This is a genomic window from Methanonatronarchaeum sp. AMET-Sl (genome assembly GCF_029854155.1).
GTDB lineage: Archaea > Halobacteriota > Methanonatronarchaeia > Methanonatronarchaeales > Methanonatronarchaeaceae > Methanonatronarchaeum.
Map to the genome: position 1 here is coordinate 847,672 of NZ_CP122958.1, position 55,765 is coordinate 903,436.

At 38.5% G+C, this 55,765-nt stretch carries 66 protein-coding genes, 1 tRNA gene and 1 pseudogene (2 of these 68 running past the window's edge); 22 read left to right on the forward strand and 46 right to left on the reverse strand.

The features are described from left to right. The 13 genes in view from QEN48_RS04230 to QEN48_RS04290 are tightly spaced (at most 3 nt apart) and all read right to left on the reverse strand, a layout consistent with a single transcriptional unit that may run on beyond the window. Positions 1-835: the 5' portion of an NADH-quinone oxidoreductase subunit H gene (locus tag QEN48_RS04230; protein ID WP_280107653.1), read on the reverse strand. 143 nt of this gene lie to the left of the window's left edge; the window shows 835 of its 978 coding nt (coding positions 1-835); its start codon is at positions 833-835; its stop codon lies off the left edge, out of view. After that, positions 828-2,093, reverse strand: coding sequence for a nickel-dependent hydrogenase large subunit (locus tag QEN48_RS04235; RefSeq protein WP_280107654.1), 1,266 nt, complete (start codon positions 2,091-2,093; stop codon positions 828-830). Before QEN48_RS04235 ends, QEN48_RS04230 begins: the two co-directional genes overlap by 8 nt. Further along, positions 2,090-2,614 carry an NADH-quinone oxidoreductase subunit C gene (locus QEN48_RS04240; RefSeq protein WP_280107655.1) on the reverse strand — a complete coding sequence of 175 codons (525 nt, stop codon included), beginning with the start codon at positions 2,612-2,614 and terminating at the stop codon, positions 2,090-2,092. Before QEN48_RS04240 ends, QEN48_RS04235 begins: the two co-directional genes overlap by 4 nt. After that, the gene (locus tag QEN48_RS04245) at positions 2,614-3,087 is read right to left on the reverse strand and encodes an NADH-quinone oxidoreductase subunit B family protein (protein ID WP_280107656.1); all 474 of its coding nucleotides are present in this window, start codon (positions 3,085-3,087) and stop codon (positions 2,614-2,616) included. Before QEN48_RS04245 ends, QEN48_RS04240 begins: the two co-directional genes overlap by 1 nt. A 3-nt stretch (positions 3,088-3,090) precedes the next feature. Then, positions 3,091-3,426: a hypothetical protein gene (locus QEN48_RS04250; RefSeq protein WP_280107657.1), complete on the reverse strand. Its 336-nt coding sequence runs from the start codon at positions 3,424-3,426 to the stop codon at positions 3,091-3,093. Continuing rightward, on the reverse strand, positions 3,423-5,000 hold the full coding sequence (locus QEN48_RS04255) for a proton-conducting transporter membrane subunit (protein ID WP_280107658.1): 1,578 nt from the start codon (positions 4,998-5,000) through the stop codon (positions 3,423-3,425). The genes QEN48_RS04250 and QEN48_RS04255 overlap by 4 nt, the downstream gene beginning before the upstream one ends. After that, the gene (locus QEN48_RS04260) at positions 4,997-5,341 is read right to left on the reverse strand and encodes a cation:proton antiporter subunit C (protein ID WP_280107659.1); all 345 of its coding nucleotides are present in this window, start codon (positions 5,339-5,341) and stop codon (positions 4,997-4,999) included. Before QEN48_RS04260 ends, QEN48_RS04255 begins: the two co-directional genes overlap by 4 nt. After that, a complete protein-coding gene (locus QEN48_RS04265) occupies positions 5,334-5,786 on the reverse strand; it encodes an MnhB domain-containing protein (RefSeq protein WP_280107660.1) in 453 nt (150 codons plus the stop codon). The genes QEN48_RS04260 and QEN48_RS04265 overlap by 8 nt, the downstream gene beginning before the upstream one ends. Continuing rightward, complete coding sequence (gene mbhE, locus QEN48_RS04270) at positions 5,786-6,049, reverse strand: hydrogen gas-evolving membrane-bound hydrogenase subunit E (RefSeq protein WP_280107661.1); 264 nt, start codon at positions 6,047-6,049, stop codon at positions 5,786-5,788. The genes QEN48_RS04265 and mbhE overlap by 1 nt, the downstream gene beginning before the upstream one ends. After that, entirely contained in the window at positions 6,046-6,294 is a 249-nt protein-coding gene (locus QEN48_RS04275; protein WP_280107662.1) for a DUF4040 domain-containing protein, read from the reverse strand. Before QEN48_RS04275 ends, mbhE begins: the two co-directional genes overlap by 4 nt. Next, complete coding sequence (gene mnhG / locus QEN48_RS04280) at positions 6,284-6,706, reverse strand: monovalent cation/H(+) antiporter subunit G (protein WP_280107663.1); 423 nt, start codon at positions 6,704-6,706, stop codon at positions 6,284-6,286. The genes QEN48_RS04275 and mnhG overlap by 11 nt, the downstream gene beginning before the upstream one ends. Beyond that, positions 6,703-6,957, reverse strand: coding sequence for a monovalent cation/H+ antiporter complex subunit F (locus tag QEN48_RS04285; RefSeq protein WP_280107664.1), 255 nt, complete (start codon positions 6,955-6,957; stop codon positions 6,703-6,705). Before QEN48_RS04285 ends, mnhG begins: the two co-directional genes overlap by 4 nt. Continuing rightward, the gene (locus QEN48_RS04290; RefSeq protein ID WP_280107665.1) at positions 6,954-7,475 is read right to left on the reverse strand and encodes a Na+/H+ antiporter subunit E; all 522 of its coding nucleotides are present in this window, start codon (positions 7,473-7,475) and stop codon (positions 6,954-6,956) included. The genes QEN48_RS04285 and QEN48_RS04290 overlap by 4 nt, the downstream gene beginning before the upstream one ends. 512 nt (positions 7,476-7,987) lie before the next feature. Here QEN48_RS04290 and QEN48_RS04295 point away from each other — a divergent pair. Further along, entirely contained in the window at positions 7,988-8,938 is a 951-nt protein-coding gene (locus QEN48_RS04295; RefSeq protein WP_280107666.1) for a GTPase, read from the forward strand. A gap of 11 nt (positions 8,939-8,949) precedes the next feature. Here the strand turns inward: QEN48_RS04295 and QEN48_RS04300 are convergent, their stop codons facing one another. The 3 genes from QEN48_RS04300 to hypF form a co-directional block, all read right to left on the reverse strand. Further along, complete coding sequence (locus QEN48_RS04300) at positions 8,950-9,816, reverse strand: presenilin family intramembrane aspartyl protease PSH (RefSeq protein WP_280107667.1); 867 nt, start codon at positions 9,814-9,816, stop codon at positions 8,950-8,952. Beyond that, a complete protein-coding gene (locus tag QEN48_RS04305) occupies positions 9,813-10,310 on the reverse strand; it encodes an undecaprenyl diphosphate synthase family protein (protein WP_280107668.1) in 498 nt (165 codons plus the stop codon). Before QEN48_RS04305 ends, QEN48_RS04300 begins: the two co-directional genes overlap by 4 nt. Positions 10,311-10,497: 187 nt before the next feature. Then, positions 10,498-12,771: a carbamoyltransferase HypF gene (gene hypF, locus QEN48_RS04310; protein ID WP_280107669.1), complete on the reverse strand. Its 2,274-nt coding sequence runs from the start codon at positions 12,769-12,771 to the stop codon at positions 10,498-10,500. A gap of 104 nt (positions 12,772-12,875) precedes the next feature. Here hypF and QEN48_RS04315 point away from each other — a divergent pair, with 104 nt between their 5' ends. The 4 genes from QEN48_RS04315 to pheA all read left to right on the forward strand — a co-directional run bounded on the left by QEN48_RS04315 (position 12,876) and on the right by pheA (position 15,729). Then, on the forward strand, positions 12,876-13,529 hold the full coding sequence (locus QEN48_RS04315; protein ID WP_280107670.1) for an A24 family peptidase: 654 nt from the start codon (positions 12,876-12,878) through the stop codon (positions 13,527-13,529). A 15-nt stretch (positions 13,530-13,544) separates the two neighbouring features. After that, positions 13,545-14,117: an L-threonylcarbamoyladenylate synthase gene (locus QEN48_RS04320; protein WP_280107671.1), complete on the forward strand. Its 573-nt coding sequence runs from the start codon at positions 13,545-13,547 to the stop codon at positions 14,115-14,117. Between the two features lie 126 nt (positions 14,118-14,243). Then, a complete protein-coding gene (locus QEN48_RS04325; protein WP_280107672.1) occupies positions 14,244-14,828 on the forward strand; it encodes a response regulator in 585 nt (194 codons plus the stop codon). A gap of 73 nt (positions 14,829-14,901) precedes the next feature. Next, positions 14,902-15,729: a prephenate dehydratase gene (pheA, locus tag QEN48_RS04330; RefSeq protein ID WP_280107673.1), complete on the forward strand. Its 828-nt coding sequence runs from the start codon at positions 14,902-14,904 to the stop codon at positions 15,727-15,729. Positions 15,730-15,791: 62 nt separating this feature from the next. On the opposite strand, the gene QEN48_RS04335 is transcribed toward pheA, so the two are convergent. Further along, positions 15,792-17,129, reverse strand: coding sequence for a transposase (locus QEN48_RS04335; protein ID WP_280107674.1), 1,338 nt, complete (start codon positions 17,127-17,129; stop codon positions 15,792-15,794). Positions 17,130-17,277: 148 nt separating this feature from the next. Here QEN48_RS04335 and QEN48_RS04340 point away from each other — a divergent pair. Continuing rightward, positions 17,278-17,362 (forward strand) — tRNA-Leu (locus tag QEN48_RS04340). Positions 17,363-18,200: 838 nt separating this feature from the next. Here the strand turns inward: QEN48_RS04340 and QEN48_RS04345 are convergent. Continuing rightward, entirely contained in the window at positions 18,201-18,347 is a 147-nt protein-coding gene (locus tag QEN48_RS04345; protein ID WP_280107675.1) for a hypothetical protein, read from the reverse strand. A 66-nt stretch (positions 18,348-18,413) separates the two neighbouring features. Further along, the gene (locus tag QEN48_RS04350; RefSeq protein WP_280107676.1) at positions 18,414-19,598 is read right to left on the reverse strand and encodes an ORC1-type DNA replication protein; all 1,185 of its coding nucleotides are present in this window, start codon (positions 19,596-19,598) and stop codon (positions 18,414-18,416) included. Between the two features lie 209 nt (positions 19,599-19,807). Between QEN48_RS04350 and hisH the strand changes: the two genes are divergently transcribed. Next, positions 19,808-20,422: an imidazole glycerol phosphate synthase subunit HisH gene (gene hisH, locus QEN48_RS04355; protein WP_280107677.1), complete on the forward strand. Its 615-nt coding sequence runs from the start codon at positions 19,808-19,810 to the stop codon at positions 20,420-20,422. 50 nt (positions 20,423-20,472) lie between these two features. Then, entirely contained in the window at positions 20,473-21,384 is a 912-nt protein-coding gene (locus tag QEN48_RS04360) for an NAD(P)/FAD-dependent oxidoreductase (RefSeq protein ID WP_280107678.1), read from the forward strand. Positions 21,385-21,433: 49 nt separating this feature from the next. Here the strand turns inward: QEN48_RS04360 and QEN48_RS04365 are convergent, their stop codons facing one another. Continuing rightward, entirely contained in the window at positions 21,434-21,850 is a 417-nt protein-coding gene (locus tag QEN48_RS04365) for a chemotaxis protein CheW (RefSeq protein WP_280107679.1), read from the reverse strand. Between the two features lie 21 nt (positions 21,851-21,871). After that, a complete protein-coding gene (locus tag QEN48_RS04370) occupies positions 21,872-23,809 on the reverse strand; it encodes a methyl-accepting chemotaxis protein (protein ID WP_280107680.1) in 1,938 nt (645 codons plus the stop codon). 208 nt (positions 23,810-24,017) lie between these two features. Between QEN48_RS04370 and QEN48_RS04375 the strand changes: the two genes are divergently transcribed. After that, positions 24,018-24,854 (forward strand): deoxyribonuclease IV, encoded by an 837-nt coding sequence (locus QEN48_RS04375; protein ID WP_280107681.1) that lies wholly within the window; start codon positions 24,018-24,020, stop codon positions 24,852-24,854. Positions 24,855-25,061: 207 nt separating this feature from the next. Here QEN48_RS04375 and QEN48_RS04380 read toward each other — a convergent pair whose 3' ends face one another. Further along, positions 25,062-25,199 carry an SHOCT domain-containing protein gene (locus tag QEN48_RS04380; protein ID WP_280107682.1) on the reverse strand — a complete coding sequence of 46 codons (138 nt, stop codon included), beginning with the start codon at positions 25,197-25,199 and terminating at the stop codon, positions 25,062-25,064. Between the two features lie 30 nt (positions 25,200-25,229). Here QEN48_RS04380 and tnpA point away from each other — a divergent pair, with 30 nt between their 5' ends. From tnpA to QEN48_RS04395, 3 genes are read left to right on the forward strand one after another with little or no spacing between them, the layout of a single operon-like run. Next, the gene (gene tnpA / locus QEN48_RS04385) at positions 25,230-25,628 is read left to right on the forward strand and encodes an IS200/IS605 family transposase (RefSeq protein WP_280107683.1); all 399 of its coding nucleotides are present in this window, start codon (positions 25,230-25,232) and stop codon (positions 25,626-25,628) included. After that, positions 25,625-26,635: a transposase gene (locus QEN48_RS04390; RefSeq protein ID WP_280107684.1), complete on the forward strand. Its 1,011-nt coding sequence runs from the start codon at positions 25,625-25,627 to the stop codon at positions 26,633-26,635. The genes tnpA and QEN48_RS04390 overlap by 4 nt, the downstream gene beginning before the upstream one ends. Positions 26,636-26,659: 24 nt before the next feature. Continuing rightward, complete coding sequence (locus tag QEN48_RS04395; protein ID WP_280107685.1) at positions 26,660-26,833, forward strand: hypothetical protein; 174 nt, start codon at positions 26,660-26,662, stop codon at positions 26,831-26,833. A gap of 169 nt (positions 26,834-27,002) precedes the next feature. Here QEN48_RS04395 and QEN48_RS04400 read toward each other — a convergent pair whose 3' ends face one another. The 4 genes from QEN48_RS04400 to QEN48_RS04415 form a co-directional block, all read right to left on the reverse strand. Continuing rightward, positions 27,003-27,398 carry an FxsA family protein gene (locus QEN48_RS04400; RefSeq protein WP_280107686.1) on the reverse strand — a complete coding sequence of 132 codons (396 nt, stop codon included), beginning with the start codon at positions 27,396-27,398 and terminating at the stop codon, positions 27,003-27,005. A gap of 403 nt (positions 27,399-27,801) precedes the next feature. Further along, the gene (locus tag QEN48_RS04405) at positions 27,802-29,202 is read right to left on the reverse strand and encodes a glutamate synthase-related protein (RefSeq protein ID WP_280107687.1); all 1,401 of its coding nucleotides are present in this window, start codon (positions 29,200-29,202) and stop codon (positions 27,802-27,804) included. Beyond that, complete coding sequence (locus tag QEN48_RS04410) at positions 29,203-29,844, reverse strand: hypothetical protein (RefSeq protein ID WP_280107688.1); 642 nt, start codon at positions 29,842-29,844, stop codon at positions 29,203-29,205. It lies immediately after the preceding gene. Between the two features lie 2 nt (positions 29,845-29,846). Next, positions 29,847-30,737, reverse strand: coding sequence for a hypothetical protein (locus tag QEN48_RS04415; protein ID WP_280107689.1), 891 nt, complete (start codon positions 30,735-30,737; stop codon positions 29,847-29,849). A 368-nt stretch (positions 30,738-31,105) separates the two neighbouring features. Between QEN48_RS04415 and QEN48_RS04420 the strand changes: the two genes are divergently transcribed. Then, entirely contained in the window at positions 31,106-32,092 is a 987-nt protein-coding gene (locus tag QEN48_RS04420) for an AIR synthase family protein (protein ID WP_280107690.1), read from the forward strand. A gap of 82 nt (positions 32,093-32,174) precedes the next feature. Here QEN48_RS04420 and larA read toward each other — a convergent pair whose 3' ends face one another. Continuing rightward, positions 32,175-33,395, reverse strand: coding sequence for a nickel-dependent lactate racemase (larA, locus tag QEN48_RS04425; protein ID WP_280107691.1), 1,221 nt, complete (start codon positions 33,393-33,395; stop codon positions 32,175-32,177). Positions 33,396-33,727: 332 nt separating this feature from the next. Here larA and QEN48_RS04430 point away from each other — a divergent pair, with 332 nt between their 5' ends. Continuing rightward, on the forward strand, positions 33,728-34,531 hold the full coding sequence (locus tag QEN48_RS04430) for a S49 family peptidase (RefSeq protein ID WP_280107692.1): 804 nt from the start codon (positions 33,728-33,730) through the stop codon (positions 34,529-34,531). A 161-nt stretch (positions 34,532-34,692) separates the two neighbouring features. Here QEN48_RS04430 and QEN48_RS04435 read toward each other — a convergent pair whose 3' ends face one another. The 3 genes from QEN48_RS04435 to sepF are packed head-to-tail and all read right to left on the reverse strand — an operon-like array spanning position 34,693 to position 35,915. Continuing rightward, positions 34,693-35,184, reverse strand: a complete 492-nt coding sequence (locus QEN48_RS04435) for a DUF2240 family protein (RefSeq protein WP_280107693.1) — start codon at positions 35,182-35,184, stop codon at positions 34,693-34,695. Then, entirely contained in the window at positions 35,177-35,515 is a 339-nt protein-coding gene (locus QEN48_RS04440) for a hypothetical protein (RefSeq protein ID WP_280107694.1), read from the reverse strand. The genes QEN48_RS04435 and QEN48_RS04440 overlap by 8 nt, the downstream gene beginning before the upstream one ends. A 22-nt stretch (positions 35,516-35,537) precedes the next feature. After that, complete coding sequence (sepF, locus tag QEN48_RS04445) at positions 35,538-35,915, reverse strand: cell division protein SepF (RefSeq protein WP_280107695.1); 378 nt, start codon at positions 35,913-35,915, stop codon at positions 35,538-35,540. 377 nt (positions 35,916-36,292) lie between these two features. Between sepF and purC the strand changes: the two genes are divergently transcribed. The 5 genes and pseudogenes from purC to QEN48_RS04465 all read left to right on the forward strand — a co-directional run bounded on the left by purC (position 36,293) and on the right by QEN48_RS04465 (position 40,983). After that, positions 36,293-37,342, forward strand: a complete 1,050-nt coding sequence (gene purC / locus QEN48_RS04450; RefSeq protein ID WP_347985131.1) for a phosphoribosylaminoimidazolesuccinocarboxamide synthase — start codon at positions 36,293-36,295, stop codon at positions 37,340-37,342. Between the two features lie 20 nt (positions 37,343-37,362). Beyond that, positions 37,363-38,457, forward strand: a complete 1,095-nt coding sequence (locus QEN48_RS04455) for a formate--phosphoribosylaminoimidazolecarboxamide ligase family protein (RefSeq protein ID WP_280107697.1) — start codon at positions 37,363-37,365, stop codon at positions 38,455-38,457. A gap of 7 nt (positions 38,458-38,464) precedes the next feature. Then, positions 38,465-39,541: a formate--phosphoribosylaminoimidazolecarboxamide ligase gene (locus QEN48_RS04460; protein WP_280107698.1), complete on the forward strand. Its 1,077-nt coding sequence runs from the start codon at positions 38,465-38,467 to the stop codon at positions 39,539-39,541. A gap of 525 nt (positions 39,542-40,066) precedes the next feature. Further along, positions 40,067-40,202: pseudogene (locus QEN48_RS07965) on the forward strand (RNA-guided endonuclease TnpB family protein); the annotation flags it as partial. A 130-nt stretch (positions 40,203-40,332) separates the two neighbouring features. Further along, entirely contained in the window at positions 40,333-40,983 is a 651-nt protein-coding gene (locus QEN48_RS04465) for a protein-L-isoaspartate(D-aspartate) O-methyltransferase (protein WP_280107699.1), read from the forward strand. Positions 40,984-41,225: 242 nt separating this feature from the next. On the opposite strand, the gene QEN48_RS04470 is transcribed toward QEN48_RS04465, so the two are convergent. Beyond that, the gene (locus QEN48_RS04470) at positions 41,226-42,413 is read right to left on the reverse strand and encodes a hypothetical protein (protein ID WP_280107700.1); all 1,188 of its coding nucleotides are present in this window, start codon (positions 42,411-42,413) and stop codon (positions 41,226-41,228) included. A 313-nt stretch (positions 42,414-42,726) separates the two neighbouring features. Here QEN48_RS04470 and QEN48_RS04475 point away from each other — a divergent pair, with 313 nt between their 5' ends. The 3 genes from QEN48_RS04475 (at position 42,727) to dnaJ (ending at position 46,320) form a co-directional block, all read left to right on the forward strand. After that, complete coding sequence (locus QEN48_RS04475; protein WP_280107701.1) at positions 42,727-43,281, forward strand: nucleotide exchange factor GrpE; 555 nt, start codon at positions 42,727-42,729, stop codon at positions 43,279-43,281. Then, the gene (dnaK, locus tag QEN48_RS04480; protein WP_280107702.1) at positions 43,274-45,157 is read left to right on the forward strand and encodes a molecular chaperone DnaK; all 1,884 of its coding nucleotides are present in this window, start codon (positions 43,274-43,276) and stop codon (positions 45,155-45,157) included. The genes QEN48_RS04475 and dnaK overlap by 8 nt, the downstream gene beginning before the upstream one ends. Positions 45,158-45,219: 62 nt before the next feature. Further along, the gene (gene dnaJ / locus QEN48_RS04485; protein ID WP_280107703.1) at positions 45,220-46,320 is read left to right on the forward strand and encodes a molecular chaperone DnaJ; all 1,101 of its coding nucleotides are present in this window, start codon (positions 45,220-45,222) and stop codon (positions 46,318-46,320) included. Between the two features lie 22 nt (positions 46,321-46,342). On the opposite strand, the gene QEN48_RS04490 is transcribed toward dnaJ, so the two are convergent. The 15 genes from QEN48_RS04490 to QEN48_RS04560 all read right to left on the reverse strand — a co-directional run. Beyond that, positions 46,343-46,927: a HemK2/MTQ2 family protein methyltransferase gene (locus tag QEN48_RS04490; RefSeq protein WP_280107704.1), complete on the reverse strand. Its 585-nt coding sequence runs from the start codon at positions 46,925-46,927 to the stop codon at positions 46,343-46,345. A gap of 13 nt (positions 46,928-46,940) precedes the next feature. Beyond that, complete coding sequence (rsmA, locus tag QEN48_RS04495; RefSeq protein ID WP_280107705.1) at positions 46,941-47,765, reverse strand: 16S rRNA (adenine(1518)-N(6)/adenine(1519)-N(6))-dimethyltransferase RsmA; 825 nt, start codon at positions 47,763-47,765, stop codon at positions 46,941-46,943. Positions 47,766-47,783: 18 nt separating this feature from the next. Then, positions 47,784-48,356, reverse strand: coding sequence for a DUF655 domain-containing protein (locus QEN48_RS04500; protein ID WP_280107706.1), 573 nt, complete (start codon positions 48,354-48,356; stop codon positions 47,784-47,786). Between the two features lie 69 nt (positions 48,357-48,425). Then, complete coding sequence (locus QEN48_RS04505) at positions 48,426-48,773, reverse strand: RNA polymerase Rpb4 family protein (protein ID WP_280107707.1); 348 nt, start codon at positions 48,771-48,773, stop codon at positions 48,426-48,428. Between the two features lie 5 nt (positions 48,774-48,778). After that, the gene (locus tag QEN48_RS04510) at positions 48,779-49,075 is read right to left on the reverse strand and encodes a 50S ribosomal protein L21e (protein ID WP_280107708.1); all 297 of its coding nucleotides are present in this window, start codon (positions 49,073-49,075) and stop codon (positions 48,779-48,781) included. Between the two features lie 101 nt (positions 49,076-49,176). After that, positions 49,177-50,523, reverse strand: coding sequence for a tRNA pseudouridine(54/55) synthase Pus10 (locus tag QEN48_RS04515; protein WP_280107709.1), 1,347 nt, complete (start codon positions 50,521-50,523; stop codon positions 49,177-49,179). 1 nt (position 50,524) lies between these two features. Further along, the gene (locus QEN48_RS04520; protein ID WP_280107710.1) at positions 50,525-51,838 is read right to left on the reverse strand and encodes a signal recognition particle protein Srp54; all 1,314 of its coding nucleotides are present in this window, start codon (positions 51,836-51,838) and stop codon (positions 50,525-50,527) included. A 5-nt stretch (positions 51,839-51,843) separates the two neighbouring features. Beyond that, the gene (gene ftsY / locus QEN48_RS04525) at positions 51,844-52,884 is read right to left on the reverse strand and encodes a signal recognition particle-docking protein FtsY (RefSeq protein WP_280107711.1); all 1,041 of its coding nucleotides are present in this window, start codon (positions 52,882-52,884) and stop codon (positions 51,844-51,846) included. 90 nt (positions 52,885-52,974) lie between these two features. Then, complete coding sequence (gene rpl18a, locus QEN48_RS04530; protein WP_280107712.1) at positions 52,975-53,154, reverse strand: 50S ribosomal protein L18Ae; 180 nt, start codon at positions 53,152-53,154, stop codon at positions 52,975-52,977. A 13-nt stretch (positions 53,155-53,167) separates the two neighbouring features. Then, positions 53,168-53,836, reverse strand: a complete 669-nt coding sequence (locus QEN48_RS04535) for a translation initiation factor IF-6 (RefSeq protein WP_280107713.1) — start codon at positions 53,834-53,836, stop codon at positions 53,168-53,170. 28 nt (positions 53,837-53,864) lie between these two features. Further along, a complete protein-coding gene (locus QEN48_RS04540) occupies positions 53,865-54,122 on the reverse strand; it encodes a 50S ribosomal protein L31e (RefSeq protein WP_280107714.1) in 258 nt (85 codons plus the stop codon). A gap of 13 nt (positions 54,123-54,135) precedes the next feature. Continuing rightward, a complete protein-coding gene (locus tag QEN48_RS04545) occupies positions 54,136-54,288 on the reverse strand; it encodes a 50S ribosomal protein L39e (protein WP_280107715.1) in 153 nt (50 codons plus the stop codon). A 10-nt stretch (positions 54,289-54,298) separates the two neighbouring features. Beyond that, a complete protein-coding gene (locus QEN48_RS04550; protein ID WP_280107716.1) occupies positions 54,299-54,631 on the reverse strand; it encodes a DNA-binding protein in 333 nt (110 codons plus the stop codon). A 46-nt stretch (positions 54,632-54,677) separates the two neighbouring features. Next, positions 54,678-55,127, reverse strand: a complete 450-nt coding sequence (locus tag QEN48_RS04555) for a 30S ribosomal protein S19e (protein WP_280107717.1) — start codon at positions 55,125-55,127, stop codon at positions 54,678-54,680. Between the two features lie 211 nt (positions 55,128-55,338). Continuing rightward, a protein-coding gene (locus tag QEN48_RS04560) for a histidinol phosphate phosphatase domain-containing protein (protein WP_280107718.1) crosses the window boundary here: on the reverse strand, positions 55,339-55,765 show its 3' portion. 230 nt of this gene lie beyond the right edge of the window; 427 of the gene's 657 nt are visible here — the last part of the coding sequence; the start codon falls outside the window, past its right edge; it ends in the stop codon at positions 55,339-55,341.

Genomic DNA, 55,765 nt, shown 5'->3' on the forward strand with positions numbered 1-55,765 from the left:
CTTTTATTAAGAAGAACACGAAGTCGATTGCTATTGCTATGGCTCCAGTTAATCCAAGTATTGGTGATAGGTTCCATGGGAAGAATATCGCTACGAGTAATGCTATTATGGCTACAGTTTTAACTCCGTCTGCTATGTAGAATAATGCGAGGTTTCTTCCTGAGTATTCTGATAATGTACCGCCGGAGATCTCTGTTTTTGCTTTTGATATGTCGAATGGGATTTTGGCTAGTTTTGCTGGTGATACCACTATCATGACTGTTAATAGTAGTATTAATCCGATGAATCCTATTGGGCCTACGAGGCTCCATATGTTTGCATCTGCTATTGTTGCTAGTGAGAAAGCTGTTTCTCCACCTACTATGTATGCTATTGTGGCTACGACTATTGCTAGAGGTAGTTCATATGACATCATTACTGTTATTTCTCTCTGTGATCCGAGTGAGGCGAAGGGTGCGCCTGATGCGAATCCACCTATTGACATTGCTAGTGGTGGTGCTGCGAGTAGGTATACAACGATTATTATGTCGCCGTATCCTTCGAGTATTGGGTTCATTGACCCTATTGGTATGTATAGGACTGCGAGTATTGCTGCCGCCATTGCTATGAATGGGACTGAGTTGAATATCCAGCCGACTGCGTTTTCTGGTACAAGGTTTTTCTTTGTTAGTAATTTACGTACGTCGTAGAATGGTTGGATTATTGGGGGGCCTTCTCTCCACTGCATCCTAGCGCTTATTTTTCGGTCTATACCGTGGTAGAGTAGGCCTAGGAATATGAAGGCGAGTGTTATTAGGGGGACTCCTATTAGTAAACGGATTAGTAGGTTATCCATTTTTCATCCTCCTTGTTTTTTTCTTGGACATTTCAACTAACTCGTCTTTGGTGTATGTTTTTTTGTTGTCTCCTTGTACGGTTACTACTCTGTCCATGCAGCTCATGCATGGGTCTATTGATGCGGCTACTATTGGTATGTCGGCTATTTGTTGTCCGAGGAACATTGGTCTTAGACTCATTATGTTTCCGTATGTTGGTGTCCGGACCTTTAGGTTGTGTATTTTTTCTTCATCTGCTTTTTTCTGGAAGTAATAGAATAACTCTCCTCTTGGTGCTTCGGTTCTAGCTACTCCACGACCGCTTCGGCTTCTAAGGTCTTTTAGTAGTTTTACGAGGTTTTCTTCGTATGCTATTTCTCCGTCGGGTAGGCGTGCCATGCATTCACGAACTATGTCTATTGATTGTTCTATTTCTTTTACTCTTACTGCGAGCCGGTCGTATACGTCGCAGTGTGTTTCTCCGAATATCCGGTTAGGGGTCATTGGCTTTATGTTGAGGTCTGCGTATGCTGATGCTGGGTGGTCTGTTCTGTTGTCTTTTTTAACTCCTGATCCTCTTGTTGTTGGCCCTACGGCTCCTAGTTCGAGTGCTTCTTGTTTTTCGAGTATACCTATGTTTCGTGTTCGCATCTTGACTGTTCTGTCTCTGATTATTGTGTCTTCTACTTCTTGGTAGATTTCTTCGTAGAATTTTAGAGCTTCTTCGAGTTTTTCTAGTCTTTTTGGAGTTAGGTCTCGTCTTACGCCTCCTATTAGGTTTATTTCGTAGTTTACTCTGTTTCCTGAGACGTATTCAAGTGCGTCCATTACGTTTTCTCTTTCTTTCCATATGTAGTAGAACAGTGTTTCGAATCCTATTTGGTTGGCTGCTGACCCGGCCCACAATAGGTGTGAATGGATTCGCTCGAGTTCTTGCATTATTACACGTATGTATTGGGCTCTTTCGGGTACTTCTATGTCTAATGCGTTTTCTACTGACCGGGTGTATGTGAATCCGTGTACTTGTGAGCATATTCCGCAGATTCTTTGGACGAGTGGTAGTGTTTGTATTGGGTTTCTACGGTTTGCTATGTTTTCCACTCCTGTGTGTGCGTATCCGGCTTTTATGTCGACGTCTCTTACAATTTCTCCATCTTCGGAGAAAAGTAGTCTGAGCGGTTCTTTTAGGGCTACGTTTATTGGTCCTACTGGTATTGTGTAGGATTCCTTGCCTTCTTCTAATTTAGTTTGATCAAGTCCTTCTCTATCTTCGTTCATTGTTGGCCTTCCTTTTCGTAGACATCTTGTACTTCTATTCTTTTTTCATCCCTTCTCCAGGGGTACTCTTCTTCGGGGTGGTCCCAGGGTAGGAAGAAATGTCTTTCATCGGGTATGTCTTTTATTTCAATTCCAAGCATTTCTTGGATTTCTCTTTCTGATGTTAATGATCCTGGGATTATGTCGGAGATTGTTGGTAGCCATAAGTCGTCTTTAGGTATTTCTACGCATAACACTAATGTTATTTCTCTAAATTTTTCTCCATAAAACATTGATAGGATGTATTTTGTGAGTATGTTGTCTCCTCTGTCAACACCCATCATCGTTACAAAGTGGGGTAGTTGGATTTGTTTTAAATGATTTATCAGGTTTTTTAGTTTGTTTCTCGGTGTACGTACCCATAGTTCTTGGCTTTCTTTTTTGCTGACTCCAGCTCTTTCTTTATTTATTAATCCTTTTATTTCGTCGCCGTATTCTGTGTAAAGATGGTCATATAGTTCTTCTGCATCCATTGTATCCATCATGCTGCCTCCTCTACTTCCTCTTTTGTTTCTTCCTGTTTTTGTCCGGCTCCACGCATTTTTTCAAGCGCTTCCCATGCCTTTACGACGCCGAATATAACTCCTTCTGGTCGTACGGCACATCCGGATATATGTACGTCGACGGGTATTACTTCGTCTACGGGTCCGGCTATGTTGTATGAGTCGTGGAATATATGTCCTGTGTTTCCGCAGTTTCCTATAACTAGGACGGCTTTTGGATCCATCATTTGTTCGTATATTCTCTCGAGTGGTTTTTTGGTTTGTTTTGTAACGGGTCCTGTTACTAATAGGACATCTGCGTGTCTTGGTGTTTCAACTAGTTTTATTCCGAATCTCTCAACGTCGTATCTTGGTGTTAATGCTGCTAGTATCTCTATGTCGCATCCGTTGCATGAACCTGCGTTGAAGTGGAACACCCAGAGGGATTTGTCGAAACTTTTTGATAGCTTCATTTTTTACACTCCTATGAATATTAGCAATAATGTGGCTAATGCGCCTACATACCAGAGTACGTAGTCGTTTATTATTCCGGTATGCATTTTTTCCATCACGTGGTAGAATTCTTTTAGTCCTTCGACGAATCCCCAGTATAGGTTTTCACCGCTTATGTGTGAGTCTTCTTTGGATATTTCGGGGTTTCCTGAAAGGTAGGGTTTTCCAGCCATTTCGGATGTGTAGTTTCCTGCTCCTGCTCTATATATCAGTAATGTAATTAGGCTGATTATTAGGCCAGCGATCAGGAATACCAGGGGGTCCCAATATCCGGCTCCAGTTGTTAATGTTTCTATCATTCTAGTATTCCTCCTATGTATCCAGTTTGATCAATTAATGCTTCCACTGCTGGTGCAACTATTGTGTCTACAACTAGGTCTGGGAATAATCCGAACAGTACTGTTAGTGCTGCTAGTACGAACATCGCTGTTTTCATGCTGGTTGGTACTTCTCCAACTCCTTTGTATCGAGATTTTTCTGGTCCTAGGAATGTGCTTTGGAAGACTTTAACGAATGAAGCGAGTGTTATTACGCTGACTAACATTGCTACTGCGGTTAGGAATGGGTTGAGTGCGTATACTGATTCGTATATTAGTATTTTTGATGCAAATCCGTTGAATGGTGGTAATCCGGCTATTGCTGCGGCACCTATTATGAATGCTATTGATGTGAAGGGCATTTCTCTTGCTAGGCTTCCAAGGTCGTTTAGGCTTCTTACGTTTGTTTTGTATATTATTGCTCCTGCGGTTAGGAAGAGCAGTCCTTTGTATATTGCGTGGTTTATTATGTGGAATATTCCTCCTTCCATCGCGTGATATCCATATACAGGCATTTCTCCGATTTCACCGCTCATTAAAGCAACTAACCCGACTCCTACACCTAACAACATATATCCTGTCTGTGATATTGCGTGGTAGGCCATTAACCGCTTGATTGTTTTCTGGATTATCGCTAGCATAACGCCTATGAACATCGTTAGTAATCCAAGTATGACTATTATCCAGCCGAGTGTTGCTCCATCTAGGTTGACTCCATAGAGTGAGAATGATATTCTGAATAATGCGTATAGTGAGAGCTGGCTTAAGGTAACTAAGACCATGCTTATGTGTGCGGGGGCTTCTCCATATGTGTCGGGTACCCACATGTGTAGTGGGACTGCACCGGCCTTCATAGCTAGTGATCCAACCATTAATGCGAGTGCGAGTTTATCGATTGTTCCCAAACCGGTCTCCATCATTCGGTCGGCTACGACTCCTATGCTTAGGGCGTTGTACTGTCCATATAGGAATCCAACGGCTATTAAGAACATTAGGGCGCCGACTGCACTTAACAACAGGAACTTGAATGCGGCTTCGTTGGGACGTCCTCTATAACTATAGAACGCTATTAAACCGATTGCCGTTATTGAGGAGAGTTCAATGAATACGAATAGGTTGAAAAGATCTCCTGTGAATGCGAAGGCGATTCCAGCTGCACCTAATAAGAGTAGTAATGTATAGAAACCTGTTGTACCCATTCCGGTTTCATCGAAGTATCTCCAAGAGAATATAGATGCAAGGAATGTTGTTAGCGTTATTCCAAGTGCTGCGAAAGCTCCCATACCATCGACTTCAAGTACAACCCGTATAGGTTGTTCCATTCCACCGGGAATAAGTTCGGTTGGTACTGCGGCACCGGTTGCATATGTCATTATTCCGACGTCTATCACTCTGGCAAAGACAACTAGTACTAGGGTTAATGCTATTGCTAGGCCTGCGATTGTCCAAACTTTTTTGGCTGTTTCTCCTAACCGCGCTATTAATGGTGTTGCAAAACCTGCGAGTAATGGCACCATTATTGCGAGTATTGGAGCGTAATCTATGTAATCCATCATCCTCTTAATCTCCTTATCTCTTTTGTATCAAGTGTTCCATATTCTTGGTATATCCTTATCACTAGTGCTAGCATTAATGTGGTCATTGCTAGTCCTATGACTATTGCTGTTATAACCAATGCTTGTGGTACGGCGAAAACCATGACCATGTCTTCAGGTATTAAAGTATAGATTGGGGTTATTCCGTCGGCTCTATATCCTGTGGATACTAAGAATAAATTTGCTGCTGACGCGATTATCACTACGCTTATAACGGTTTTTATGATGTTTTCTCTGAATATCAATCCATAGAACCCTATTAGTAGTAGTATTGCGACTGCTATGTATGGTAAATTAATCACTTCTATCCTCTCCTTCTTGGCTTAACACTATTATTGCGTAGCTTACTGCAGCAAGTACGAGTATTCCAACGAGTATGTTTAGTGGTCCTAATACGCCTCCTGAATCTATGTATCCGGGGTTTATGCCTATTGGTGTGGGTCCGAATATATCTGTTTCGAGTAGGAACTCGCTGAGTTGTTTTCCACCTATGTTTTTTATTATGAAGTATAGTACTGCGGCTGCTGACATCAATGAGAACATTGCTTTGCTGCTGAACCATTTTTTTGCTTCGCTGGCTCCATAAGCTATGAATACTAGTGCTATTCCTGTAGCTATTATCACTCCGCCTTGGAATCCTCCTCCAGGTAGGATGTGTCCGTGGATTATTATGTACATCCCGAATACCAAGATTGGTATGTACATCAATGATGTGATTGATTTAACTATTGTGGACATCTCTTTCATCACACCATCCTCCTTAATACTACCATTACTGAGGCTATTGCTGCGAACAATACGGTTGCTTCTCCGAGTGTGTCGAATGACCTGTAGTCGTAGAGAACTGCTGTAACTACGTTGTTGGCTCCGGTGTCTTCTTGAGCGTTTTCAATTATGTGTTCATCCATGTCTATGTATTCAGGTTCACCGAAGTCTCGTGCCTCTGCTGCGCCGAACAACATGAATGAGAAGAACAATATCAGTATTACTGCACCGACTTTTTTCCTCATACGTCCCACCTCTCGGTTTTCTTTATTGCCAGTATGAATATGGCTGTAGTTAGTCCTGCTCCTATGGCTGCTTCAGCCATCGCTACGTCTGGGGCTTGAAGCATGTAGAACTCCAGTGCCAGTAGGAGGCTCATCGCGGCTAAAGCGATTACTGATGCCAGTATGTCTTCTAGTGTGAGGGATAGGTATGCTGTTATTATTATTAACGATAAAACGATTAAGTGCATCAGTATTTCAAGCTCCATCCTGTTTTTCCTCCATTTTTTCATCTTCGGTAGTTTTTGATTCCTGTTTGGATCCTGTTATACTGATATCCATTGCGTCTACAACTCCTTTAGGTAGGTATCCACTTCTATGGGAGGCTCTTGCTATTGCGTGAGAGCTTGTTGGGTTTGCTATGAGTATTGCTATTAATGCTATTAATGAGTGGATTGCTAGTTGTATTTGACCTCCTGCAGCCGCTCCTGCAAGGTAGTTTTGGATTGCGTAGACAACTACTGCGAGTACGATGAATATTGAGCCATATGTATTGGTTTTTGTTGCGGCATGTAGTCTTGAGTATACGTCTGGGAATCGGTGTAGGCCTAGTGCTGCGATTAGGTTGAAGAATAGTCCTATTGTGAGTAAGATGATTACCAGTATGTCTAGTGGATTCATGTTTCATCCTCCAGGTATTTTGATATGTATAGTGTTGTGACAAATGCTAGTATTGCGTAGACGATTGCAACGTCTATCAGGATCACCGATTCGTATGCAGCGCCCAGCAATATCATTGTGGCTATAACCATCATGTTGGCTGTGTCTAGTCCTACAACCCTGTCCGGTGTTTTTGGACCTAGAACAACCCTTATGAGGGCTATTGAGATGAATACAGCCATTAATATTGCTGCTATCATAAATATGTTCATTCAGCTATCCTCCTGACCCATCTGATCATGCTTCCTGTTAGTTTTTCTGCTTCTGGCTTGTCTTCTGTAACGTTCATCCAGTGTACATAGAACTCATCGTCTTTGTGGTCTACTGTGAGTGTTCCTGGTGTTAGTGTTATGGAGTTTGCGAGCATTGTTATTGATAGGTCGTTTTTAAGCCCTGTCTTGATTTTGACTATGCCTGGAGTGATTTTGCCTGTTATAACTCTCCATGCTATGTCTATGTTGGCTTTGGTTATTCGGTAGAATAATGGACCTATTGCGTAAACTAGTAGTGTTATCATTTTTATTGGGTTCAGTAGGAACCCATATCCATTGATGTTGTCTAGTATTTTGTATGAAACTGCTGTTGTTATGATAGAGACCAGTATTGCTAGTATTATGTCTCCATATTGCCAGAACAGCAAGTCGCCTGTTGAAGCGGTCAGTAATAGATATAATATAAATGAATATATACCGACCACCAACTGGGCTGTTCTTATATTGCTATCCGCCATATTATCAACGATCTCCCTTTTTTATATTTCATGTATCCTGTATTCCCCTTATAAATGAAATCTTAACAGAGAATAATTTATCATGATTATTTATAAAAGATTTGGGTGGGTAGTTAAAAAAATTAAAAACCTCTTAACGAATAAAAAATATTTTTAAAAACCCAATATAACAAAAAACACTTAGTTAATATCTTATTCATGATAAAAAACCCTAAAAAACATAAAAAACCCAAAAAACAATTTTTGAGTTCTATTAATCGATAAAACAGTATTCAACATACCAAAAACCTACATATGTTTGTTTTAATCAATATATTTAAACCACAACACCAAGTTTATTGCTCAAATGAGTATAAATTTCTCACTGTCTAACAATATACTTCTATTACACTTCAAATTCTAACCAAACCCATATATAATTAACGGCGTTACCAAAAAAGGATAGATAAACAAAAAAACAACCTAAATACAAAACCACTACAAAACAAAATAACCATATAGGTGAATCAGGCATGTTCAAAAAAATACCAGACGTACCAGAACCAGACCAACTAATAGACAGAGCATTCAAAAAAGCCAGACAAGAACACAAACAACAAAGCAAAAACAAAGAAATACAAAAAATCCACATAGCAGCAGAACTCATCAAAACCGAACTAGAAAAAATAATAAACAAATACCCAAGCTTCGACCAACTACCCCAATTCTACTACGACCTAGCAACCACAACAATAGACATAGACAAAACAAAAAAAGCACTCGCAACAGTCAACTGGGCAAGAAACATGATGGAAACAATCATAAGCAAATCCCACAAAAAAAGAAGCCATAAAACCGACCTAGAAATAAGAAAAGAAGCATACGGCCGAATAGCATCAATACTAAAAGAAATAAACCCAGAACTAAACCACCTAAGACAAACCAGAAAACAACTCAGACAAATCCCAGAAATCAAAAAAATGCCAACAATCGTTATATCAGGATACCCCAACGTAGGAAAATCCACAATACTAAGCCAAATAACCAGCAGCAGACCAAAAATAGAGACATACCCATTCACAACCAAAAACCTAGAAATAGGAATACTAGAAAAAAACTACGTAAAATACCAGATCATAGACACACCAGGAATACTAGACCGACCACTATCAAAAAGAAACAACATAGAAAAAAAAGCAATACACGCACTAAAACACGTAGCCAACTCAATAATACACGTAATGGACCCAACAGGCAGATGTGGATACCCAACCGAACAACAAGAAAAACTATACCAAGAAATACAAAAAACCTTCCCAAACACACCAATATTCAAAGCCTACAACAAAACAGACATACACAACCAAGAAATCAAAGAAGGATACCCAATATCAGCAAAAACAGGCAAAGGAATACAAAAACTACTAAAAGACGCAATAAAACCAATAGAAATAGAAAAACCATGGGAAAAATACCAAAACTAACCAAACAACAATCAAAAAGACAAACCAAAAACCAAAACAACAACCAAAAAACCAACAATCGCCCCAGAATTAAGCAAAGGCAAACCAGCCTGCGGCTTACCCCTCAAAACCAATAAACTAAGCCCAACATAACCAACAAGACACCCCACAAAAGACCCAAAAGCAGCAGCCGAACCAACAAACGAATAAGCAGAAACCGTTAAAATCGATGGAATAATAGCATCACCCAAACCCATATAAAAAGCCTTCCTATCACCCTCACCATCAAAAGACTCCTCACCAAAAGAATAATCCCTTTCCCACGGAACAACAAAAAGAATCGGAATCCTCATTTTAACAGCACTACCAGCCAAACTAATCATATGTCTAGTCTTATAAACAGCAATAGCATCATAGATAGCTAAAACAACAAGTAAAAGAATAACCGGCCATACAGTGAAAGAAACACCAAAAATCGCTACAACCCCAGCAGCAACAAACAACCCAACAACATTAACAACATACCACTCACGATGAAAAACAACCAAACCAAACAAAAACAAAGCAGGAGCCAAAGCATAAAGAAAACTAACCTCAAGCCCCAAACCAAAAACCCTGCCAAACAAAGCCGTAAAAGAATAAATCAAAGTTAAAAACACAGCCAAACCAATAACAACCTCAATAAACCATTTAGACTTCCTTTCATGCATAAACAAAAAAAACAACGTAAACAACAAAATAAAAACAACAATAACAATCGGATTCAAAACAGACTCAGGATCACCAAAAGCCTGAAGCTCCTCAGCCTTAAAAAACACAGATAGATACACAGCAAAAACCTGAGTAATTACAATAAAAAGACCCATTGAAACAACAGGCAACAAACTCCTATCACTCACCTACCGAACCTCCTTTCACGACTCCTAAACTCATCAAGAACACACCTAACCAAATCCCTATCCAACGCCTTAAAACTATCAACAAAAAAAATCTCAGAATAACTCAAACCCCACAAAAGACTGTTCGGCAACCTTTCCTCACCAACCTTAATCAAAATATCCAGGTCACCAGAACTAAAAAACTGATTCAAAAAATCCTCATCAACATCTCTCAATGAAACCTCACCAGAACCAACCAAACTACAAACCCTTTTTATAGAACGAACAACCTCATCCCGCCCCTTCTTACAGACAACAACCACCTGCCCACCTTCACTAAAACCACCTAAAACCTTCTTCTTTAAACTAGTAGGAGCCCCAGGAAAACCAAACACAACCTCAGAAACACCAGAATCCCTAAACTCATCAACAACAGAAACCAACCTACCAACTTCAATAGAATCCCAATCAGGAACTACAATCCCAACCCTATTTATATCCCATGAATCCCCCAATCTAAACACCAAAACCATACCTACTAAATACTCAATAATACCTTTAAACCTAAAAACACTTTACTTTACCCTTAACTTTCCTAAGAGTTTGAGAACACAATAACTCTATTCACCCATCTTTAAGAAGAGGGGTGGGATGTCACAAATGCAAAACAACCAAATAAAGAGCTATAATAAAAGAACTACTTCAGTCTTGAGAGAAATCAGTAGCGGCTCCAACAACAACCTGTCCATAAGAAACTCCACCATCACCAGGAGGAACCCTTTCATTAACCAACACACTTAAACCTTCATCACTACCCCTCACATAACTCTTTATCTCATCCATAATCATTTTATTATAAGAAACCCCACCGGAAACAGCTATATTATCAACATCATGTTCAACCGCTGTCTCAACAGCTATCTCAGCCAAACCCCTAGCTAAACTAACTTGAGCAGTTGCAGCAACATCCTTTTTTGGATAATCATCCATTAAATCGATTAAATCAATAAATAACTCCCTTGTATCCACTTTAATCAAACCATCTTCTTCAACAAAAGATATATCCAACGAAACCGGCTCCCCCTCACTAGCTATAGCTTCAAGCTTCATAGCCGGCTCCCCCTCATAACTCCTATGATAACAAACACCAAGAAGAGCAGCAACACCATCCAAAAACCGTCCAGCACTAGAGGTACGGAAAACATTAAAAGAACCCTCCAACTGTTGAATAACACTCTCAACTTCATCACTACCATGACGGAACCATAAACCACTTAACAAATCCCTAAGCCCATCAAAAGGATAAAGAATCCCAGCAACCATCCTCGAAGGATAGATAGCTGCAGCATCACCACCCGGCATCAATGAATTAGACAACCCACCAACCCTCTCAAAACTATCTAAACCTGCTAAAAGAACCTCACCACCCCAAACAGAACCATCCTCCCCATAACCAGCACCATCAACAGCTATACCCACAACCCTCTCCACATCATGTTCCCCCATAACAGAAGCAATATGCGCATGATGATGTTGAACCTCAATAGGCGAACCAATCTCCCTAGCATACCTAGAACTCCTATATCCAGGATGAAGATCACAAACAATCAACTCAGGCAAACTACAGCCAGTTAAATCAAGAAGATGTTGAACAACCTCCTTAAAATAACTAAAAACCAATGGACTATCAACATCACCTACATACTGAGAAACAACACACTCACCACCAACACCAATCGCAACAGTATTATCCAATTCAGCTCCAAAACCAAAAACAGGACCTCCAGAAACAGGAATACCCAAAGGCTGGGGAACAAAACCCCTAGACCTCCTAATAAACCGTTTATTATCACCATGAAGCCTTAAAACAGAGTCATCACATCTAGAAACAATTTCACGATCATGAAGTAAAAAACTATCACAAACATCACCTAACTCACTCAATATCTCATCATTCTTAACATGCATAGGCCTACCAGGTAGATTACCACTCGTCATAACAACCGGCTTATCAATAAAATCAAACAACAAATGATGAATCCCCGAATACGGCAACATAACCCCAACCGTATGTAAACCAGGAGCTAAATTATCAGGTAGCGGAAAAGAACTATTTTTCTCCAACAACACAATCGGCCTTTTAATAGACTTTAAAACCTCTTCCTCAACATCACTTACCTCAGCGAAACCCTCAACAACATCCAAGTCAGGCGCCATAACAGCAAAAGGCTGTCGCCCCCTACCTAAACGCTCTCTAAGCAAACCAACCGGTTTTTCCTCAGCAAGACAGACAAGATGTGTACCACCACTCCCCTTAACTGCAACAACACTACCTTCAAGAATATCCCGAGCAACAACCCGTATAGGACTATCATCACAACTAGGAACACGATAGATAGTAGGACCACAATCAGGACAAGCAATAGTCTGTGCATGATAACGCCTATCCCCTGGATCCCTATACTCCTCACGACAAGCACTACACATCTCAAAAACAGACATCGAAGTATTCTCACGATCGTAAGGGAGATCTTCAACAACAGTGAAACGTGGACCACAGTTCACACAAGAAGTAGCCCAATAACCCCCAAACCTACCACCACCACGTATATCATCTAGACAATCACCACAAACAGCCGTATCTGGAGGAACAACACCAGCACCACTACCCTCACCAGAAGACCCAGCAATATCAAAACCACTTAAACCCTCAACCCCACCCCAACTAACCTCAACCTCACGTACATCAGAAAGAGGAGGGCCATCACTCCTCAAACAATCAATAAAACTTTCTATCTCAGCCCTTTCACCTTCAACAACAACCTCAACCCCCATAGCACCCAAATTACGTACAAAACCATCTAAACCAAGAGCAACAGCACTCCTATAAACAAACGGCCTAAACCCTACCCCCTGAACCACACCATCAACCAAAATCTCAGCCCTACTAAATCCACCACTTCTATTTTCAGACAAACCAACAAACCTCCTTAAACCAAATCAGTTATCAAAAAACAAATACCCTTCCCATAAAAAAAAATACAAACCACTTATTAATTAGAGCACATATCATTTAACCAATGGATATAGACCTCATAAAGATACTGGTAATACTACCATTCTTCATAATAGCCTGCATAACTGATTTAAAAGACAGGAGAGTGCCAAACAAACTCTGGATTCCATTAATCATAATTGCAGTTATCTTCGGAGCAATTCAATATACACCAACCTACATAACCATGCTCGCCATATCTCTAACACTAATCTTAATCATCGTTTTTATAATGGCAGCCCTCCAATTCGGAGGAGCCGACCTCAAAGCTTTAATAATAATAGCATTAATATTCCCAGTTTATCCAGAAACCTTTAACCCAATATATGGAGAATACAGTGTTTTCGCATTATCAACAATAATAAACGCGCTTTTCCTAGCTTTAATATATCCAATAGCCATAACCATCACCAACCTAATCAGACGTGATTTAGAAAGACCCCGACACATATTTAGAGCAATAAAAAAACCAATAAACAAAGTAAACGACAAAGAAAGAGTACTTTACAAAGGAGAATACAAAACCCTAACAAAACAAGAAATAGAAACAATCTCTAACAGAAAAAAAACAGTCTGGACAACCCCCTGGATGCCATTCATAGTTTTCATAACCCTCGGAATGCTAACCACAATCTATATCGGAGACCTAATGTACATAATTTTTAACCACCTAATATAAATAGATAATTTAAAAATGATTAAAAAAGCAGTAAATACCCTAAAGAAAGACGAATTAATAGCCTATCCAACCGAAACCGTCTACGGAGTAGGTGCAAACGCACTAAAAAAAGAAACCATAGAAAAAGTATACAAAATAAAAAACCGCCGAAAAGACAAACCAATATCACTAGCCATATCCTCATGGGAAATGCTCCAAGAAATCTCAGAAATAGACAAACAACAACTCAGAACCCTCAAACAATTAATGCCAGGCCCAATCACAGCAATAATAAAAAAAACAGATAAAGTACCAGACCTACTAACAGCAGGCAGCGATAAAGTCGGAGTCCGATATCCAGATAACAAAACAGCCCTAAAAATAATAGAAAAATTCGGATCACCAATAACATCCACAAGCGCAAACTACTCCGGAAAAACACCACCAAAAAACCACAAACAAATAAAACTACCAGTAAAATACATAGTTAAAGCAGGAACCACAGAACTAGGAACCTCATCAACAATAATAGACATAGAAAACGACATCAAAATAATACGAAACGGACCAATAACAAAAAGCCAAATCAAAAAAGCCCAATGGAAATAACAACCCCCCAACACCTAAAAAAACAATTCTAAAAAAACAATACAAAACAAAAAACATAAACTCTATAACATAAACTATTTAGATGAGAAAGAGATTAAATTTAGACTTAAAGTAGGAGAAACATCGATGAAAAAGGTATTAATTATAGAAGACAACCCTGACGAACTAGAATTATTTGAAGAAATACTCAAACAACAATACGAAGTAACAACAGCTGGTGATGGAGAAAAAGGGCTAGAAAAAATGTCACCAGAAATAGATTTAGTCCTACTAGACAGAATGATGCCCGGCCTAGACGGAGGCCAAGTACTAAAAAAAATAAGACAAAACAAAAACCCAGAAATATCCAACACACCTGTAATACTACTAACAGCCCTAGATGCAGGCCTCGATATAATAGAAATGGATTTCAACGACTACATAAACAAACCAATCTCACCTAAAAACCTACGTAAAAAAGTCAAAGAAACAATATCATTATCCGAATACGACACACAAATAGATCGCTATTTCTCAACAATAAACAAAATAGAAACACTTAAAGAAAGCCTAGACGAAGACATACTAAGAAACAACCAAGAATACCAACAACTAAAACAAAAAAGAGAAAAACATCGAAAGGAAGTAGATAAAGCCCTAAATAAACTAATGAAAGACCTACCCCCAGAAAAAACAGAAGAATTCCACGAAATACTAGAAAAACTCCTCTAACCCCCCCTACACAAAAAACATAACACATTTTCCTTCCAAAAATTAATTTTTAAAACCACCGAATATACATGGTATGCAGATACTGACACTAGGGCCCTCAGGAACATACAGTGAAAAAGCTGCTAAGAAATGGGTGCAAAAAAACAACCCAAAAACAGAAATAAAATTAAAATCATCCCCAGACGAAGTCATAAACCAAATCAACCAAAACACACTAGGACTACTACCAATAGAAAACTCAATACAAGGAACAGTACTACAAACAATCGACCTACTCAAACAAAAAAACGTAAAAATAATGGACGAAACCATTATAAAAATCAACCACTGCCTAATCGGACACTCAACCAAAAACATCGAAGTCATAGTAAGCCACCCACAAGCACTAGCACAATGCAGAAACTACATATCAAACAAATTCCCAAACATAGAAACAAGAACAACAGGAAGCACAGCCCACGCCGCAAAACTCACAACAGAGTTCAAAAACATGGCAGCAATAGCACCAGCAGAAACAGCAAAAAAATACAACCTAAAAATACTAGAAAAAAACATACAAGACGTAAAACAAAACCAAACCAGATTCTTCACACTCGCAACAAAAGACTCCAAACCAACAGGAAACGACAAAACAACCCTAATATTCTCAGTAAAACAACAACCAGGAACACTACACAAAGCACTAAAACCATTCGCAAAAAGACAAATAAACCTAACAAAACTCGAATCCCGACCATCAAGAAAACAACTAGGAGACTACTACTTCATCATAGACTTCGAAGGCCACAGAAAACAACCAAAAATACAAAAAGCAATAAAAGAACTAAAAAAACACACAGAACTAATAAAAATACTAGGTTCATACCCAAAAGCCCAAAACAAAAACCAAAACACAAAATAAACCCCAAACAAAAGAAAAAACTGGAAACAATAGTACTGGAAACAATAGTGAACTACCCCGCCCTACTCAGCCGTCGTAGACGGCTTCGTTGAGGGTGGGGTTTCCAGCGAAGTTTCCTTCAGAGTCTGACCAGATTCAAGGTCAGAGAGGCTTATTCGTTGTGGGGCGTCCACAGCCCGCTCTACACCCTTCTCAGACTTGAACAAGTCTGAATTGGGCTTACCTGTGGCTTTTCGAGCCATATTCACTGCACCATTCACGTCAGCATTATATCGAGTCCCATCTGATGATTCGAACAACCCTCGTTCGACTCGTTCACCAACGTACTTGTCGTGATGCTCAACGGCTTCCTCGTCGTAGAATGAACACTTTGACGTGTGTGATTCGGGAACTAACTCGAACGTGATACCACGGGCTTCAAGCTTGTGCTTGAGTTTCTGCTTGAACTTGTCAAATGGAATCTGGACGAAGTTCTGGTTCGTTTTATCTCTGAGGTTCACGTTCTGCTTCCAGCCTTTCCCATCACCAACGTACACCGTGTCAATGCGGTGTTCGATGCAGTAATCGGTGATGAGTCGAACAGACTTGTTGAGGTAGTCGTTGATGGTGTACCGACGCTTCTGATGCAGGTTCTCGATACGTTGAGTTGTGCCGTCGATACCTTGCTTGTCTTTAATCGACTGGTAGTAGGCAATCTTCTGGTTTTGACGGTGATTTAGAGATTTTAGGTGCCTGCCATCCAGGATGAATGACTTGCCTCTCCAATCACAACACGTTGCCAGATTGTCCACGCCAAGGTCGATTCCAAGCCACGACCCTTCTTTTGTCTCGATTTCCTCTACTTCTTTCTCGTAGATGACACGGTACTCGAAGTACTGGGCCTTAGCCCGTGGAAGGATTTGCACTCTCTTGACGTTTGATTCTTGCACTTCCGTGTATGTGAATGGGATTTTGATTTCCGTTAGGTCACAGTTGAACTCGTTTCGGTACGAGTATGGAACGCCAAGTCGGATGTGGTCTTTGTTGACTTGGAATGATTGTGATGGGAATTCAAGCGTGTAAAAACCATCCTTATCAAGGTAGGATGGTGGTCTGATGTTGGCGTCATATTTGTTTTGTCGCTTTTTCTCTACGAGGTTGAAGAATGATTTGAACCCTCTATCAACTTGTTTCATCGTTTGTTGGGCGACTTGGCTTGGGAGTACTTTGTAGTTCCAGTTATCTTTCAACTGGTCGTAGGCGTCGTAGTAGTTGAGGTATTCGCCGTTGTTGAAGTAGTGTTGTCGCACTTCGTAGAGAGTTTTGTTGTAGAGGTTTTTTGAGAGATGGCTCATACTCCGTAAGACCTCGTACTCTTTGGCATCGAGGTTTGCGAGGTTTTGTTGGAGTGTTTGTACCATCTTATTAAGCTAGATGTTAGCCTGTTGTTTAAGTGTTGTTGTTTTCGGGTGTATCCCCTCCCTACTCACTCGCTTCGCTCCTTCCTTGAGGAAGGGGTCTTACCCTCAATTTAATAAACCAAAAAGCCCATTAAATTGTGTGGGGACTGCGGGGGTAGCCGAGTCAGGCCAAAGGCGCAGGACTTAAGATCCTGTCCCGCAGGGGTTCGCGAGTTCGAATCTCGCCCCCCGCACTCAATTTTCTTAGATATCTCCAAACTTGATTTGTTATGTTAAAAATGGTGTTCGAGAAACCGAGAGATATTGAAGACATATTCTATAGCCCAGTTATTTAGTTCTTTATCTAATCTAACAGTAGTTTTGTTTCTTAGACATTTACTTTACCTAGTTCTTAGTTTTATAGCAAATCTCATAATCCTGTTTTTTTACACTGTCCCGTATTACGAAAAAAATTTATGTATTATCTTTTATAGGTTTAACTCGGTTTTATTACGAAAAAAATATTCTTATAACTCTTTATGATGTTTTAATAGTTATTGAATACTTATTTTTTAGTATAAACCTTTTATATCGGTTTTTAGGGATTAGTTTTAAATATTCCAGGGTTTATTCTTATAATTGAGAAAGAGATTTATGGGAAAAATATGGAGGTGATTAATGATGTGTTGTCACGATCACGACTCAGATGAAGATGTTGACTCAGACCATGACCATGATGATTCAGAGTGCTGTCACGGTCATTAAATAGTTTTCCGGGACTACCTTTAGAATGTGGTTTAGGTTTTCGAAAGGGGTTAAAAGTTATTTAACCCTTTTTTATTTTTTTAAGGAACTGATTTTCTTAATTTTCTGTAAATGAGTTCTGCAAATAACGAGGAACAGATAAAATAATAGATAAGTAAATGTTTGGAATAGAGTTGAAAGAGCGCTCTTCAATGGTATGTAACGGTACTCTGATAGAAGGTGAGAAAAACGGTGTTTTGGATATTCTAAGAAAAGCAGGTATATTTCTAAAGTTTGGGGGGTGGAGATAGAGTGGTTTTGACATCAAAAACTTTTTTGAACTTTTTTTTAGGTTAAAGGGGATGTCAGGTAGGTGATGAGTATGATTGATAGTAGTATTATGGCTAATATCAGTATTAGTATCGCTAGTATTGTGTTTATTTTTGATATGGTGTTTGAGCCTTTTAATGCGTCTTCAAGCCAATATAGTAACATCTGTCATACTTAGTTTGGTATAAGGTTTTTGTAAATGTTTTTATTTTAAGGGGTTTTTTTGGTTTGTTATTTTTGTTTTTCTATGTGTTTTTGTATTTCTTTTTTTAGCATGTTTGCTGGTATGTCGGGTAGTGATATTTGGGTTGTTCTGCCTCTTTTTCCTTTTCCGCTTAGGGATGTGTCTATTACGCCCATGTTGTTTAGTTCTTGTATGTAATGCCAGAACTGGGTGTATCCTCTTGGTTTGATGTTGTGTCCTTCGCAGATTATTTTGTAGTTTTTTTCTACTTCGCCTGTTGTGACGTATGCTTTGTTGCTGTTTTGGAGTAGTTGTGTTATGGATAGTAATACCATTAGGTGGTTTTTGTTCATATCGGTGAATAGTTCTTTTCTCATGTATGGATGTATTTCTGCTTTGGCCCATCGGACGTGTTCAGGTACTACTGTTTCGTCTCCTTCGGAGTCGGCTTTTTTTCCTGCTTTCCATAGTAGTTCTATTGCGAATCTGGCGTTTCCCCATTCGCTTGCTATGTCGGATATTAGGTCTATTGTTTCTGTGTTTACTGTGTTGGGGTTGAATGCGAGTTTTATTCTTTGTTTAAGTATGGATGTAAGTTCTCTTTGGTTGTATTCGTTTAGGTTGATTATGTTTCCACGTAATGTGCTTTGTGTGCTTTGATCTAGTTGTTCTCTGAAGCTTGGGTCTCTTGCTATGTATATAACTGATATACGGTTTTCGTAGTCTCCTAATGTGTCGTCTGACATCCTGGATAGGTTGTATAGTATGTCTGGACCGCTTTTATTTATTAGAAAATCGATTTCGTCCATTCCTATTATGAGGTATTTATCTCGTACTTCAAGCATGTTGAATAAGGATCTCAACATCTCTTCAACACTGTATCCACGGCTTGGAAATCTTTTATCGTAGTTTTTTAGAACTTTTATTAGTGCTAGTGATCCGGTGTTGTGTTTCCGACAGTTTACGTGTACGTAGTTGAACCCACGGCGTTCTTCAAGCATTTCTCCAAATTTTTTAGCCATCACCGTTTTACCGGTTCCAACTTTTCCAGTTATTAATGCACTTTGGGTTGACCCGACTCTTTCTTCAATCACATCTCTAAAGAGCCTAATTAAATATCTAAGCTCTTCTTCCCTCTCAGGCAGGCTTTCAGGTACATAATCGAAATAAAGAGGCTGTTCGTTTTTAAATACCGTGGGCCTGCTGAGTTCGTCTCTAATTATATCATTCATTTTTTATCGCCAAGTAGGTCCCTCTTGGCATAAAAGTTAATTTCGTTTGGATTTAATCGACATAGTATACTTGATTTAACTCCCTTTAACCTTACTTCCTTATCTTTGAATAATACTTTTGGTTCAGTTAACATGTAGGTATGTAGCCTTTATCTATTTTTTTCTGTTTTTTCAGAAGTTTGTTATTTACTTAGGATTATATGTTGTTGATGGCTGGTATCTCTATCGTTGATTATGGTTTAGGTAACCTACGTAGTGTTGTAAAAGGCTTTGAGAAGGTTGGTGGTGAGGTTGATGTAGTTGAGGAAGGCAGTAGGTTATTAGATTATGATGGTGTTGTTATCCCTGGAGTAGGTGCTTTTGAGGATGGAGTTAAGAGAATTCGAGAGATTGACTCTTTTTTGTATCGATTGATTGAAGATGGAGTTCCTGTTTTAGGTATATGTCTTGGTATGCAGATGTTGTTAACCCGTAGTTTTGAGAGTGATAAGTGGGTTGATGGATTGGATGTTATTGGTGGTGACGTTGTTCGATTTAAAGGCGTTAGAAAAATACCACATATGGGTTGGAGTAAGGTGACTCCATCAAAAAAACATAGACTGTTCAATGGTATTGAAGATGGATCATATTTCTATTTTGCTCATTCCTATCACGTTAGACCTAAATTTGAAAAAGATGTGGTTGCAGAATCAATTTATGGAGAAAGTTTTCCTGCAGCAATATCCCGTAAAAACGTTGTGGGTGTTCAGTTCCACCCTGAGAAATCAGGTAAAACTGGGTTAAGGGTATTAAAGAATTTTTTGGAGATAACAAAAAATAAATAAAGATATATCTAACTTGATTGGTTTATTTAATTATGGTTAGGTGTGTATTTATGGAGAATATGGATAGTTTTGATGTTTTGGTGATTGGTGGTGGTCCTGCTGGATTAACTGCCTCAATATATACTTCAAGAGCGGATCTGGATACAGTTGTTTTAGATAAGGGAGAGAACAAACTGAGTAAGGCCGATGTGATTGAGAATTATTTTGGTTTTGATGAACCTTTATCTGGCTCTGAACTTTTAGATAGAGGTAAAAAGCAGTCAAAGAGATTCGGTACTGAAATAATGGATTTGGAGGCTTTATCTATATCTATAGAGGGTGAGAGTTATGTTGTGGAAACTGTTGAAGGTAGTTTTAGAGGAGAGGGCTTGATTTTAGCTACAGGTATACAACAAAAGAAACCTAGGGTTGAGAACCTAAGTGATTTTGAGGGGAAGGGTGTGAGTTATTGTGTTGTTTGTGATGGACCTTTGTTTAGAGATAAAAAATGTGGTGTTCTCGGTTCAAGAGATTATGGAGTTAAAGAAGCCCTTAAACTACATGAATACACTGAAAACGTGTTTTTACTAACGGATGGTAAAGAGGTTGATGCAGATGAACGTTTGGTTAGAGAGTTGGATGAAAAGGGAATAGAGGTTATAACTGAAGAAGTAACCAGAGTTTTTGGAGATCAATTGCTTAATGGAGCCGTTGTTGGTGGCGAGGAATTTGATTTGGATGGTTTGTTCATCGCTATCGGTACAAGTGGAACCCTTGACTTTGCATTAGAACTCGGTATAGATATTGAAGATGGTTTCATTCAAACTGAAAAAGACCTTTCAACTGGCCTACCTAGACTCTATGCTGCCGGAGACTGTACCGGTGGCGAAAGACAGATATCACTGGCAGTTGGTGAAGGTACTGAAGCGGCTTTAAACTTAATTAAGGATTTGAAGGGCGAGATAAAACAGGATTGGGGATAAAAAAATAGTTTAGGTTGACCCCTTTTTAGGGTCAAAGTCCTTTGGTTTTTTATTGGTTTTGTGTTTCTGGTGGTTCTACCCAGATTACGAAGTCTCCGTCTTCTTTTATTACGCCTTTGACGTTTTCTGTTTTTATGGGGTCATCGACTTCTTCGTTGGTTATCTGTCTTACTTGATGAACTTCGTCTACTATCCACCCGATGTTGTCATCGCTGTCTTGATTTGCTCCTTCGAAAACTATGATTCTTTTTCCGTCACCGTTGTTTTCTAGGTCGAACACGATTTTTGGATTGATTATTGTGGTTGTTTCTCCTCTTAAGTCCATTACTCCTTCTATGTGGTTGGGTGTGTTGGGTATCTGGGTTAGGTCGCCTTTGTCTACTATTTCTGCGACGTAGTTTAGGTCTACGCAATATCTCTTTTCGTTCAACTCGAACTCTATGACTTGTGTATCGATTTCTGTCATCATAGATCACTTATCTTATTTTTATTCTAAATTGAATTCGTCTATTGTTTCTCTGTTTTGGTCTGCTCTTTCGAGTGTGTCTTGTGCGATTTCTGCTATTTCTTGTACGGCTTCGTTTTGTTCTTCTACGCTGCTGTTTATTTGTTGGATAGCTGCGTTGATTTCTTGGCTTAGTGCAGAGGCTTCTTCTGCAACTTCGCTTACTTCGCTTGTGTTGTGTGCTTGTGATTCTGTCGCTTCTGCTATTTCATCGATTCCTTGGCTTATTTCTTCAACCATTTCTTGGATTTCTTCTAGGTTGTTTACAACTTCTTTAACGGCTTTAGTGCTTTCTTTAACTTCTTTGTTGGTTTCTTCTATTAGTTTGGCGTTTTCGTTTGTAAATTCTTGAACTTCTCTTATTATCTCTTCTATTTCTTGTGCTGATTCTTGTGAGTCTTCTGCTAGTGATTTTACTTCGTTTGCGACTACTGCGAATCCTTGTCCTTTTTCTCCTGCTCTTGCTGCTTCTATGTTTGCGTTTAGGGCTAGTAGGTTGGTTTGTTCTGCTATGTTTGAGATTACGTCTGTTATTTCGCTGACTTCCGCCATCTTCTCCTCAAGTTCCTTGATATTTTCTACGTTTTTATCGGTGACTTCATCGAGGTGCTCTATTTTATTTATTGCTTGTTCAGCTTCTTCTGCGCCTTCCTGGCTTATTTCAGCTGCGTTGTCTGTTTCAGAGTTGATCTGTTGTGCGGCGGATGTGATTTGTTGTATTGATGATGATAGGTTTGAGATATTGTTTTTCATTTCCTCTGACTTCTCAACCTGTTGTTCTATTCCACTACCTATTTGTTGTCCTGACGCACTTATTTGGTCTATTGAGCTTGCAAGCTCTTCTGTGGAAGCACTCATGCTCTCACTGTCTTCAGTGAATGCGATTGCACTTTCTTTTGCTTCTGAAAGAGCTTTTTGTATTGCCTCTAAACCTTCATTTATGTCTTCGTGAAGTTGTTTATCCATTTCGTAGGCTTCTTCAAGGGATTTAAGGTCCGCTTCTGGTTTTGGTGTATCTAATCTAGGAGTCAAATCTAAGTCATTGAATTTTTCGAAGACTCGTTCGTATTCATCATTTATTCGTTGCCAGTATTTTTGAATTGCTCTTAATTCTTCTAGTTTCTCTTCGGCGTCAAGCTGAGATTCTTTTGCGTCTGTTATGTCGTTTATTACTTGTACTGCACCGGTTAAGTTTCCATCGTTGTCTGTGATTGGTACAGCGGTACTGATTACGTGGTAGGTTTCTCCTCTGACAACAACGTTGTCTCTTGCTTCGGTTACTTCTTCACGTTTATCTATTGCGAGGTCAGCTACTGATTCGTGGCCACCGCTTATTTCTCTAAATTCACTTCCAACCGCCTCTTCCTTACTACAGTCTATGTATTCAGACATTGCGTCGTTCCATCGAGTGATTTTGTGGTCTGGCCCTACCATGAACATTGGTACAGGTGCCTTTTGAAAAAGGGCGTTGATTTCTTTTTCTTTTAATTTTCGATCTGAAATGTTCTCTGCGTACTCTACGGCGCCAACAATCTCTCCATCATCGTTTCTTACAGGCGCGCCTGTATATTTGATTGGTATCTGTTTTGTTGGGGATGGATGCCATACATTTTCCTTGGTTATTGAAGAACCATTTTCCATCGCCTGTTTTGGTGCACATTTCTCTGTATTACAATGCTCGGTGTCTAATAAGTTGTAGCATTTTTTACCAACGCATTCCTCTGGTGACATCCCTAGTTTTTCAGCCCCGGAGGGATTGATGTAATCAACGTTGAAATCTTTATCGATCGCTAAAACGGTTTTCGGAATACTTTCGAGGTAATTGCTTTCATCCACACCATTTTTCGATTGAACGGCCTTAACTTCCGATTGGCTGGCAAAACTCTTAACCCCTAGTATTGAAAGAATCTTTTCTAACATATCTATCTCCTTAAATTACTTAGTTATTGATTTATAATACCCACCAGTAAATAGATTACCTTTAAAAAAAGCTTTCTATAGTTGATTACTGGTATTCATTACACCCTAACTTTGTAAAACATCTTATATTTAAATGATGGGTTGTTATTTTGGTTTTCGTTAATTGAATAAATGGTTTTAATGTTGTTTGAGATTTAAGTATTCATGTATGCTTAGGGTTGGAGTACATGTCTCGATTTCAGGCGGTATATACAGGTCTTTTGATAGAGCTAAAGATCTTGGCTGTAATTGTTTCCAGATCTTTTCACACTCACCTAGAAGCTGGAAATTTAATATACCTGATAAAAAGGATTCTAAACGGTTTGTTAAGAAATCTAATGGTAATGACGTTGAGCCATTAGTGATTCATGGTTCTTATCTAGTTAACTTAGCAACACCTAAAGATGGGTTAAGAGAGAAATCTATTAAATCTACACAGAAAGAGATCGATTTTTCAAATAAAGTTGGAATCGATTATGTAAATATCCATCCAGGAGCCCATACTGGCAGTGGGGAGACCCAAGGTATCAACAACGTAATTAGCTCTATTAATCAGATTCAAGGCCTTGATGAAACTGAATTGTTGGTTGAAAATACATCTGGTAGTGGAACGACCGTTGGATATAACTTTAAACAAATAAAGGAGATTTTAGATCGAGTTGATCGAGATATTGGTGTGACACTTGACACCTGCCATGCTTACACTGCCGGATATGACTTAGGAAGTAAATCTGGTCTTGAAAAAACAATTGAAGAAATTGAAGAAACAATTGGAATTGATAAAATCAAGTTAATACATCTAAATGACTCAAAAAACCCTTTAAACTCAAATAAAGACCATCATGAACATATTGGTTTAGGCAAGATTGGAGTTAAAGGGATGGAGCGAATAATAAACCACCCTAAATTAAAAGATATCCCATTTATACTTGAAACACCAATCGATGACCAACGTGGAGATGAAGAAAACATAGAAACAGTCAAAAAACTAAGAAATAAAGGTTAATGAATGTTTAAGCCAAAAGTAAGCACACCCCTCTAGAAAGAGGATTAAAATATAAATTTGTTAAACTTTGAGTTGTTTTGATAGACTTCCTTGACTTAACGCTAATCTTTTTTTACCCAATTTTTTTGTTTTTATCTTAAATCAGTTCTAAGACATCTCCTCTTTAAGAAGAGAGGAGATGTCACTTGTTGTTTAAATCAGTTTTTGTTATTTTTTGGTTTTTTTCAATAGTTCTTTCTTTTTTTCTTCAAATTCCTGTTCTGTTATTGCGCCGTCTTCTTTTAGTTTATCTTCTTCAGGCGGTAAGACTCCGTGCTTTAGCTCGGAGATACACCGCCAAAACATATTTAATTTCTACTACAGAAGTATAGCCTGATGGGATATGATGCTCAAAGCGGTATCCATAGCAAGTGTTCACTACAGTATCACTTGATACTGGCTACTAGGTGTAGGTACAACTTACTGGAAGGTGGAGTCGGTGAAGACCTGAAAGAACAGATAGATAGTATCGCTGAGAATAAGGATATAGAAGTTCTGAACAAGGAAACAGATGAAGACCACATTCATATATTGTTCCGTGCTACGCCGATAACAGAACTATCCAAGTTCATAAACAGTTTGAAAGGTGTTACAACCAGAAAACTACGGAACAAACACAACCATCTTGAACAACACTCTGCATTGTGGTCGCCAAGCTACTTCCTTGTCACAACAGGTGAAGTGACACTCAATCAGCTAAAAGAATATGTAGAACAACAAGGTGGGTTCGGGTGAAAGTAACGAAGACAGTTCAGGCAGGAGTGGTAGAACTCACAAACCAAAAACACAGAGAACTAGAAACAGAATATCAGAACCTACAAAGGTATCTTCAAGGTGACGAAGATGTCGAAGTCTATTCTGCTAACAAACAACAGGCAGAAAGATTCTACGACACAATAAAAGAAGACCATGAGTATCCGATTTCCGTCCGAAAAGACTTGATAGATGTTCAGGAGTGCGAATCCAATATAGCTGATTACTTTGTGAAAGTTCCGACAGCACAACGCTACGGAGGACTCAAACTACCAATCAAAACCCATACAGAAATCAAAGACAACTGGGAGATAGGAGAAAGCAAGGTAATTAAGCGTGACGGTAGTTTTTATATTAATATTTCGGTCAGTTACGAGGTAGAACCTGTTTCTGATTTTCATGGGATCTATGGTGTTGATCTTGGACTCCGAAACCCTGTAGTTGGAGTGGCTCTGTCGGTGGCAGAGCCTTGCCACAAGATTCAAACCGTAGATTTCCACGCAGAACAGATCCAGAAAATCCAGAGCAGATACGCCTACCTACGCAGAAACACCTCCACAGGAAAGAAATGGAAGAACAGGGAATACAACAAAGTAAAAGACATATTGCATAAAGTCACGACAGAGATAGCCAACTACTGCAAAAAACATAAACTGGCTGTAGCGGTAGGCAACCTCAAAGGAATCCAAAACCAAGACAAAGGAAAGGCTATGAACCGTCAGCTACATCGATTCCCCCACTACAAGTTCAAGCAACTACTCCGCTACAAACTAAAAGATAGAGGGTTACCTTTGGTTGAGGTTGATGAGGCGTATACCAGTCAGACTTGTGCGAAGTGTGGAGAAAAAGGGGAGCGTTATAGGGGGAGGTTTCGATGTTCTGGAACAGAAATACATTCTGATGTGAACGGTGCTTGGAATATTGCCAAGCGGGCGTTAGGCAAACTTGAAATAAAGTCTCTGGCTGACGCAGGGGCTACTGTGACATAGCCCACAAACTCCATAACGATGAAAATGCCTATCCATCTCTATATAGTTCAGAGATGTGAAGCATCGAGTGAAGGAGAACCACTAAACGGCAAGGAAGTCCCGTACTTCACATCGGGGAGGATGTCACTGAATCATAAGCAACCCATATTGCTAAGACTAGAGAAAGAATTGGGAGGGAGAATGCTAACAATAGAATGAAGGGTATTAAGAATATTTCAAACATAGTTAGTTTTTAGTTCTAGGTGGTTTAATTTTTTCGGTTAATTAAAAGAAGTTTTTGGTTATTTAATTGAGTTATTGGGTTGTTTAAGTGGTTGGGTGGTTTTTATTGACTCAGGCCTTAAGACCTTTTTTAGGGAGGGGTATTTCAAGGATATTTTTCTATGTGTATGTATCCTTGTTGTGTTTTTTTGCTTATGTATTTGGAGATTGCTTTTTTTATGATTGGTCTTGTTATTGGTATTAGCAGTAGGAATCCGGCTATATCTGTTATGAAGCCGGGTGTTAGTAGAAGTCCTGCTCCAAATAGTATTAAAAAGCCATCCATTATTCTGTTGGAGGGTGGTCCACCCATCATTACTTCTTCTTGGAATTTTTGGAGTGTTTTTAATCCTTGTATTTTAGCTAGAGCTCCACCAACTATACCTGTTAATATAACTATGGCTATTGTTTCTAGAGTGCCTATGTAGTTGGCTATTTTTAGTAGGACGAGTAGATCTATTAATGGGACAGTTATGAATAAAGCTATTATTTTTAAAAGCATGTTGTATCACTAGTTTTGGTTTGGTGAGTTATTTTTTTGTTTAGTCTTGTTTTTTTAATTGCTTCTGTTATGTGGGTTATTTCTATTATTTTTATATCGTTTGTTTTTCTTTGATTGTTTGTGTCAATGGATAAGTAACACGTATCTTTGGTGTGTATGTTTTGTTTTATCTCTTTTCTTTTAGTTCTTGTTTGATTGCATTGTATTGTATTTTGGGTTATGTACTGTTTTTTGTAGTTTTGTTAGTTTTTTTGATTTTTTTTGGTTTTTTTGTTTGTTGTTGTGTTGTTAAGAGGGTGGAGTTGGTTATTTTTTGTTTGTGGTTTTTTGTTGTGTTTTTGTTTTTGTTGGGCCTATAGGTTGGTTTTTGTTGTTTTGTTTTGTTTTGTTTTGTTTTGGGTTTTTATGGTCCTGGGGTTTTTGTTCCGGTCATTTCTGCGGCTTCTGGTGTTAGTGCTCTTAGTGTTGTTTTTTCGAGTTTGTTTATGTCTGTGTTTCCTGCTTGTTGTGTGAGGGCTATGACTTCGTCTGTTATTGTGTTTAGGTAGTTTGTTAGTTTTTGGCTTGCTTTTTTTGGGTTTATTTTTTTTCTGTTTTTGGGTTTTTGTGTGGTTATTCCGTTTGGACAGTTTCCTTTGTGGCAGTTGTTGCATTGTGTGCATCCGATTGCTATCATTGCTCCTGTTCCGATGTAGCAGGCGTCGGCTCCTAGTGCGAGTGCTTTTGTTACGTCTGCTCCGTTTGTTATTCCTCCTCCTACTATTAATGAGACTTCTTGTTGGTAGCCGTTTTCTTTTAGTGCTGTTGCTGCTTCGGCTGTTGCTGGTAGTGTTGGTATTCCGGCGTGGTTTATTACTATTTCTGGTCCGGCTCCGGTTCCTGCTTGCATTCCGTCTATTGCTATTGCGTCTGCTCCTGCTTTTGCTGCTATTATTACGTCTTCTTTTACTCTTCCTGCACTGAATTTTACTATGATTGGTTTTTTCCAGTTTACTATTTCTCTTAGTTGTTCTATTTTCATTTTGAGGTCTTCTGGTCCTACTATGTCTATGTGTCGTGATGGACTGAGTGCGTCGGAGTTTTGTGGTATTCCTCGTATTTCTGCGATTTCTGGTGTTATTTTTTCGCTTGAGAGATGGCCTCCCATGCCTGCTTTTGCTCCTTGGCCTATTTTGATTTCTATTGCTTCGGAGTTGTTTAGGTATTGGCTTGATACGCCGAATCTTCCTGATGCGTATTGGCTTATTAGTTTATTTGCTGTTTCTCTTTCTTTTGGGTGCATTCCACCTTCTCCTGTGTTTGTTGCTGTACCTGTGTTGTTTGCGGCTAATGCGAAGGCGGTTTTTGTTTCTATGCTTATTGCGCCAAAACTCATTGCGGGAAGTAGTATTGGTATATCGATTTCTAGGGGGTTTTCTGCATATCGGTTTCCGATTGTAACTTTGGTGTTGCATTCTTCTCTGTATTTGTCGATAGGGGGTCTGGAGATTTGGGCTGGTAGGATTGTTAGGTCATCGAATGTTGGGAATCTATTTCTGGCTTTTCCTCCTCTGATGATGCAGTGGTTGGTTTGTGTTTTGTTTATTATTTTTTGGATGGTTTGATCTTGATGTTGGGGTTGTTTTTTATGTATTTGGATTGCGTTTTGGTTACAGGTGTTTATGCAGTTTTTACATCCAATACATTTGTTTGGCTCTATAGTGGGGTGGTTTGTTCCTTGGGTTAATGCGTTTTCAGGACAGGCGTTTATGCAGTTCATGCAGTTTTTACATTTTTTTGAATTGATTATGGGTTTGTAGTTCATTTAGTTCCCTCTTGGCGTTATTTTGGTGAATGATTCAATTTCTTTTGTTTTTAGTTGGTTTTTCAGGGTTTTTTTGAGGTATGTTTTGTCTTTTTGGTTTAGTTTGGATATAACTGCGTTTTTGCCGAGGCTTTCAACTTCTTTATAGCAGTATATTGTTCCACCGATCATTGATTCACCTGTTTTATCTCCGATGTTGCCTAGAACTGTTATTTTACCCCCCATCATGTATAGTCCTGTCATGAAGTCGCTGTTTCCTTGGATTATGATTTCGCCTTTTTTCATTATGCTGCCGGTTCTTGAGCCAGCATCCCCATTTATTTTGAGTTTGCCTCCGTAGATTCCTTGACCAGCTCCATCACCTACACTTCCAGTTATTGTTATTTCTCCGGAATGCATGTTGTCTCCAACTTGGTTGCCTGCGTTTCCTTTTACTTGTATCTCTGCGTTTTCTAGCATTGTTCCAAGGAAATATCCAGCGCTACCCATTATAGTTATTTTTTTGTTTTTTGTGAGGCCAGCGCAAATGAAGTGTTTTGAAGAGGGGTTTATTATCTCTATATCTATGTCTGTGTTTTTTATTTCGGTATTAAGTTCCCGTGTGTTTAGTTTATTGCCGTCCAGTTGTTTTATTTGAGGCATATTTATTCACTTCCTATCGCTCTGTGTTCACCGGGCTTTAAGTACTCTATTTCTGCATCGCCGAGTGCTTGGTGAATTGCGGTTTCTTCTGATGCAAACGCGGTTAAACCGTTTTTCTCACCGATAACTCCTGGCCGAAGCCCTAATGGATCTTTAGCTATACCTAACTCGTTTTTTGTTGAAATAATATATGAAAAAGGACCATCCATATCGTTTATAGACATTTCAAGGGCTTCATCTAAACTATATCCTATATTTAGTTTATCCGAGATGTAATGAACAATGCATTCAGTATCATTATCTGTCTTGAATTCATGGCCTTTGTTTTCAAGTGTTGTCTTGATGTTTTCATAGTTTGTTATCTGGCCATTGTGTACTACTGAGATATCTTGTTTGATGTGGCTTTGGAAGGGGTGGGCGTGATAACGATCAACTACGCTCTCTGTTGAAAACCTTACATGCCCTATTCCATGTGTCCCCTCTGTGTTATGGCCTTTAATTGTTTTTTTGAGTTTTCTAACGCTTCCAGTATCTTTTATTATATAGAGAGAGCCAACACTAATCACATTTGTTTTTGGGAGTTTGTTAATTTCGTTTATTTTCTTTTTTAATTCTTCAAAACTGCTTTTTATTTTTCCTGAATATATTGGGTTTGAACTGGACTCCATATACTTTATTGATAGGGATTGACCGACAATTGACTCTACCTTACCTATGGTGTCATTTTGAGCTTCAACCAATAGGTAATGTTCATCCTTCTTTGTGTTTATTCCACCGTAAACAGCTATTCCGGCTGAATCTAAGCCACGGTGTTGCAAACTTTCAAGCATTCGAGTTAGAACACCACCAACATCGATTACATTCTCCGAGTAAATCCCTGCAATTCCACACATAACACTGGATATTAGGCTTATCGATTTAAAAGTCTATTTATGAAGGTTTAATAATTAATATGAACCAATATGACTAAACAATGAAGTATAACACAAAAAACACATTTCTTAGGAACAATTAAAACACAAAAAAACAACAAAGATAAAGCCCTCCAACAGGAGATATGAGTAACGGTCGTTTGGCACAGCCAGAAATCTACATGTTAAACTTAACTTCAGGTTGTTTCAAGCAAATGGAACATGTGGCCTGCAAACCTTAATTATCCCAACGCTCGGGAGATACTCGCCCTTCATAGCAGGGGAGGGGGCGGATGGTAAGTCTAAGTTAATTAATTTATAGAAATTTTGAGAGGTTTTTGGTGTTATTTATGAAGATTGGTAAACTTGGTTCTGATTTGTTGGAGAGAAATGTTATGCCTTTTTTAGGGCTGGAGAGGGATGAGGTTGTTGTACACTCTGGTGTTGGTGAAGATTCAGCTGTTCTCCGAATGGGTGAGGGGGTACAGGTTTTATCCACAGACCCTATAACTGGTGCTGATGAAGGGATTGGTAGGCTTGCGGTTCATATAGCTTGTAATGATATTGCGGCTTCTGGAGCAGAGCCTGTTGGATTGCTTGTAACAATTTTATTCCCTAAATCTATAGAGGAGGGGGATGTGGAGGGTTTGATGGAGGAGATTAGTAGTACCGCTAAGGAGGTTGGTGTTGAGATTATTGGAGGCCATACAGAGGTTACTGATGCTGTTAATAAAACTGTTATCTCTTCTACAGCTATTGGGAAAGCGAGTGATGATGGATATTTAACTTCTTCAGGAGCTGAAGTTGGAGATAAGGTCGTTATGACCAAAACTGCTGGTTTAGAAGGTACTGCAATAATTGTAAGTGATTACATTGATTTAGTTAATGGTTTTTTAGATAGAGAAGAAATTCAGACAGCTAGAAACATGATTAACAACATCAGTGTTATTAAAGAAGGTTTAACTGCCAGTAAACATGGTGCTTCAGCATCACACGATGTCACTGAAGGTGGTGTTAAGACAGCAGCTTTCGAACTGGCGCATGCATCAAATAAGGGAATAAAACTAATTAAAGAAGACATACCTATAGCTGGAGTAACGGAGAAGGTCTGTAATAAATTAAATCTTGATCCATTAGGCTTGATGTCAAGTGGAACCCTCCTAATGACAACACCGAACCCAAAACACCTGATAAATGAACTTAAAAAACAGGGGGTTTTAGCAACAGAAATAGGTCAGATAGAGAAAAAAGGATATAAAATACTAGAAAACGGTGTTGAAAAGGAACTAAATCCATATAGAAGAGACGAATTATACAAACTAATCGAAAATCAATAAAATAGAAACTTAGTGAACCGACCCCTACCTTTTGCTTTTGTCTGTCAGGAAGGTGGTTCCTCAACCACTTTGATAAAATAGATTAACCATTGAGTTTTGGAACTAGATTTCCACTTTCTTTTATAACCAATATATCTAAGTCAGCCGATTCACTGTCTCTAATATAGTTATATGCTTTTTCTAAGGTTGGGAAAGGCCTGCAAAAACAGTTCTCAACCACTTTATCTGGGAGGTCACTAACTATGAATATTTCATGGTTTTCGAGGAACTTCAATAAATTATAGGTTTTGTGTGATCCAAGCGTGTAATCACGTTCAATATCCTTTATTATCTCTATTGGGTTATCAGAAAACTTCATTCTTTCATAGAACTCGGATGGCCCTACACCCTCACTACATTCACTAACCAATATCAATACTCCACCAGTCTTACATAAACCCCGACCGTTTTCAAATCCCTTAAGAGATTGATATAGGTTTTTGTTCAACGGCTCTGTAACCTCAGAAACAACAACGTCAAAACCCTGTTCTCGATCCATATCAATAGAATATAATTTATCGGCAGTATCTAAAACAGCATTAAAAGAACCCTCTATAGTTCCGGCCTGTAAATCAAAGATTTTTTTACCAAAATTAACTAGGTTTATACCTAAAAAACTGGAATCAACCGCATCAACAACCAACTTACATCCCTCAACCATGTCAAGATGAACCGGATTGTCTTCAAGATTTAAAACCATAGACCTATCAGAAAGTGCATGACTATGATTCTCTTCAATAGTTCTCCAACCTGATACACCTGGAACAATCGATTTTCTCCCACCAGTATACCCAGCAAAGTAATGTGGTTCGACAGAATTGATACATATAACACCATCATACCCAGTAATCAATTCATCAACCTTAACAGACGTACCCCTACTGGTAACACCAACACCTATATGTTCATTCTCACGGGCCTTATGAACCAACGTCTTTTCCGATAAACCCGACATACCGCCAGCAATAACACGGATCTCCTCATCACTAGGTGGTGAATGACTTCCAGTAGCAACTAAACCACTAAAATCTATCTGACCCACATCAACGGTCTCCAAATACCTCTCCAAATACATCAAGACCTTTTTAGTAGGTGTCGACCTCTTCAAGTCATTCATAATTATTAAAACATCATCCAAACCATCGAGAAAACTACCAACAGAACTATATCCATCAACACAACTACTAAAACGAGAAACCACTTTAGATCCACTCAATGGATCTAACTCTACATTAGGAGAAACCGTAGTTTTTAAATCACTCATAAACAAAAAAAATTAGTTTTACAGAAACAAGACATTTATCCAAAAAATAGGTTTTACCTATTTTTATTTTTACAATCACCCCAATTTTTATTTTTACAATCACCCCAAAAACCCAACCCGATTTAACAAGCAAGATGAATTTCTAACTAATAATATAACTGAATATAGATGTAAATTTAGAGTTTTAATTGAGCTCTAGGTCTCTGTGGCTTGTAAAATGAATGTTAGAGCGATTTCAGTGTTTTTATGGCATCGAAAAAACTTCTATAGACCATTGGTCTATGTAGGTTATAATAAAAATCAATAAAAGAATCTATGTTGGATTGGGTTTTTTGCATTGTCTTGATGTTGTTTCAGGAATATCTATTTGTTTGGTGTTTAGTATTATTAAGGGAATTACGAAGAGGTTTTCTAGGAAACGTTTAGCAATCATACCTATTGAAGGTCCGATTGTTGGTCAAAGTTCGGGAGGTGGGCTTTCGACACTATTCAGGTCTCCGGTTGCTGAAGCTGAGGAATATTTAGATAAAGTAATTGCAAATGATCGATATAAAGCAGTTGTGTTTGAGATAAATTCGCCTGGAGGTTCTCCATACAAGAGTAAAGATATTGGTGATAAAATAGAGGAGATGGATAAGTTCACAATAGCTTGTATTGGGGAGGTAGGTGCATCAGGTGCTTACTGGATTGCTTCAGCCTGTGACGTTGTTTTTGCAGAAAAACTATCTACAGTTGGAAGTATAGGCACGTTATCAGTTAGACCCGATTTTTCAGAACTATTAAAGAAACTCGGGATAGATGTTGACGTTGAGTCAAAAGGACGTTATAAAGAATTTGGAATGCCTTTCTCTGAACCAACCGATGAAGAAAAAGAAGTTCGAGAAAAGGTTCTTAACAACATAAACAACATGTTTATCGAGCATGTTAAAAAGAACCGGAAAATAGAGGATGACGGAGATGTTTTCGAAGGAAAGGTATATCTCGGAGATGAAGCACTTGAAGTAGGCTTGATAGACAGAATTGGTGGCCGAAAAGAAGCAATAGAGCTTGCTAAAAAAGAAACAGGTCAAGACCTAACCAAATTCGATTTTACTGAAAAAATAGGCAAAGGACCATCACTAAGAGACCTGTTCTAAACATAATAACTAATAAATTCCTTTGAAAAAATTAGAACTTATTTAAATCTATTTTAAGGGGTATTATATGGATGGTTTGAATAAACCTTTCATCCCTTTTTTAGATTTTTTTTATCTTAACTCAGGGCTAATAACCTTCCTCTTTAGGTAGAGAGGGGATGTCACTTTGTTAATGTTTTTCTTAGTGTTTTTTCTATTTCTTTATCTATTTTGATTCCGTGTTTTCTGGCTACTATGAGGGTTGCTGTTTCTCTATCTATAAATCCCTTCATTTCTTTGATCACTTTTTCTATTTCTTTTTCTTTTTGTTTTTTAGGTATTTTGAGGTTTTTGAGTAGGTTTGTTTCTGGTTGTTGGGGTTGTGGTGATTTATTTATCTCTTTGATTTTATGGATTATTTCGTTGTCTGGTTTGTAATCTAATGTTAGTTCTATCTGGTTTAGGTCGTAGTTTGCTTTGATGGTTTCACCTTGGTCTAGAAGTAGGTTTTGGTCTATTGCGATCTCCATGATTTGTTTAGCAACATCTGTTTTGAACCAGTTTTGGTCGATTGAGAGGGAGAATATGAATCTGTTTTTTTCCAGTTCTTTCTTTCCTTTACGTTTGAATGGATTGGCAGTTATATATTGTAGTTCTTTGGTTATGTCATTCATTTTTTTCTCCAATTATGGTTTCACCTGTGGGGTCTTCGATTATTAAAGTAGCTTCCTTGTTACCGGATTTGATTTCGGTGATTTTTTGAAGTAGGTTTGTTTTTTTCTCACTTTCTTCGACGTAGTTTAACAAGATTTTCTCGATACGTAGGATTACGTCTTTTATGTCTTTTATTGGGTCGCTTTCGGCTGGCCCTGGAGTTATCTCCACTCCTAATTCAGGTACCTTGAGCACTGCTTTTGAAGACCTATTTACTTTGATATCTAGGTCTTTTTTGCAGGATATTTCCACTTCTTTTATGTAAGTGTTTTGTTCTCTTTTTTGAGACATTATTTATCGAATAAATGGTTTTTTAACGGAAGTCTCCACCACCTATTATGTTCCTATCGATATTAACTCCGGAAGGAGTTGCGATAACCATTTTTTCTCCTATACCAGCTATGTCTCCTCCGACGTCTTTTGTTGAGTACTGGATTTCTGTAACTATTCTTTCCCGCGTTTTCTCGTCGTTCATGATGGCAGATATATCTATAACCACTATGTTGCCTGAATATATCTGTTCTTTAACTAAGGTAGCGTCCTCCATCTCTCTAACTTCAGCGACCTTTACTTGTGGACCTTCATTCTCAACTTCTGCTTCAAAATCGACATCTTCAAGATCTACGTATCCATCGAAACCCTTGTAACGGGTTTTCGTACCAAATATACTGTCTAAAAAACCATTTGACATTAGACTGCCTCCAAATACATTTTCTTTAACACTGATTTATCAAACCAATTTAGGTTTTATATACAAAGCTATATATCACAAACAAAATCATTTTGTTTTAGCTTTGTGTAACCACCGTTTTAAATTGGTTTTCAATCGTCAAACCGATTAATTAATCGGGTGTTTTTCCTTTTTTTGGCCAACAACTATTATTTTTTCGCCATTAAACTGGCCAAATAATCGACGTTAGTTAAACGTCACTACAATATCTCTTTATAGGTATTTATTTATTTTTTTCTTTATTTTTGAGGTAGTTGTTGTTGGGTGGTATACCTAAAGTATTTTGATGCCTCAAAATCATCAATTAGTCTGGATTAATCTAGATTAATAATGGAGAGATATTTATGGGTAGTGTAAAAGATCTTGATGTTTTAGAGAAGCCTACTAAAAACGAGATGGGGATTGGTCGTTTTGTTTTTTCGGATAGATATTCTGTTTTTGATTGGGGAGAGATGCCTGATTTAATTGAATCTAAGGGGGAGGCTCTTTGTGTTATGGGTGCATATTGTTTCGAAAAACTTGAGGAAATGGGTGTAGAAACCCATTATCGGGGAGTTGTTAGCAATGGGGAAACTGTCGGGCTTGATGAACTTGATGAACCAACCGATGTTATGGAGGTTGATTTAACTCGGGTTATAGAGCCTGAATATTCCGGTGGTTATGATTACTCGGTTTACCAAGAGTTTATGGATAAAGGTGAGGGGAATTTCTTAATTCCACTTGAAGTTATCTATAGGAATGGACTTCCTGAAGGTTCAAGTGTTTTCAGGCGTTTTAAGCGTGGAGAGATATCTCCAGAAGATTTTGGTCTAGATAGGTTTCCAGAGCCTGGAAGCGAGTTGGAAAAACCATTATTCGATGTATCTACTAAGCTTGAAGAAAGGGATAGATACATAAGTTGGAGTAAAGCTAGGGAGATTGCGGGGTTAAGTGATGATGAACTATTTGAAATAAAAGATATTTTAGGTACTGTTAACCAAGTTATAACCAGTGCAGCAGAAAACGCTGGCTTTAATAACGAGGACGGTAAGATAGAGCTTGCTTTTGACCCCAAACGAAGACCTATGGTAGTTGATGTTGTTGGTACGTTAGATGAATGTAGGTTTACTTATGATGGCGTACAGGTGAGCAAACAAGTAGTTAGAGATTATTATAGAGATACAGAATGGCATCAGGCTGTTAAAAAAGCAAAGAAAGAGGCTAAAGAACAGGGAATCCGTGATTGGAGAGAACTCGCAGAAAAACCTCCCTCACTAGACCCAGAACTCAAAGAAATAACAACAAACCTATATAAATCGGCTGCAAACGAATTCATAGGTACTGATTTATTCAATTCACCCAGCCTTGAAAAAGTGATTGAGAACTACAAAACATATATAAATTATTGATTATAAGGGAGAAAACCAAAATGGATAGAAAAAGGATAGAAGATATAGTTTCAGGATATAGTGACGATATAACAATAGGAGTGCTCGGATCCCACTCAGCATTAGAAATCGGTCATGGAGCCAAACAAGAAGACTACAAAACATTGGTAGTTTGCGAAAAAGGCCGAGAAAAGACATATACAGAGCAATACAACAACCTTTTCGACGAAGTATTACTACTAGATAGTTTCGGCGACATGATAGAAGAAGAAAACCAAGAATTTTTGAGAGAAAACAACACCATCTTCGTCCCAAACAGGTCATTCAGTGTCTACGTTGGATACGACAATATAGAAGATGAACTTGAAGTTCCATTGTTAGGAAGCAGAAATATGTTGCGAACGGAGGAACGTGACATAGAGGGCAACCAATACGACCTGCTTGACGCAGCAGGAATAACCAAACCCAAAATGTTTGATTCGCCCAGCAATATAGATCGAACCGTCATCGTTAAAGTACCCGAAAAAACAAGATCAATAGAAAGAGCCTTTTTCTACGCAAACTCACCAGAAGAATACCATAAAAAAGCAAATGAAAGAATAGAGAAAGGCATAATAGACCCAGACGCCTTAGAAGACGCAACAATAGAAGAATATGTAAAAGGCGCTAAATTCAACGCAAACTACTTTTGGTCCCCAATAAAAAAAGAAATCGACCTACTAGGATTCGACAGAAGAATACAAACCGACCTAGATGGAGTGCTCGACCTCCCTGCAGACGAACAACTTGAATTAGGAGCCTCCCCACAAAACGTTGAAATAGGCCATATGGGCGCAACAATGAGAGAATCACAGATCGAAATGATTTTCGAAGAAGGCCTTAAATTCGTAGAAGCATCTGAAAAAGAATACCCACCAGGAATAATCGGGCTATTCGCATTACAAGGCGCAGTAACAAAAGAACTCGAGTTCTACGTATTCGACGTAAGCCCAAGAATACCAGGATGTCCATGTGTCGAACCAACCTCCCCATACATGAAATACAAATACATGAAAGACGTTGGGCCTGGCCGAAGAGTCGCAATGGAAATCAACACAGCAATCGAACAAAATGAAATCGAAAAAATAGTAACGTGATCAAAACATGACCCCTAAAGAAATCAAAGAAATAATAAATAAATATGATAAACAGAACTTAACAATCGGTACAATAGGATCACATTCAGCTCTAAACATACTTAAAGGAGCAAAAGAACACGACTTCAACACCCTATGCATATGTCAAGAAGACCGTAAAATAACCTACGACCGTTTCGATGTTGCAGATGAAATCATTGTAGTAGATGAATACAGTGATATGCTCTCAAAAACAACCCAACAAGAACTCAGACAAAAAAACACAATACTCATACCACACGGCTCCTTTAACGCATATCTCGGAGACAAAGTATTCGATATAAACGTCCCATTATTCGGAAACCGAGAGCTCTTAGCATGGGAAACCGACCGAGAAAAACAACATAAATGGCTCAAACAAGCAGGAATAAAACTACCCAAAGTAATAGAAAACCCAAGTAAAATCGAAAACACAGTTATAGCCAAATTTCCCGGAGCCAAAGGAGGAAAAGGCTACTTCATAGCAAATTCAGAACAATCATTCAAACGAAAACTACAGGAAATGAAACAAAAAGGCCATATAACAGAAGAGGATATAGAAAACGTCCATATACAAGAATACATAATCGGAGTAAACGCATACCCACAATACTTCCGATCCATCGTAAGAAATGAAGTAGAGATGTTAGGCATGGACCGTAGATACGAATCAACTGTAGACAGTATCGGTAAAATACCCGCAAAAGAACAACTAGAGATAGAAGTAGACCCAACCTACACAGTTGTCGGAAACATACCTGTAACCGCTAGAGAGTCACTACTCCCCGAAATATTAAGGATGGGAGACAACGTAGTAGAAAAATCAAACGAAATCGCCACCCCTGGAATAGTTGGACCATTCTGCCTAGAAACCGTGTTCACCGAAAACCTAGACATATATACATTCGAGATATCAGCTAGAATCGTAGCAGGAAGCAACGTTGGAATCGGAACCTCACCATACGCATACCTAAAATACAATGAAAACATGTATATGGGCAAAAGAATCGCCCAAGAAATAAAAGAAGCAAGCCAAAAAAACCTACTAAACAAAATAACATCTTAAAAAACAACCCCCCAAACCCTAAAAAGACAGGGGGTTACAAACACCCTAATAGGGTTCTCCCCCTACCCTTCTAACTAACAGAGATAGAAGCCAACTCATAGCTACAGAGTTCACAAGGCATATTCAGACCACTAAGATAGACAATGAATCTTACTTTTAGGTTTACAAAACACCCTTTTTTTTGGAGATATTACAAACACTATATATGCCAGAATGCATTTCAACATCCACCTACATTTGAAAAATTCATTCTTATCGAATTACATAGCATCCCAGTGTTTTTTCTTCTTAAATCAATGTTAAAACCATTTCATGAAGATAAAGAGGTCTAGCCTTGAATTAAAATAAATCTTTTAAACTATTTTTTAACTAAGCGGTAGCGAGGAGTCCCGTTTCCTCAAGGAACAAGTGTAGTGAGTGGTTTGAGAGTGGAGGGCCGCGTTCGTACCACTAAAAGACCAATATATTAATAGCCACATTTAGACATTGAACTAAGTTGAAATTATGGCATACGATTACGTGTGTCGGACGGGCAACAGTCAACTTGCCTTAAAATCTGGAACAGTGACGCCGAGTAGTGGACTCACCTGCTCACCCGGACGGGTTTGAGGCTGAGTTCAAGGACAAGCCCCACCCTAAACTAGCCAAGTCGTTAGACTGAACGAAGTATGGTGGAGTTTTTGACAATTCATTTATAGCGTGAGTGATAGATTTAGTTAATGGTGTTTTTAGATTTGGATTTGAATCGGTTTTTGGATAAAATATTGAGGTTGAGGCGTGGGGGGAGTGGTATGAGTATGGAGAAACGGCGTGATAGACTTGTTGACAGGCTTGTTGATAAAGGATTTATTGCCGATGAAGATGTGGAGAGAGCTTTAAGAACGGTTCCTAGACATAAATTTGTTCCTGAAAACCGTCGTGAAAGTGCTTATTATGACAGGCCTTTACCGATTGGGGAGAATCAGACGATTAGCGCTCCTCACATGGTTGGTATTTTAGTAGAAAAACTAGAGCTTGATGGAGATGAGGTTGTTCTTGAGATAGGTGGGGGTAGTGGTTATAATGCAGCGGTCATTGCTGAACTACTTGATGGTGGAGAGGTCGTCTCTATAGAAAGAATCGAAAAACTTGCTGAAAAGGCTAGAAATAACCTAGAAAAAACCGGTTATGGAGATAAAGTTACCGTTGTAGTTGGAGATGGCTCTAAGGGATATAGTGAAGAAGCACCATACAACAGGATACTTTTAACAGCTGGAGCCCCTGAACTACCAAAACCATTGGTCGACCAATTAATCGATGGAGGAATTATTGTTGCACCTGTTGGTGATATGAGATCCCAAACACTGATTGTAGGGAAAAAAAGAGGTAATGAATTAATTCGAGAAGAATGGGGAAGATGTGCCTTCGTTCCATTGATAGGGAAACATGGATTTAAAGAATAACACCCCAAACCTAGCTTTTGTGAGAGTTCGAAAGAGCAGTAAGCCTAGTTATCTCCAGGGATAAGAAGGTGTCAAAGCGGTAAAGCGCGAAACCCCACTCCAGCGGTGGATAGCTGACGGAGACCACAAAAACATACAATTAAAAATAGATTGTGTATAAATCTATTGAACAATATCTAAAGCCTAAAAAGCTAGATATTCATGATTTTAAAGAAAAATAAGAAATAGGGGTTGGAGGGGATTTATTTTTGGTCTTGTTCTTCTATTTTTTTCATTACGTCAACAGCTTGTTTTTTTAGTTCTTTCATCCTTTCTCTATATTCTTCATCTGAGATCTGTCCGTTTTTGTTTTCTTTATCAAGTTTATCCATCTCGGAAAAAATCTCTTCTTTCTCTTGTTCAAGGATACCTTTTTTACCACTCTTCTTTTTGGTGGTTTTACCCCCTAATTTCGAGGATATAACGTCTCTTTTCCAGAATGCAACCATTGAGATTAATATTATTCCGAAAACAGCTAGATAGATCCAGATCCCCATTTCGCTTTTTTCTTGCAGGTCAACCGATACTGTGTCACCTACGGTTATTCCTCCGTATTCTTCTTGGGAACCAGTTATTAATGTGGTGTAGGTGATGTCGTTCATTTCTGTTGGGTCTTCCATTTCAAGGAGGTTTGTTCGCTCGCCGTAACTTAGTTTATCTGAGTCGGTTAGGATGCCCATTAGTTGTGTTTCGTGTAGTATTTCTTTTTCGAATATGTAGTCATCGATATCGACATCTAGGTGGTATTCGATGTAGAATTGGTCGCCTTCTCCGGGCATCATTGTTGTGGGGACTTCTAGGCCTTTTTCAGAACTCTCCATGTCTTCGGGGAATGTCATTATTACTTCACTGTTTTCAGGTATGTCGAGAGTTATTGCTCCGTCCATTGTTTTGTTGCCTTGGTTGTAGAACTGGATTAATTCGAGTATGTTTAGCCCGCCGTCTTCAGCTTTTTCTATGAATATTAGGTGTCCTTGTCCTGTTATTATTAGGTCTTCTGTGGTGTTTGTTTTTTCAAATACTGTTATGTTTTCTTGTATCTCTGTTTCGTTATTAAACTCTATTTGGTTGGACCAGTATGTTATGTCTTGGTATTCTGTTGAAATTTGGTAGGTTCTGGTTGTGTTTATGTCTTCGAATATATATTCTCCGTCTTCGTTGGTTGTTGTGTTGTATGTGGTTGTTTCTTCAAGAACTTGGTCTTCTTCGATGTATTCGTGTAGTGTTACGTTTAGGTTGGGGACTGGTGTTGTTTCTTCTCCACTGTCTAGTAGGACTGATCCATTTATGGTGCCCAATTCGTTGTTGGTTGTTTCGGCATAGGTTGTCCCGACACCCATTGTGGCTATTAATAAGATTAAAATACCGATTGTAAAAAGAAGTCTTTTCATAGTTATTTCCATTGATTTAATTTAATTTATTGTATTTTTATCGATTCTCTTGGTATTCTTTTGGTTCGTAATTACATTAAGTTTACCTTTTATGAAATATTTCTAGGGAGGTATCCAAAAAGTTAAAGAGGATACAGGGTTTAGTTTGTTGAGAGAGTAAGGGTTTGAGTTTGTATTTTGTTGTGTGTTTTTTACTGTATGTTCGTTGTGGTGAAAGTAAATATTTAATGTTGGATAGCGCTTGCTATAAGGAACGCTTGCTATAAGGAAATATAGTTTAAGTGTTTGTTGTATTGGAGTTGGAGGTATTTTTATGGATGAATATGAGTCAATGGATGAGCTGGATAAGGAAGAGTTATGTAGGTTGTTAGAGGAGAAAGAAGAGAGAGTTGAAGAGTTGGAGAACCTTGTTAAAAGGGTTAAAGCAGATTTTGAGAACTATAAGAAGAGAATGGATAGTAGGGTTGAGAAAGAGGTTTTTAAAGCCGAGGTTGATTTTGTTAAAGACCTTCTTGATGTTGTAGATTCGTTTAAAGCAGCTTTAGATGTTGAAGATGTTAGTGATGACGGTTTTTATGAGGGTGTTGAGAATACGTATAACCTGTTGATTGATTCATTAAAGGACCGTGGTCTTAGTGAGGTTGAATCTGAAACTTTCGACCCCAACCTCCATCAAGCTATTGAGCGTGTTGAGTCAGATGAACATCAAGATGGTGAGGTTGTTGAGGTTTTACAGGAAGGATATACTTACCATGAACAGGTTTTAAGGCCCGGTCTTGTTAGGGTTGCATTTAATCCTAATGGTGATGAATCAAGTTTAGATAGTTCTGAAGAAACTGAGATTGAAGGAGATGATTGTGATGAGTGACGGTAAAACTGAAAAAATACTTGGAATAGATTTAGGTACAACTAACTCCGCGATGGCTATAGTTGAGGGTAGAGACGCTGATATAATCGAGAATGGTGAGGGAGACAGGACCACTCCATCTATTGTTGGTTTTAAAGATGGTGAACGGCTTATTGGTAAGCCTGCTAAAAACCAGATTGTGATGAATCCTGAGAACACGGTGAAGTCTATTAAACGACATATGGGAGAGGACTACAAAGTTGAGCTTGAAGGTAAGGAACATACACCTCAAGAGATATCTGCAATGATTCTCCAGAAACTCAAGATGGATGCTGAAGAGTATATGGGTGAAGAGATAAATAAAGCCGTAATCACGGTTCCAGCATACTTTACAGATGCTCAAAGACAGGCTACAAAAGATGCTGGAGAAATAGCTGGTTTCGAAGTAGAGAGAATAATAAATGAACCTACAGCAGCCTCCCTCGCATATGGGGTTGGAGATAGTGAAGAAAAAACAATCGCAGTCTATGACTTTGGGGGAGGGACATTCGACCTATCGATATTGGAGCTCGATGAAGGTATATTTGAAGTGATCGCTACCTCCGGTGACAACCATCTAGGTGGAGATGACTTCGATGAAAAATTGATTGATTGGATAGCCAATAAATTTATGGATGAACATGGCGTTGATTTACGAGAAGAACCACAGGCGTTACAGCGAATAAAAGAAGCTGCTGAGGAAGCTAAGAAAGAACTTTCCAACAAAAAAAGAACACAAATCAACATACCCTTTGTATACCAAGACGAGGAAGGGCCAAAAAACATCGACTACAAGATAACAAGAGCTAAGTTTGAAGAATTGATTGAAGAACTTGTAGAGAAGACAATTAGACTCACAAAACAAGGTCTTGATGAAGCTGATATGGATAAAACAGATATAGATGACGTCCTGTTGGTTGGTGGTTCGACAAGAGTTCCATTGGTACGTGAAAAAGTTGAAAACTTTTTTGGAATGGAGCCAAGCAAGAAAATCAATCCAGATGAAGTCGTTGCATTAGGAGCGGCTATACAGGGAGGTTCTCTTGCTGGTGAAGTAGATGACCTATTACTCCTAGATGTAACACCGCTCTCACTTGGTATAGAAACTAAGGGTGGAGTATTCACTAAATTGATTGAAAAAAACACAACAATACCAACCGAAGAATCAAAGACATTTACAACCGCTGTCGATAACCAGACATCTGTAACCGTCCACGTGCTTCAAGGAGAAAGGGCGATGGCTAAAGACAACAAATCACTAGGTCGGTTTGTTTTAGATGGAATACCCCCTGCAAAAGCCGGAGTACCACAGATAGATGTTACATTCGAAATCGATGCAGATGGAATCCTACAGGTTTCAGCAAAAGACCAAGGAACCGGTAAAGAACAATCTATAACAATACAAGACCAAGCCAGGTTGGATGAAGACGAAATAGAGAAAATGAAAGAAGAAGCAGAGAAATACAAAGAAAAAGACGAAAAGAAAAAAGAAAAAATCGAAGCTATAAACTCAGCTGAACAATTAATTAGAGGAACTAAGAAAGTGCTCGAAGAAAACGAAGAACTAGTAGATGAAGACCTAAAAACCGATATTATGGGGCATATTGAAGAACTCGAAGAAGAGATCGGTAAAGACGACCCAGACCTTGATGAAATAGAGAGATTAAGCGAGAAACTAATGGAAGCCTCACAAGAAATAGGTCAAAGTGCCTATGGAGGTCAGGGAGCAGCTTGTGGCAGCACCCAAGGCCCCGGACCTAACCCCGGTCCTGGCGCCGCCGCAGGAAGTCAACAACCAGGTCAGGAATATGTTGATGTAGATTACGAAGAAGTTGATGAAGAAGAAGGGGATAAATAACCTCTATCCCCCAACCATTTTTTTTATGTGTTGTTGGTTGAGGATTTTGTTGGTTGATAATAATGACTGAAGACTACTACGACATATTAGGTGTTGACAGAGATGCTAGTCAGAAAGAGATAAAGAAGGCATATAGGCGTAAAGCCAAGAAATATCATCCTGACTCAGGGTCTGAAGAAGCCAGTGAAGATGAATTTAAAAAAATAAATGAAGCCTACCAGGTATTGAGTGATGAGGAGAAAAGAGAGAAATATGATAGGTTTGGTAAAGCAGGTATAGATGGTGATTTCCGTCGCAGAGCCAGATCCCAAGGCTTCGATGATATCTTTAGTTCTTTCTTCGGAGACATCTTTGGAGGGTCTGGTGGCAGACAAAAAAACCTAGATCTCTCGATGAAAATGGATATAACGCTCGAAGATGCTTATGAAGGCCGTGAGAAAACAGTTTCAGTTAGAAGGCTTGAGAGATGTAGTGAATGTAATGGCCGTGGTTCAAACGACCCTGACTCTGTAGAGACCTGTAGAGAGTGTCAGGGAACTGGAGAAACTCGTCAAGTCCGTAAAGGAATGTTAGGTCGACAGATAGTTATCACGGAATGTCCGAAGTGTGATGGTTCAGGCCGGATGATAGACAATCCATGTGAACGTTGTTCTGGCGAGGGTAGGCATTACATAAGAGATGAAGTATCTATAGAGATTCCAAAGGGTATTGAAAGTGGACAGCGATTGAAGGTTGATGGGAAAGGCCATACCGATGTGGAGAGCGGTAGAAGAGGTAATTTGATTATCGCTATTGAAGTTAGGGAAGACGATATCTTTGAAAGGCGGAGTGAAAACCTTTTTTATACATTGAAGATGGGTTTTTCAGATGCTGCATTAGGTAGTAAAGCAGAAATACCGACCCTTGATGGAGATGTAGAGCTTGATATACCGGCTGGTACACAGAACGGTGATGTGTTTAGGTTGAAGGGTAAGGGAATGCCAAGGCTTAATCGAAGGGGTTATGGAGACCTTTATGTAAAGGCGATTGTAGAGACACCTACCGATCTAACCGATCGAGAGAAAGAGATACTTAAAGAACTACGGCAGTATGAGGGTAGGCATAAAGAGCCGGATAAAGGGTTTTTCCAGACGGTTAAAGACAATATTAAGGATGCGTTCTAAAAACTTGGGGGGGTTATTTTTTTTATTTTTTTGTTAGTTGAAGCACTTCAAGTGTTTCGAAAAATATTTCTTTTTTATTAGAAGTCTTGGTGTTATATCCTAGTTTGTTTGCGGTTCTCTTTGTTTCTCTAGACCCTGTTATAGATGAGATTAATAGTAGTATCTCTCCATCTATTGATAGGTAGTTTCTAGCTTCTTTTAAAAACCTTTTTATTGTTTTTCTACCGTTTTCACCACCGTTCCATGACTTCTCGATCTCTTGGTTTTTCGGCAGTTCCTGGTTTTTTATAGGTATGTATGGAGGGTTGAATGTTATTAAGTCGTATTTCTTGGGTTTTATGTTGTTGAATAAATCGCTTTGTATTAGATCTATGTTTTTTATGTTTAGTAGGTTTTTTTCTGCCGATTTCAATGCATGGGGGTTTATGTCAACTGCGGTTACGTGTCTGGTTTTTTTGGATAGGTGAAAAGCTATTATTCCGGTTCCGGTACCCATATCTAATGCTTCATTCCATTTTTTTGGTTTTTGTTTTATTGTCTGAATCATTAGGTATGAGTCATCGGATGGGGGGTAGGTTTGTTCGTTGTAATGGTTTTTAAAATCCATTTTTAATCTAAAGTTATTTTTGTTTTTTTATCTCTTTGTATAGTTTGTTTGAGCAGTTTGCTATCTGGCTGGGGGTTAGTTTTCCAGGTCTTTTTTCTGTCAACTCACCGATTTGTTTTATTGCGTTTTTGGTTGTTTGTTTGCTGGGTTTTGGTTTCATCATATGTCTTGTGTTTTGTATTGCGTTTTTGAGTTTCTTTCTTCTCTGACTGAATATTGCTTTAGTAAAGTTAAGAAAGAAGTCTTGGTTGAGTGGGGTATAACTAGGTTTTTTAGGTGTAAGTTTGACTATTGCAGATGTTATTTTTGGTTGTGGATAAAAAGCGTTTTTAGGTATTTTCTCCAAGATTTCAGCTTTGGAGTAGAGGTCGACTCCGATTGTGAGTCGTCCATATTCTTTTGTTCCCGGTTTTGCTGTCATTCTTTCAGCAAACTCTTTTTGGTACATTAATATAGCTTTCTTGAATGGCTGTCGCAAGATTTTGAAGGTTATTTCTGATGATATTTGGTATGGGAGGTTTGCTACAACTTTATCGATTTCTTCAAAACTTGTTTCAAGTGCATCGCCTTTTATCAATGTTATTTTTTCTCCAAATCTTTTTTGAAGTATATTTTGGAGTTTTGGGTCTTTTTCTATGACGATTACCTTGCAGGGTTTTTTTATTAGTTCTTGGGTTAGAGTACCTAGACCGCCACCTATTTCTAGCACTCGCTCACCAGGTTTTATTTCGGCATAACCTACCTGTCTCTCAGCGATTTTGTTATCGATAAGAAAGTTTTGGCCCAAATTTTTTTTGGGCCGTATGTTATGTTTTTTTAGTATTTTTTTTGTATCCATCTATGGCTGTGGTTTTTGTTAGTCTTTTTTAACGAACAACCTGTATTTGAGGTTTTTCTCTTTGATTTCTTGGGTTATTCGTTTTGCTAATATCCTTTCAGGGTGGTGTATTCCGTTTACTCTTTCTGAAAGGTCTTCAAATGATTCGAAGTCTCCTCCAGCTTCTTTTTCATCGAGTATTTTCCACATTAATTTTTTTCCGATTCCGGGGAAGAGCTCTAGGGTGTGTTGTCTTGTTGTGATTGGCTGTGCGTTGTTGAATGCTTTGATGTATTCATCTTCATTTTGTTTAACTAGCTCTTCTATTATGTATGGTAGTTCGGTTTGAGCGTTTCGTGTTAATTCTTCAAAACTAATTCTTGTTTTAACGTAGTCTGCTTTTTCCCTTTCACCAGGACCTATGTATACTCTATCGTATTGGCTTACGGTTTCTCCTTCTTTTGGAACGATTTCAAGTAGCGTGAAGTGTTCTTCACCAATGCCCTGGATTAAGGGTTCTTTTTTGTATGCCGGTCGATCGTCATCGACATGGCCTCTAGGCAGAAAATCCAAAACCCAAATATAATCTTCTTTCTTGTTATTGCTTTTCATTCCTTTTTCTTCCCCATATATGTTTTAGTTAATGTCTGTAGGTTTAGACCTACATATTAAGCTCTCTTGTTAACGGTATTTATTTATTATCTCTAGTATCTCTTCAATTACATCGCTATCTAATGCGAATCTTTCTTTTGCGTAAATGGCTCGTATTTCTTTTTTTTCTTTTGGCATTAGGTCTGTGAGTTTAACTGATAATTTGGGTGTTACTTTTTCGTGGTTTAGTAGTTCTTCTCTGAGTTTTGCTGCATCTTCTGGTTTGTTTTTTGAGAATTTCTGTACTTGGTCATATGACCTTCTCTGTGCGTAACCTATTCTTTTGTCATCTTCTTTTCGTTGGGTTATTTCGTCGGTGAGTATCTTGCTTACTTCGGAGATGGTTATTGGTTCGTCTTTTAGAACCTCTTTAACCAAAGTAATCACCCTTGCTGTGGTTTGAGGTGTTCTGGCCTTACGGTTAGTTTCTTTTTATCGTTTTTATCGGTTACCTCTACCACGTAGGCTTGGCCTCTTTTTTCTAATACTCGGCCTGTTTTTCCATGAAACCTTGGATGAGGCATTCCTTTTTGGATGGCTGAATCTATAATTATGTGAACTCTGTCGTCTTCTTCAAACTCTCTAATTGACCTAGTTACAGGTATTGCTCCTCTCTCTCGCTCTTTTTTAGTTAGTTTTTTTCTTGTTCCTTGTCTTGATCCTTTTGATTTTTGAGGCATTATAAATCACCTTTTAAGTTATTAATCTTTCTCCAATTATATTAATTGGTTTTTTAAGTAGAAATTCCAGAAAACTTTGTTAAAAATCTTGTTTTTTATGTTTATTCTGTGTAATGTACGTTTAATACGTCTAGTTCGAGGCATTTTATATCTTTGTTTAGTAGTTCTGCTAGGCTTGGTTTTGTTTTGCCGTTGTCGCCGCTTATTATTTCTTTTACGTAGGCTCCGGCTTCTGTTTTGATTTTGATTATGTAGTGTTCGTTTGTTTTGTCTAGTATGTCTGTTTCAAGTATTTTTCTTTTTCGTGTTTTCTCTGGTCTTCTTGAAATTCGACGTGGTGTTTCTTGTTCTATTGTTTTTCCCTCTAATTGTTTTAATGCTTTCATTAGTTGTTCTTGGGTTATTTGGTTTTCATTGGGTTTGGCGTTTATTTTTGCTCTATATGTTTTGGGTGCTCTTGCTTCTTTGATTTCTTCGATTTTGTTCCGGTTTGTTGGTTGTAGTTTTTTGACTTCGATTTTGTCTCCGTGTTTGTTGTTTATTTCTTCCATGATTTCTTGGTGGTCTATTTCTCGGTTTTTTGGTTCTTTTATTTCTATTACGAATGGCCTTCCGTTACCTAACATCTTTACGTCGACGTCTTCTCTACCTGCTCCATGGAATACTGCTGTTTTTCCTTCTGTTTCTCGGAGTAATGGTTTTGAAATTGTTTTTTCTATTGATTCTTCGTATAAACGTCCCTCTCCATCGCACCGCATGCATCCTTCTCCTCTGCATACTGGGCAGTACCACTCGGTTTGGGGTATTCCTCTGACGTGTTTTCTGTATCGACCGTAAAAGAATATTGGGTTGTTGTTTATCTCTATTGAACTGTCTTTTAGGTTTATTATTGCGACTAAGTCGGGTGTTTCGAATTCGACTACTGCGTCAACTTGTTTTTCGAACCTTTTTCCAACCTCTCGATTTATCTCGGATTTTAGGGATTCGGCGTAGTCTGCTCCATATTCAGTCCATATTGTTTCTTCTTTTTGTATCAGTTTGGGAGTGAGTTTTGTTCCAACTAAGAATGTATTGAATTCTATGTCACTGGTTTTTTCTTTTATTTCGTCAGCATACCGATCTAGGTTTTTAAATAAACCACTGCATAACCAACAATCATGTTTATCTGGCTTTGGATCTATCCCTCTCCGTTTTAGGGATTTTTCACCGATTTCGGTGTTTTTTCCAGTTAAAGTAAGTATTTCGGGGTTGTCGTTCTCCATTAGTTTGAGGTCGCCGTGCATCATTAGGTAGTTTCTAAGGATTTTTCCACGGGTTTTGTTGTCTAGACCGCTTAGTAGTAAACCGTATTGTCTACCTAGGCAATGGTTGCATAACTGTTTATCTATTAATATATCTAGTGCTTTTCTCGCTGGCCGACTTAAATCATTTTTTTTATCGTTTTCCATGTTATCTACCGAATTTCTTCATCATCTTGTTCATTGGGAGTCTTTTACCTCTCATGCTTTTCATGAGTTTTTTCATCATTTTGTGGTATCTTAATAGTTCGTTTACTTCTTCTCTTGAGGTTCCTGAGCCTCTTGAGATTCGGCGTACTCTAGAGCTATCGATTTTCTGGGGGTTTTCAAGTTCTTCTTCAGTCATTGAATCCATGATGATTCTGAATTTCTCCATTTTTTCTTTTGTTATGTCTAATGCATCGTCTGGTAGTTCTCTAGGGCCTGTTGGAAGCATGTTCATGATTTGTTTTAATGGACCTAGTTTTGTTATTGACTCGAGTTGTTGGTATACGTCTTTGAGTGTTAGGTCTCCTTTCATCATGGACTCCATGTCCATGTCTTCGGGGTCGAGTCTTTCTTCGGCTCTGTGCATTAGTTTCTGGATGTCTCCCATTCCTAATAAACGGGATATAAAGCTGTCTGGATCGAATTCCTCGAATTCTTCATATTTCTCTCCTGAACCTATGAACGCGATTCCGGTGTCGGTTTCTGATACTGCTGTTAATGCTCCTCCACCTTTTGCTGTACCATCGAGTTTGGTTATTATTACGCCATCTATTCCTATTGCATCGTTGAATGCCTTTGCTTGTTTTTTAACGCCTTTGCCGATTGATGCGTCTATAACGAGGTATGTGTGGTCGGCTCCAACTATCTCTTCTATTTCCTCCATCTCTCTTATTAGGTCTTCTTCCAGTGAGTGACGACCTGCTGTATCAATTATACGGACTTCAGATTTATTCAATTCTTTTAATCCGTTTTCAACTACTGATACTGCGTTATCTGAATCTTGTTCGCCGTAAAAAAGACAGTTAACTTCATTTGATAGTTTTTCTAGTTGGCTATAGGCACCTGGCCTGTGTGTGTCTGCACAAACCAAACCGGTTTTAAGTCCTTTGTTTTTAAAGTAATAAGCTAGTTTTGCAGCGGTTGTTGTTTTACCGGATCCCTGGAGCCCTACTAACATGATGTCTTGTTCTTCAACTGTGACATCGGATCCTTTACCTACTATGTTGACAAGTTCTTCATAAACTATGTTTATGACGTGTTCTCTCGCACTAGCTCCCTTAGGAGGCTCTTCATCTAGAGCTCTTTCTTTTATTCTGTCTGTAAGAGATTTAACCATCCGTACGTCTACGTCGGACTTTAGTAGGGCTCTCTGGATTTCTTTGTTAAGTTCTTTAACATCTTTTTTACTAATCCGGCCCTTGCCTACAATATTTCTTATGCTCTTTTTAAGGGAGCCACCTAAGTTATCTAAGACCAATATTATCACCCAACAATCTCTTCAACGAACCATTCTGGATCGAACTTTCTTAAGTCATCGTAACTTTGTCCTGTTCCAACAAATATTATTGGATTTTTTGTTGCGTATGATATGGAGATAGCTGCTCCACCACTTACGTCTGCATCTATTTTAGTTAGAATTGATGCATCTATGTCTACTGCTTCATCGAATTCTCGGGCACGCTCCACTGCATCACTTCCAGCAACAGCTTCATCGACGAAGAACACGAGGTTTGGATCTACAACTCTTTTTATTTTTTTAATTTGATCCATTAGGTTGACGTCTGTATGCATCCTGCCTGCAGTGTCACCTAACACGATATCGTAGTTGTTTGCTTGGGCGAACTCTACTGCGTCGTAGATTACTGCTGCAGGGTCTGATCCTTCTTGATGTTTGATTACTTTAAGATCTAGTTTTTCTCCATGTTTCTCTATTTGTTCCATCGCTCCAGCCCTGAAAGTATCTCCGTTTGCTAAAACGGTTTTATAGTCTTTGTCTCGCAACATCTTAGCCATCTTGGCGATGGTTGTTGTTTTACCTACACCGTTGGTTCCAACAAATATTATTACAACTGGTTTATCTGTTTCTTTTATGTATCTATTGAATTCGAACTCGCTTGTAAATATATTAAGGATTGAGTTTCTAAGGCTCTCATTAACGATTTTACCTACGTCTTCACGCCATTTTATTTCTTGTCCCACTAGGTCTTTTTTGACATCTTCCCCGATTTTTTCGGCAACGTCGAAAGCAACGTCATTCTCAATTAAATCGAACTTGAAGTCGGAGATAGGGTCTTCAACATCGTCTTCACTAAGTATTACCTTTCTCTCTTTAATGAACTTCTTTGCCTTGTTTTTAAATGATGTTTTTTTATCCTTGACATCACTGTCTTTATCTATTGGTTTTTCGTCTGTTTCTTGGGTTTCAGGTATTTCTTCAGGCCTTATTTCTTCTTCTTTAATCCCAGTTTTCTCTTCTACCTTTTTTTTAAGTGAGTTAACTCCATCCTTTAGTTTTTTAAACATAATGTTCCTCAAGTAAATGGGTCTGGTAGTCGTTAAAGTTTCAATTGTTAAAAAAAGTTAGTTTGCCAACCGTATATTGGCTGGCTATATTTAGTTTTGTTTTTTAATTTCTTTAATCTGGATTTGTCGGCGTTTAGCTCTGTGTTTACTTCCTAGTATTGAGTAGATTTTTTCTCTAGCTGTTTCTTCGTTCTCTGCTTCTATAACTTTCTTGAATTTCTGGTTTTTGTTTGATCCCATATCAAAATATCCGTTTACTTCAAACTCCATATTTATCACCATTTTATTCTGAAAACAATGCTTCTTCTATTCTTCCTAGTTCTGGCCCGGTGGTTTTTTTACCGGTTAGGAAGCCATTGTTGTTAGCTACAACCCCTGAACCAACCATTGGCATTCCATATCCAAATGTCCCTACTGCTGCGTTTAAACCAAATTTACTGGATATCTCGTTTAACTCGTTTTCATTGACCATTGGATGTAGCAATATGCCTTTGTTGTTTACAACACCTGCTGCACCAACGTTTTTTATACCTGAGATAGCGGTCTTGATTATCTCCACATCCAGTGTTTCCTGTATTTTTTTAATGTATTTTCCATCGAGGTCTGGATGTACTAATGCGTTTGTGTCGTTTGATAGCACTAGGTTTCCTGATGTGTTCATGCCTTCTGAAAGTATCTCTATTTCTAGGCCTGTCTCGTTTTTAAGTATCTCTATCTCCTTTTCCCCTGCTATGTCCGATACTAGTATGCCGTTCTTGTTTATTTCGGATAGACATCCAACTAAAACGCTGTCTCCAATGGTTAATTCTATTGCTTCTACTTCCAGTGTTTTCTCGATTGCTTTAATGACTTTTTGTTTCATTCCAGTTGGCACTAACGCGTAATCGTTTGAGGCACTACAGTAGACACCTACCATCTGACTCCCGAATACTTCCAGTCTCTCGAAAAGCATTTTAATTATATTTTTATTTATTTTTGTTTTATTGTTCGGCCAGCTCTGCTTCAACTACTCCGTCTTCGAATCTTCTGGCAAGAACTCTGATGTGTGATGGTGGTTTTTTGATTCCTCTTTTCCAGATTTCTTCGTTTAGGGAGTTATCGATGTAGATTTGATCGATATCTGTGTCTAGGTGTTTTGACAGTCTTTCACGTATCTCGTATATGGCTTTAGATGCCCGTTTGTTTTTTGAAAACCTCTTAATTTTTTTAAGAGGGATTTTAATTACTTTTTCTTCCAACTTTCAACACCTCTTACTCGTCTGTGTCGTCCCTTCTCCAGCTACGTCTTTTTGGGTGGTTTGTTACATCTCGGTTTGTCTTCATCATAACCCATGCTGGAACTCTGCTGTTCTGTCTGTTTTTTTTCGCAAGTCTCTTTTTCTTAGCTTTGTTTTTTTTACCCATATGAATCACTTTATTTTCTTCTGATATTGATATCCTTACTACTACCTTCTTGTGCTTTTTTAAGAATTTCTTTAAGTTGATTGTCATCGATTTGACCCTGAATCCTACCGCTTCGAGCAAGCATTATTAGTTGTTGTTCAATAGATTCGGTGAAGTCAGGTTTAACCATGCTAAGGTTTTTAAGGCGTTGCCTTGCTTCAGAAGTCAATATTTTACGTAAGACCTTTTTCTTACGGTTCTCAATCTCCTGTTCTTGTTCTTCAGACCCACCTTCTTGTCCGGCTCTTTTCTGCATTTCCTGTAGTTTCTTTTCCCGAAGTTTTTTGATTTCTTCTTCATCCATCGATAAAACACCCCTAATTATCTATATATCAATGTAATGTATCTATTCAATATTTCTTAAGGACTTCTTTTTCCTCTTCTAAACTGCTTTTTATTTCACGAGCAGTTTGATCAAGAAAGCTTTGGCCCTCATTTGTAATTTCTCTACCGTCCATTGATTTCTGGACAAAACCAGCGCCCTCAAGTTGTTGTAGAGACGTTCTGATTATAGATCCAGAGCCTTTTCTAAAGTGTTCTGGAGAACTGCCTCTGTTGGCTCTTCCGCCATAATATTTCCTAAGCCTTCCAACACCTATAGGGCCCTTTGTATATACTTTTCTTAAAAGGGCGGCTGACCTTATGTACCACCAGTTATCCTGGGATGGGGGTCTCTCTTTAGAGACACCTGTTTTAACAAAGTCAGCCCACTCTGGAGGCTCTACCTCTTCGACATCTTCCAACTTCTCTGCAACCTCTTCAATTAATTCATTCGGTGGAACATCATATACTGTAGCCATATATATACCTCATGCAATTTGTAATTGTGATTAGAATCTAATTCAAATCTAAAAAAACGCTAACCTATTATTAACAACTAATTTCAGGTTTCAAGCTTATAATATTTTTGTGAACATCCCTCAAGAAACAGATATAGTTTAACTTTTAGGTGACAAGAGGATCGATTCGATTTAACTTTTCTAGAGAGATTTAAAAACGGTCTATTGGTTTTTAGGTTTTATTGGTTGTTTTTCTTGAATATAACTTATCTGGGTTTTCATGTATGATTTCTTTAACCAATTTTTTTGGTATACCTGCCCCTAAACCAACCTTCATAGCTTTTTTAGGTGTAAGGAGGTCTTTTAAATGATGTGCATCTGAGTTGATTATTAAGGGGGCGTTGTGTTCAATCGCTTTTTTAGCAACATGACCGTTCGTATAACAATGACCACATCTAGTCGTGATCTCTAGATATACGTTCTGTTCACGTGCTTTCTCAGCTACTTCATCCGTTATATATCCTGGATGAGCTAAGATATCTATTAAACCGGACTCGATTGCAGCGATATTTGTTCCATCCGGAACTGGTTCAACAGGACTTTCACCATGCATAACAATGACTTCAGCACCACAGGACCTAGCTTTCTCTGCAAGCTTC

Bases quoted from the DNA above. Each gene is read 5' to 3' on its own strand.
- QEN48_RS04235 (WP_280107654.1), bottom strand. From the start codon at position 2,093: ATGAACGAAGATAGAGAAGGACTTGATCAAACTAAATTAGAAGAAGGC.
- QEN48_RS04240 (WP_280107655.1), bottom strand. From the start codon at position 2,614: ATGGATACAATGGATGCAGAAGAACTATATGACCATCTTTACACAGAA.
- QEN48_RS04245 (WP_280107656.1), bottom strand. From the start codon at position 3,087: ATGAAGCTATCAAAAAGTTTCGACAAATCCCTCTGGGTGTTCCACTTC.
- QEN48_RS04250 (WP_280107657.1), bottom strand. From the start codon at position 3,426: ATGATAGAAACATTAACAACTGGAGCCGGATATTGGGACCCCCTGGTA.
- QEN48_RS04255 (WP_280107658.1), bottom strand. From the start codon at position 5,000: ATGATGGATTACATAGATTACGCTCCAATACTCGCAATAATGGTGCCA.
- QEN48_RS04265 (WP_280107660.1), bottom strand. From the start codon at position 5,786: ATGAAAGAGATGTCCACAATAGTTAAATCAATCACATCATTGATGTAC.
- mbhE (WP_280107661.1), bottom strand. From the start codon at position 6,049: ATGAGGAAAAAAGTCGGTGCAGTAATACTGATATTGTTCTTCTCATTC.
- QEN48_RS04275 (WP_280107662.1), bottom strand. From the start codon at position 6,294: ATGGAGCTTGAAATACTGATGCACTTAATCGTTTTATCGTTAATAATA.
- mnhG (WP_280107663.1), bottom strand. From the start codon at position 6,706: ATGAATCCACTAGACATACTGGTAATCATCTTACTCACAATAGGACTA.
- QEN48_RS04285 (WP_280107664.1), bottom strand. From the start codon at position 6,957: ATGAACATATTTATGATAGCAGCAATATTAATGGCTGTATTCATCTCA.
- QEN48_RS04290 (WP_280107665.1), bottom strand. From the start codon at position 7,475: ATGGCGGATAGCAATATAAGAACAGCCCAGTTGGTGGTCGGTATATAT.
- QEN48_RS04295 (WP_280107666.1), top strand. From the start codon at position 7,988: ATGTTCAAAAAAATACCAGACGTACCAGAACCAGACCAACTAATAGAC.
- QEN48_RS04315 (WP_280107670.1), top strand. From the start codon at position 12,876: ATGGATATAGACCTCATAAAGATACTGGTAATACTACCATTCTTCATA.
- QEN48_RS04320 (WP_280107671.1), top strand. From the start codon at position 13,545: ATGATTAAAAAAGCAGTAAATACCCTAAAGAAAGACGAATTAATAGCC.
- QEN48_RS04325 (WP_280107672.1), top strand. From the start codon at position 14,244: ATGAAAAAGGTATTAATTATAGAAGACAACCCTGACGAACTAGAATTA.
- pheA (WP_280107673.1), top strand. From the start codon at position 14,902: ATGCAGATACTGACACTAGGGCCCTCAGGAACATACAGTGAAAAAGCT.
- QEN48_RS04335 (WP_280107674.1), bottom strand. From the start codon at position 17,129: ATGGTACAAACACTCCAACAAAACCTCGCAAACCTCGATGCCAAAGAG.
- QEN48_RS04345 (WP_280107675.1), bottom strand. From the start codon at position 18,347: ATGTTACTATATTGGCTTGAAGACGCATTAAAAGGCTCAAACACCATA.
- QEN48_RS04350 (WP_280107676.1), bottom strand. From the start codon at position 19,598: ATGAATGATATAATTAGAGACGAACTCAGCAGGCCCACGGTATTTAAA.
- hisH (WP_280107677.1), top strand. From the start codon at position 19,808: ATGGCTGGTATCTCTATCGTTGATTATGGTTTAGGTAACCTACGTAGT.
- QEN48_RS04360 (WP_280107678.1), top strand. From the start codon at position 20,473: ATGGAGAATATGGATAGTTTTGATGTTTTGGTGATTGGTGGTGGTCCT.
- QEN48_RS04365 (WP_280107679.1), bottom strand. From the start codon at position 21,850: ATGACAGAAATCGATACACAAGTCATAGAGTTCGAGTTGAACGAAAAG.
- QEN48_RS04370 (WP_280107680.1), bottom strand. From the start codon at position 23,809: ATGTTAGAAAAGATTCTTTCAATACTAGGGGTTAAGAGTTTTGCCAGC.
- QEN48_RS04375 (WP_280107681.1), top strand. From the start codon at position 24,018: ATGCTTAGGGTTGGAGTACATGTCTCGATTTCAGGCGGTATATACAGG.
- QEN48_RS04380 (WP_280107682.1), bottom strand. From the start codon at position 25,199: ATGTTTTGGCGGTGTATCTCCGAGCTAAAGCACGGAGTCTTACCGCCT.
- tnpA (WP_280107683.1), top strand. From the start codon at position 25,230: ATGGGATATGATGCTCAAAGCGGTATCCATAGCAAGTGTTCACTACAG.
- QEN48_RS04395 (WP_280107685.1), top strand. From the start codon at position 26,660: ATGCCTATCCATCTCTATATAGTTCAGAGATGTGAAGCATCGAGTGAA.
- QEN48_RS04400 (WP_280107686.1), bottom strand. From the start codon at position 27,398: ATGCTTTTAAAAATAATAGCTTTATTCATAACTGTCCCATTAATAGAT.
- QEN48_RS04405 (WP_280107687.1), bottom strand. From the start codon at position 29,202: ATGAACTACAAACCCATAATCAATTCAAAAAAATGTAAAAACTGCATG.
- QEN48_RS04410 (WP_280107688.1), bottom strand. From the start codon at position 29,844: ATGCCTCAAATAAAACAACTGGACGGCAATAAACTAAACACACGGGAA.
- QEN48_RS04415 (WP_280107689.1), bottom strand. From the start codon at position 30,737: ATGTGTGGAATTGCAGGGATTTACTCGGAGAATGTAATCGATGTTGGT.
- QEN48_RS04420 (WP_280107690.1), top strand. From the start codon at position 31,106: ATGAAGATTGGTAAACTTGGTTCTGATTTGTTGGAGAGAAATGTTATG.
- larA (WP_280107691.1), bottom strand. From the start codon at position 33,395: ATGAGTGATTTAAAAACTACGGTTTCTCCTAATGTAGAGTTAGATCCA.
- QEN48_RS04435 (WP_280107693.1), bottom strand. From the start codon at position 35,184: ATGAATGACATAACCAAAGAACTACAATATATAACTGCCAATCCATTC.
- QEN48_RS04440 (WP_280107694.1), bottom strand. From the start codon at position 35,515: ATGTCTCAAAAAAGAGAACAAAACACTTACATAAAAGAAGTGGAAATA.
- sepF (WP_280107695.1), bottom strand. From the start codon at position 35,915: ATGTCAAATGGTTTTTTAGACAGTATATTTGGTACGAAAACCCGTTAC.
- QEN48_RS04455 (WP_280107697.1), top strand. From the start codon at position 37,363: ATGGATAGAAAAAGGATAGAAGATATAGTTTCAGGATATAGTGACGAT.
- QEN48_RS04460 (WP_280107698.1), top strand. From the start codon at position 38,465: ATGACCCCTAAAGAAATCAAAGAAATAATAAATAAATATGATAAACAG.
- QEN48_RS04465 (WP_280107699.1), top strand. From the start codon at position 40,333: ATGAGTATGGAGAAACGGCGTGATAGACTTGTTGACAGGCTTGTTGAT.
- QEN48_RS04470 (WP_280107700.1), bottom strand. From the start codon at position 42,413: ATGAAAAGACTTCTTTTTACAATCGGTATTTTAATCTTATTAATAGCC.
- QEN48_RS04475 (WP_280107701.1), top strand. From the start codon at position 42,727: ATGGATGAATATGAGTCAATGGATGAGCTGGATAAGGAAGAGTTATGT.
- dnaK (WP_280107702.1), top strand. From the start codon at position 43,274: ATGAGTGACGGTAAAACTGAAAAAATACTTGGAATAGATTTAGGTACA.
- dnaJ (WP_280107703.1), top strand. From the start codon at position 45,220: ATGACTGAAGACTACTACGACATATTAGGTGTTGACAGAGATGCTAGT.
- QEN48_RS04490 (WP_280107704.1), bottom strand. From the start codon at position 46,927: ATGGATTTTAAAAACCATTACAACGAACAAACCTACCCCCCATCCGAT.
- rsmA (WP_280107705.1), bottom strand. From the start codon at position 47,765: ATGGATACAAAAAAAATACTAAAAAAACATAACATACGGCCCAAAAAA.
- QEN48_RS04500 (WP_280107706.1), bottom strand. From the start codon at position 48,356: ATGAAAAGCAATAACAAGAAAGAAGATTATATTTGGGTTTTGGATTTT.
- QEN48_RS04510 (WP_280107708.1), bottom strand. From the start codon at position 49,075: ATGCCTCAAAAATCAAAAGGATCAAGACAAGGAACAAGAAAAAAACTA.
- QEN48_RS04515 (WP_280107709.1), bottom strand. From the start codon at position 50,523: ATGGAAAACGATAAAAAAAATGATTTAAGTCGGCCAGCGAGAAAAGCA.
- ftsY (WP_280107711.1), bottom strand. From the start codon at position 52,884: ATGTTTAAAAAACTAAAGGATGGAGTTAACTCACTTAAAAAAAAGGTA.
- rpl18a (WP_280107712.1), bottom strand. From the start codon at position 53,154: ATGGAGTTTGAAGTAAACGGATATTTTGATATGGGATCAAACAAAAAC.
- QEN48_RS04535 (WP_280107713.1), bottom strand. From the start codon at position 53,836: ATGCTTTTCGAGAGACTGGAAGTATTCGGGAGTCAGATGGTAGGTGTC.
- QEN48_RS04545 (WP_280107715.1), bottom strand. From the start codon at position 54,288: ATGGGTAAAAAAAACAAAGCTAAGAAAAAGAGACTTGCGAAAAAAAAC.
- QEN48_RS04550 (WP_280107716.1), bottom strand. From the start codon at position 54,631: ATGGATGAAGAAGAAATCAAAAAACTTCGGGAAAAGAAACTACAGGAA.
- QEN48_RS04555 (WP_280107717.1), bottom strand. From the start codon at position 55,127: ATGGCTACAGTATATGATGTTCCACCGAATGAATTAATTGAAGAGGTT.